Annotated in this window: 37 protein-coding genes and 1 pseudogene (1 of these 38 only partly in view); 32 read left to right on the top strand and 6 right to left on the bottom strand. The window is 62.3% G+C overall.

What is annotated here, in order from left to right; translation table 11 throughout:
* The 3 genes in view from glpC to glpA are tightly spaced (at most 25 nt apart) and all read right to left on the bottom strand, a layout consistent with a single transcriptional unit that may run on beyond the window.
* Nucleotides 1–548 carry the 5' portion of an anaerobic glycerol-3-phosphate dehydrogenase subunit GlpC gene (gene glpC / locus B5G09_RS07745; protein ID WP_087404725.1) on the bottom strand. The gene continues 676 nt to the left of window position 1, outside the view, so the window shows 548 of its 1,224 coding nt (coding positions 1–548); the start codon lies at nt 546–548; its stop codon lies beyond the left edge, outside the window.
* 25 nt (nt 549–573) lie between these two features.
* Nucleotides 574–1,830 (bottom strand): glycerol-3-phosphate dehydrogenase subunit GlpB, encoded by a 1,257-nt coding sequence (glpB, locus tag B5G09_RS07750; RefSeq protein WP_087310206.1) that lies wholly within the window; start codon nt 1,828–1,830, stop codon nt 574–576.
* Nucleotides 1,827–3,446: an anaerobic glycerol-3-phosphate dehydrogenase subunit A gene (gene glpA / locus B5G09_RS07755; protein ID WP_087404726.1), complete on the bottom strand. Its 1,620-nt coding sequence runs from the start codon at nt 3,444–3,446 to the stop codon at nt 1,827–1,829. The genes glpB and glpA overlap by 4 nt, the downstream gene beginning before the upstream one ends.
* A 645-nt stretch (nt 3,447–4,091) precedes the next feature.
* Here glpA and atpD point away from each other — a divergent pair.
* The 21 genes from atpD (at nt 4,092) to B5G09_RS07860 (ending at nt 30,127) form a co-directional block, all read left to right on the top strand.
* Nucleotides 4,092–5,612 (top strand): F0F1 ATP synthase subunit beta, encoded by a 1,521-nt coding sequence (gene atpD, locus B5G09_RS07760; RefSeq protein WP_087404727.1) that lies wholly within the window; start codon nt 4,092–4,094, stop codon nt 5,610–5,612.
* Nucleotides 5,613–5,635: 23 nt separating this feature from the next.
* The gene (locus tag B5G09_RS07765; RefSeq protein WP_087404728.1) at nt 5,636–5,911 is read left to right on the top strand and encodes a hypothetical protein; all 276 of its coding nucleotides are present in this window, start codon (nt 5,636–5,638) and stop codon (nt 5,909–5,911) included.
* On the top strand, nt 5,911–6,987 hold the full coding sequence (gene atpB, locus B5G09_RS07770) for a F0F1 ATP synthase subunit A (RefSeq protein WP_087404765.1): 1,077 nt from the start codon (nt 5,911–5,913) through the stop codon (nt 6,985–6,987). The genes B5G09_RS07765 and atpB overlap by 1 nt, the downstream gene beginning before the upstream one ends.
* Nucleotides 6,988–7,039: 52 nt before the next feature.
* Nucleotides 7,040–7,255 (top strand): ATP synthase F0 subunit C, encoded by a 216-nt coding sequence (gene atpE, locus B5G09_RS07775; RefSeq protein WP_087404729.1) that lies wholly within the window; start codon nt 7,040–7,042, stop codon nt 7,253–7,255.
* A gap of 21 nt (nt 7,256–7,276) precedes the next feature.
* On the top strand, nt 7,277–7,795 hold the full coding sequence (gene atpF / locus B5G09_RS07780) for a F0F1 ATP synthase subunit B (protein ID WP_087404730.1): 519 nt from the start codon (nt 7,277–7,279) through the stop codon (nt 7,793–7,795).
* On the top strand, nt 7,780–8,337 hold the full coding sequence (atpH, locus tag B5G09_RS07785; protein ID WP_087404731.1) for an ATP synthase F1 subunit delta: 558 nt from the start codon (nt 7,780–7,782) through the stop codon (nt 8,335–8,337). The genes atpF and atpH overlap by 16 nt, the downstream gene beginning before the upstream one ends.
* An 8-nt stretch (nt 8,338–8,345) precedes the next feature.
* Nucleotides 8,346–9,935 (top strand): F0F1 ATP synthase subunit alpha, encoded by a 1,590-nt coding sequence (gene atpA, locus B5G09_RS07790; RefSeq protein ID WP_087404766.1) that lies wholly within the window; start codon nt 8,346–8,348, stop codon nt 9,933–9,935.
* Between the two features lie 4 nt (nt 9,936–9,939).
* A complete protein-coding gene (gene atpG / locus B5G09_RS07795) occupies nt 9,940–10,806 on the top strand; it encodes an ATP synthase F1 subunit gamma (RefSeq protein ID WP_087404732.1) in 867 nt (288 codons plus the stop codon).
* Nucleotides 10,807–11,071: 265 nt separating this feature from the next.
* Entirely contained in the window at nt 11,072–12,079 is a 1,008-nt protein-coding gene (locus tag B5G09_RS07800) for a glycoside hydrolase family 130 protein (RefSeq protein WP_087404733.1), read from the top strand.
* Nucleotides 12,079–14,337: a GH92 family glycosyl hydrolase gene (locus B5G09_RS07805; protein WP_087404734.1), complete on the top strand. Its 2,259-nt coding sequence runs from the start codon at nt 12,079–12,081 to the stop codon at nt 14,335–14,337. Before B5G09_RS07800 ends, B5G09_RS07805 begins: the two co-directional genes overlap by 1 nt.
* A complete protein-coding gene (locus B5G09_RS14485; RefSeq protein WP_087404735.1) occupies nt 14,334–17,921 on the top strand; it encodes a GH92 family glycosyl hydrolase in 3,588 nt (1,195 codons plus the stop codon). Before B5G09_RS07805 ends, B5G09_RS14485 begins: the two co-directional genes overlap by 4 nt.
* Before the next feature lie 12 nt (nt 17,922–17,933).
* The gene (locus B5G09_RS07815) at nt 17,934–20,201 is read left to right on the top strand and encodes a GH92 family glycosyl hydrolase (RefSeq protein WP_087404736.1); all 2,268 of its coding nucleotides are present in this window, start codon (nt 17,934–17,936) and stop codon (nt 20,199–20,201) included.
* Nucleotides 20,202–20,730: 529 nt separating this feature from the next.
* Nucleotides 20,731–22,515, top strand: coding sequence for a transcription termination factor Rho (rho, locus tag B5G09_RS07820; RefSeq protein ID WP_087404737.1), 1,785 nt, complete (start codon nt 20,731–20,733; stop codon nt 22,513–22,515).
* Between the two features lie 18 nt (nt 22,516–22,533).
* Nucleotides 22,534–23,304, top strand: a complete 771-nt coding sequence (locus B5G09_RS07825) for a S1/P1 nuclease (protein WP_087310178.1) — start codon at nt 22,534–22,536, stop codon at nt 23,302–23,304.
* Between the two features lie 261 nt (nt 23,305–23,565).
* Nucleotides 23,566–24,039 (top strand): DUF1893 domain-containing protein, encoded by a 474-nt coding sequence (locus B5G09_RS07830; protein ID WP_087404738.1) that lies wholly within the window; start codon nt 23,566–23,568, stop codon nt 24,037–24,039.
* Nucleotides 24,026–25,930 (top strand): TonB-dependent receptor, encoded by a 1,905-nt coding sequence (locus tag B5G09_RS07835; RefSeq protein WP_087404739.1) that lies wholly within the window; start codon nt 24,026–24,028, stop codon nt 25,928–25,930. The genes B5G09_RS07830 and B5G09_RS07835 overlap by 14 nt, the downstream gene beginning before the upstream one ends.
* 12 nt (nt 25,931–25,942) lie before the next feature.
* Nucleotides 25,943–26,449: an ECF transporter S component gene (locus B5G09_RS07840; RefSeq protein WP_087404740.1), complete on the top strand. Its 507-nt coding sequence runs from the start codon at nt 25,943–25,945 to the stop codon at nt 26,447–26,449.
* Nucleotides 26,450–26,451: 2 nt separating this feature from the next.
* A complete protein-coding gene (locus B5G09_RS07845) occupies nt 26,452–27,435 on the top strand; it encodes a DUF362 domain-containing protein (RefSeq protein ID WP_087310170.1) in 984 nt (327 codons plus the stop codon).
* Nucleotides 27,436–27,439: 4 nt separating this feature from the next.
* Complete coding sequence (locus tag B5G09_RS07850; protein ID WP_087404741.1) at nt 27,440–27,619, top strand: hypothetical protein; 180 nt, start codon at nt 27,440–27,442, stop codon at nt 27,617–27,619.
* 199 nt (nt 27,620–27,818) lie between these two features.
* A complete protein-coding gene (locus B5G09_RS07855; protein ID WP_087404742.1) occupies nt 27,819–28,406 on the top strand; it encodes a DUF2284 domain-containing protein in 588 nt (195 codons plus the stop codon).
* On the top strand, nt 28,403–30,127 hold the full coding sequence (locus B5G09_RS07860; RefSeq protein ID WP_162608255.1) for a hypothetical protein: 1,725 nt from the start codon (nt 28,403–28,405) through the stop codon (nt 30,125–30,127). Before B5G09_RS07855 ends, B5G09_RS07860 begins: the two co-directional genes overlap by 4 nt.
* A gap of 7 nt (nt 30,128–30,134) precedes the next feature.
* Here B5G09_RS07860 and B5G09_RS07865 read toward each other — a convergent pair whose 3' ends face one another.
* A complete protein-coding gene (locus B5G09_RS07865; protein WP_162608256.1) occupies nt 30,135–30,872 on the bottom strand; it encodes a DUF5036 family protein in 738 nt (245 codons plus the stop codon).
* Nucleotides 30,873–31,190: 318 nt separating this feature from the next.
* Here B5G09_RS07865 and B5G09_RS07870 point away from each other — a divergent pair, with 318 nt between their 5' ends.
* Nucleotides 31,191–33,500, top strand: coding sequence for an outer membrane beta-barrel family protein (locus tag B5G09_RS07870; protein WP_087404745.1), 2,310 nt, complete (start codon nt 31,191–31,193; stop codon nt 33,498–33,500).
* Between the two features lie 86 nt (nt 33,501–33,586).
* Here the strand turns inward: B5G09_RS07870 and xylE are convergent, their stop codons facing one another.
* Nucleotides 33,587–35,005: a D-xylose transporter XylE gene (gene xylE / locus B5G09_RS07875; RefSeq protein WP_087404746.1), complete on the bottom strand. Its 1,419-nt coding sequence runs from the start codon at nt 35,003–35,005 to the stop codon at nt 33,587–33,589.
* A gap of 226 nt (nt 35,006–35,231) precedes the next feature.
* Nucleotides 35,232–35,453 (bottom strand): annotated as a pseudogene (locus B5G09_RS07880) (xylose isomerase); the annotation flags it as partial.
* Between the two features lie 365 nt (nt 35,454–35,818).
* On the opposite strand from B5G09_RS07880, the gene B5G09_RS07885 reads away from it, so the two are divergent.
* From B5G09_RS07885 to B5G09_RS07930, 10 genes are all read left to right on the top strand, one after another.
* Nucleotides 35,819–36,433, top strand: a complete 615-nt coding sequence (locus tag B5G09_RS07885; RefSeq protein ID WP_087404747.1) for a TetR/AcrR family transcriptional regulator — start codon at nt 35,819–35,821, stop codon at nt 36,431–36,433.
* A 117-nt stretch (nt 36,434–36,550) separates the two neighbouring features.
* Nucleotides 36,551–37,030, top strand: coding sequence for a hypothetical protein (locus B5G09_RS07890; RefSeq protein WP_087404748.1), 480 nt, complete (start codon nt 36,551–36,553; stop codon nt 37,028–37,030).
* 26 nt (nt 37,031–37,056) lie between these two features.
* Nucleotides 37,057–37,743: a hypothetical protein gene (locus B5G09_RS07895; protein WP_087404749.1), complete on the top strand. Its 687-nt coding sequence runs from the start codon at nt 37,057–37,059 to the stop codon at nt 37,741–37,743.
* Nucleotides 37,744–37,753: 10 nt separating this feature from the next.
* Nucleotides 37,754–38,257, top strand: a complete 504-nt coding sequence (locus B5G09_RS07900; RefSeq protein WP_087404750.1) for a hypothetical protein — start codon at nt 37,754–37,756, stop codon at nt 38,255–38,257.
* Complete coding sequence (locus tag B5G09_RS07905; protein WP_087404751.1) at nt 38,254–39,783, top strand: ankyrin repeat domain-containing protein; 1,530 nt, start codon at nt 38,254–38,256, stop codon at nt 39,781–39,783. The genes B5G09_RS07900 and B5G09_RS07905 overlap by 4 nt, the downstream gene beginning before the upstream one ends.
* A gap of 10 nt (nt 39,784–39,793) precedes the next feature.
* Entirely contained in the window at nt 39,794–40,783 is a 990-nt protein-coding gene (locus tag B5G09_RS07910) for an ankyrin repeat domain-containing protein (protein ID WP_087404752.1), read from the top strand.
* 31 nt (nt 40,784–40,814) lie between these two features.
* Complete coding sequence (locus B5G09_RS07915) at nt 40,815–41,819, top strand: DUF1266 domain-containing protein (RefSeq protein WP_087404753.1); 1,005 nt, start codon at nt 40,815–40,817, stop codon at nt 41,817–41,819.
* Nucleotides 41,820–41,840: 21 nt separating this feature from the next.
* Nucleotides 41,841–42,644, top strand: coding sequence for a DUF1266 domain-containing protein (locus B5G09_RS07920; protein WP_087404754.1), 804 nt, complete (start codon nt 41,841–41,843; stop codon nt 42,642–42,644).
* A 17-nt stretch (nt 42,645–42,661) separates the two neighbouring features.
* A complete protein-coding gene (locus B5G09_RS07925) occupies nt 42,662–43,183 on the top strand; it encodes a hypothetical protein (protein ID WP_087404755.1) in 522 nt (173 codons plus the stop codon).
* Between the two features lie 11 nt (nt 43,184–43,194).
* Nucleotides 43,195–43,623, top strand: coding sequence for a hypothetical protein (locus B5G09_RS07930; protein WP_087404756.1), 429 nt, complete (start codon nt 43,195–43,197; stop codon nt 43,621–43,623).
* The last annotated feature ends 94 nt before the right edge of the window (nt 43,624–43,717 follow it).

Here is a 43,717-nt window from a genome sequence, read left to right on the forward strand (position 1 = left end):
TTGTAGTTGACGTAGCAGCCGTGGAAGTAGGCCACCTGGTGCGGGAAGGCCTCCTGCTCGGCGGCGGCATGTTTGCGGTACCACGACGTGAAGGTGCCGTGGGCGTACCTCGGGAAGATGCGCCGGTGGTCGATGCCCATCACCTTGTCCATCACCACGCGCACGGGCTTGAGCTTCACCGTGGCGTTGACGATCGGCGCAAAGGGGGTGGCCAGCGTGCCCACGAGGTCCGTATTGGCCAGCACGAAGTTCCGAAGCGAGGTGTTGTGCTGCGGGCCGTACTTGATGCGGGCCGCCTGGATGATGTCACCGATGCGCACGTTCGAGGGGCAGGCCACTTCGCAACGCTTGCAGTTCATGCAATATTTCAGCGCATTGTCGAAGAAGTCGGGGCGCTTGAGACGCAGCCGTTCACCGTCGGGTCCGGCCTGCTTCGGGCCCGGATAGTCGGGATTCACCGCCGCAACGGGGCAGTACACCGTGCAGACCGTACACTTGATGCACTGTTCGAAATTGTTCTCACTGACGCTGTTCTGCTGTATGTTCATGGTCGTATAGCTTTTTATCGGATGGTCAATTCTTCAGAATGCGCTCCGCCACGTGGAGGGCCGAAAGGAGCGAAACACCCGCGCCGCACTCCTCCTGCACGGGATGGAAGCCCGAAAGACCGGCTCCGGCGCAGTAGAGATTTTCGAGCGCCGAGCCACTCTTCATGACCCGCAGACCGGCATCCGTGCGGACGCCGAAGGCCTGGTAGGCCTGACGGTCGAAGAAGCGGAGCGTATACCACTCCGAACGGCCGCCGGCGTAGACCGTATCGGCCCCGAAGACCGGTTCGACAATCCGGTCGGGCGTCGCCACCAGCCCCTTGCTGAAGAAGCTGCCCGTCGCCAGCACGAAGCATTCGGCCTCGAAGGGGATGTTGCCGTGGTTGGCCGTGAAGATCCGCCGCACGCGGCCCTGCTCCGTCTCGGCACGCAGCACGCTGTCGCCCAGAAAATACTCGCCGCCCAACGCCCTGAACCGGTGCTGCAGCGCCTGCTGGGCCCGGATGCCCGGAATCGACGGCGGAAGGGTGGGAAGCAGGTGGATCGGAGTGTCGACCCGCGACCGCAGATAGGCGAGCGAATCGTTGCGGTTCAATCCGATTACGGCCGGGACGATCAGGGCGTCGCATCCCTCGGACAACTTGCGCAGCGATTCGGAAAGCGCCTCCAGATTGGCTTCGCGGTCGAACACCCGGGCGATGTTGGCCGAACGCATCTCGCTCGGATTGCGCCGGATCTGCTCCAGATCGGGGTGATTGAAGTTGCCGAAACGGCACTCCACGCCCTGGCGATTGAACTCCTCGGCGATGAACTCCGGATAGAAATCCAGAAAACCCTCGATGTTGGCGATGCATACGCGACGGAAGGGGAGGCGACCCGCCTCCTCCGTGGTCAGATAACCGTCGATGGTCAGCCACGTGGCCTTCGTCTTTCCGAGCGGCGTAATCCGGAAGTGGTTGCGGCGGCTGTCGCCCGCAACCGGGACGCCGGCCCGGCGCAGCAGCTCCGGAGCCTCCCCGGCATGGCGGGCGCAGGAGTCGGCGCCGATCACGGCATAGGGGTGCGTCGGGCACTGTCGGGCCAGCGTTGCGATGCCCGCCACGGGATCGCTGACCGCCGTGCCGTCGGGCAGGTGTCCCAACAGGTCGAACGACCCCGACGAAAAGTGAATGGCACTCTGTCCTTGCGAGACGATCGCACAGCGCTGTCCCGCTTCGGCCAGGCGGATGCCGCACGTCATGCCGGCCAGTCCGCCACCGATAATTACCGTATCGAATCTCATTTTGATGCTGTTTTTTCTTCGTCCGACAATCCGCAAACACTCTCGTAGACCCACGTCATGTATTCGCTTTCACGCAGCGTGTCGCCCCACGCAATGGGCTCCATGCCCTTCCAGCGCTCGTTCAGGAACGAAACCAGATCGGCCTTCGCCCGGCGGGCACAGATCGGGTCGCGACGCCCCATCAGACCCGCCGCCCGGCAGGCGCACAACTCGCCCTGACAGGTTCCCATTCCGATACGCGTCCGACGCCGCAGATCGATCAGGTTGTTCACCGAAAGGTTCTCCAGCGCGTACTCCACCTCGCCGATCGAGACCTCCTCGCATTCGCACACCAGGCTGTTCTGGATCGACGTGCGGCTGTCGATCTTCACGGCCAGATCGCCGTGGCGCGAAATCGACGAACGCCGCTGTGCCACGGGGCGGTTGCGCATCTTGCGGTCGACCTCCTCGCGGCTCTCCGCCGAGCCCGGCAGGGGAATCTCCGCCGTGCGGCACTTCTCGCCGTTGCCGATCTTCTTGCAGATGAGATCCGTGGCCCATTCGGCCATCAGACGGTAGGTCATCAGCTTGCCGCCCGTGATGGTGATGAATCCCTCGAGGCCGTCGCGCGTGGCGTGGTCCAGCAGCACGATGCCGCGGCTGACGGTGCGTCCGCTCGGGTCGTCGTCCGAGGCCACCAGCGGCCGCACACCCGCATAAGCCCGCAGGATGCGTGTCGTGGCCAGCGACGGAGCCAGCTTCTCGCCCTCGCGCAGCAGCAGGTCAACCTCGTCGGGCGTGATGACCATGTTGTCAATCTGGTCGTAGGGGACCTTGCTCGAGGTGGTTCCGATGAGCGAGATCGTATCGCCAGGGACCAGAATATCGGCGTCGGCCGGCTTGCGGCAGCGGTTCAGCACCAGGTTGTTCACCCGGTGGCCGAAGATCAGCAGCGCCCCCTTGGCCGGAAGCATGCTGACCGTAATGCCCACCTTGGCGGCAATGCCGTGGCCCCAGATGCCTCCCGCATTGACCACCACCTGCGCGTAGAACTTCCCGGAACAATGGCGCCGGTGATCGTAGGCCTCGACGCCGATGATGCGGTCCTGCTCGCGCAGCAGCTCCATGACTTCGGTATAGGTACGGATCTCGGCACCGTGAGCCTTGGCATCGAGGATGTTCGACGAGGTGAGCCGGAAGGGGTCCACCGCACCGTCGGGAACCCGCACGGCACCGATCAGCGCCGGGTTGGCCGAAGGTTCGAGGCGCAACGCCTCCTTCGGGTCGATGACCTCGGCGCGGATCCCGGCCCGGCGGCAGGCATCCACGAAAACGGACTGATATTCCAACCCGTCTTCGGGAAGTGAAATAAACAGTCCGTCGGTCTGCTCGACGCAATGCGCCGCTATTTTTCGCAGGATCATGTTTTCGCGGATACACTCCACGGCCGATTCGTGATCCGTCACGGCATATCGGGCGCCGCTGTGCAACAGGCCATGGTTGCGCCCGGTCGCGCCGGTCGAGATATCGGAACGCTCCAGCAGCAGGGCCCTGATTCCGCGCAGCGAGCAGTCTCGGGCAATTCCCGCGCCGGTGGCACCGCCTCCGATGATGATGACATCGTACGTATTGTCCATAGGTCGAAGAATTAAGTCATGACAAATATAAATACTTTTTTCCGAGGAAACAAAATAAAACGAAATAATTTTATTTCATTTTATTTCGAAAATAACTTAACAGCTCTTCAATAGACCCCTTAATTCAGGAATTCAAAATAAAACAAAAGCATTTTACTTGTTTTGCGAAATACCCGGATTCCATTCGAAATTACGGTGCAGAAGCGATTTCCGCAAACCCGACCGGAGCGTTTCCGCCCGTCTTGCACCGGCTCACTGCATCGAAGTATATCCATATTTCACCAAAATTATTATCTTTGCACTCAAATTTCATTCCCGAACTCTCATCTGCAGCGATTACGCCCTCGCGCGAAACCGAGCGTGACGAAGATTCGGGAATGTGAAATCGGATCGATGCCTGCGACCACACCGGCCATGTGTTCGTCCTTACGGACGGCCATCCCGAAATCCGTTCGAAGACTCCTTCCGCAAGGTATATATAATGTATGGCATCCGGCCCCGCATCAGATTCCGGATTCACAGAATCTCCTCGCGGCCAATCCGGACAACCAGGCGAAATGCCGCATTTGGAGAGTTTCGACGAAAAATTGACAAACGAACCGAACGGTGTTTCCCGTTATACGGAACAGAATCCAAACCTTAGATATGACACAGATAGAAGGATCCATTTCACAGATCGTCGGACCGGTGGTGGACGTGACTTTCCAGCCCGATTCACCGGATTTCCGGCTCCCGGCCATCAACGACGCCATGGAGATCCACCGCGACGACGGCCGCTCGCTCATCGTCGAGGTCCAGCAGCACATCGGCGAGCACACCGTGCGCACCGTTGCCATGGACTCCACCGACGGACTGCGCCGCCACATGAAGGCCGTCGCCCTGGGCCACCCGATTTCGGTCCCCACGGGCGACCAGATCAAGGGGCGTCTGCTCAACGTCATCGGCTCCGAGATCGACGGCATGAAGCCCCTCGACCGGACCCACACGCTGCCCATCCACCGCGAACCCCCGAAGTTCGACGAACTGGCCACCTCGCAGGAGGTGCTGGCCACCGGCATCAAGGTCATCGACCTGCTCGAACCCTATGTCAAGGGGGGCAAGATCGGTCTTTTCGGCGGCGCCGGCGTGGGCAAAACGGTGCTCATCATGGAGCTGATCAACAACATCGCCAAGAAACACAACGGCTTTTCGGTCTTCGCCGGCGTGGGCGAGCGTACGCGTGAGGGCAACGACCTGCTGCGCGAGATGATCACCTCGGGCGTCATCCGCTACGGCGACGCCTTCCGCAAGAGCATGGACGAGGGACACTGGGACCTCTCGAAGGTCGACTACGACGAAGTGGCCAAATCGCAGGCCACACTCGTCTTCGGCCAGATGAACGAACCCCCCGGAGCCCGTATGTCGGTGGCCCTGTCGGGGTTGACCGCCGCCGAATCGTTCCGCGACAGCAAGGAGGAGGATGCGCCCAAGGATATCCTCTTCTTCATCGACAACATCTTCCGCTTCACGCAGGCCGGATCGGAGGTATCGGCCCTGCTGGGCCGTATGACCTCGGCCGTGGGCTATCAGCCGACGCTGGCCACCGAAATGGGCCGCATGCAGGAGCGTATCACCTCGACCAAGCACGGTTCGATCACCTCGGTACAGGCCGTCTATGTACCGGCCGACGACCTGACGGACCCCGCCCCGGCCACGACCTTCTCGCACCTCGATGCCACGACGGTGCTCAGCCGCAAGATCGCCGAGCTGGGTATTTATCCGGCCGTCGACCCGCTGGAGTCCACCTCGCGCATCCTCGACGCCAATATCGTCGGCGAGGAGCACTACACCACGGCCCAGCGCGTCAAGCAGATCCTCCAGCGCAACAAGGAGCTGCAGGACATCATCGCCATCCTCGGCATGGACGAACTCTCGGACGAGGACCGGCAGACGGTCAACCGCGCCCGCCGTATCCAGCGCTTCCTCTCGCAGCCCTTCTCCGTGGCCGAACAGTTCACGGGTGTTCCGGGGCAGATCGTCCCGATCGAGGAGACGATCCGCGGCTTCCGCATGATCCTCGACGGCGAGGTCGACTACCTGCCCGAGCAGGCCTTCCTCAATGTCGGGACGATCGACGACGCCATCCGCAAGGGCAAAGCGCTCCTGTCCAAAACCAAACAGAACTGATTCACCGGTAAAAACAACGCATTATGATCCTGACCATTGTAGCTCCCGGCGGCACGTTGTGCAACACGTCGACCGATCGGGTCTCGTTCCCGGGAACGGTGGGGCGCTTCACCGTCCTCAGAGGACACGCTCCGCTCATCGCGGGACTCGGCTGCGGAGAGATCGTCTATGCAGGCGAAGCAGGGGAGGTGCGTCTTCCGATCAAGAACGGATGCGTACGCGTCCATGAAGATCGAATCGAGGCCTGCGTCGAGCCGGCCGACGAATCGGTCACCAATAAAGAGGAGGTGAAACCATGATGAAGGCTTTTGCAAGAATCGCCGTGCTGCTCGCGCTGCTGATTCCGGCCGGAACCCTCCGTGCCGAAGAACAACAGCAGGAACCCGACATCAAGGCGATCGTTCTGGGACACATCGGCGACAGTTACGAATGGCGCGTTCTCTCGACCGCCGGCGGCGAGTGGAGCATTCCGCTGCCGGTGATCGTCCACAGCCCCTCAAGCGGCTGGCACTGCTTCTCGTCGTCGCGGCTGCGCGAAGGCGCCGAGTACGAAGGGCTGCGCATCGCCTCGGAGGGCGAGCATGCCGGCAAGATCGTCGAACGCCAGGCGGACGGTTCGGACCTGCGGCCGCTGGACCTCTCGCTGACCAAAACCGCCTCGGCCCTGCTGCTCAACAGTGCGATCCTGCTCTGCCTGGTGCTCGGTGCCGCCCGCTGGTACCGCCGCCACAAGGCCACGGACCGGGCTCCGAAAGGCTTCGTCGCCCTGTTCGAGATGCTCGTCTCGGGCATTCTGGACGGAGTCATCAAGCCCTGCGTCGGCCCCAACTACCGCAAGTTCGCCCCCTATCTGCTCACGGCCTTCTTCTTCATCTTCGTGAACAACCTCATGGGGCTGATTCCCTTCTTCCCGGGCGGCGCGAACGTCTCGGGCAATATCGCCGTGACGTTCATCCTGGCCCTGGCCACGTTCCTGGCCGTGAACATCTTCGGCACGAAGCACTACTGGAAGGACATTCTCTGGCCCGACGTTCCGGTCTGGCTCAAGGCCTTCCCGCTCATGCCGCTGATCGAGCTGGTGGGCATCTTCACCAAGCCCTTCGCCCTGATGATCCGACTGTTCGCCAACATGTTGGCCGGACACGCCGTCATCCTCAGCCTGACGTGCGTGATCTTCGCCACGGCCGGCATGGGGGCCGTCATCAACGGTTCGATGAGCTTCGCCTCGGTCCTCTTCTCGATCTTCATGTACTGTCTCGAACTGCTGGTTGCCGTCCTGCAGGCCTACGTCTTCACGATGCTCTCGGCCGTCTTCATCGGACTAGCCCAGGAGCGTCCCGAAAAGCACGCCGCCGAAACGGCCGACAACCACTGATCGCATACGAAAACGACTCGCAAAACAAAAACTGATAAAAACTCAAACAGCTATGGAAAATTTAGGTATTTTGGGCGCTGCAATCGGCGCAGGTCTGGCCGCCATCGGCGCAGGATTAGGTATCGGTAAAATCGGAGGTTCGGCCATGGAGGCCATCGGCCGTCAGCCCGAAGCCGCCGACAAGATCCGTACCAACATGATCATCATTGCGGCCCTGGTCGAGGGTGTTGCCCTCTTCGCCGTAGTAGTCTGCTTCCTGGCACTCTAATCCCAAAAATCGGTACGTGCCATGGGACTTCTGCAACCCGAATCGGGACTGCTGTTCTGGATGACGCTCGCCTTCGTGGTGGTCCTCGTCGTGCTGGCCCGCTACGGTTTCCCTGTCATCGTCAAGGCCATCGAGTCGCGCAAGGAGTATATCGACTCGTCGCTCGATGCCGCCCGGGAAGCCGAGCAGAAATGCGCCACGCTCGAGGCCCGCAGCCGTGAGATCATCAATGAGGCCGAGGTCCGGCGCAACGAAATCCTGCGGGAGGCCGACACCGAACGCAAACAGATTCTGGCCGACGCCCGTCAGAAGGCCGAAAGCGAAGGCGCCCGACTCCTCGAAAAGAGCCGCCTGCAGGCTGAAACCGAACGGACCGCCATCCTGGCCGATGCCAAACGGGAGATCGCCGCGCTGGCCGTGGCCATCACCGAACGCATGCTGCGCCAGGATCTCGACAACCGGGAGGCCCAGACGCAGCTGGCTTCGCGCCTGATGGAGGAGCTCGATCCGAAAAACCGCAAGACATGGACACCGGATTGATCGCCCGCCGCTATGCCCGGGCCCTGGCCGACTTTGCCGAACCGAAGGGTGAGATGAAACGGGTGGCCGAAGAGGCCGAAGCGTTCATCGAAGCCTACAACGGCAGCATGGAACTCCGCGAGGTGCTCACCTCGCCGGTCCTGACGGCCGACGCAAAGCTCGATGTCGTGCGCAAGGCCTTCGATCACGAACTTTCGGCTTCGTTCGAAGGCTTCCTGCGGCTGGTCATCCGCCATCACCGCGAGAAGTGGCTCTGCTTCATGCTGCCGGCCTTCGTCGGTATCTACAAGCAGCGCTGCGGCATCGTCGACATGACACTCACGACGGCCGCCGAGGTCGACGGTGACTTCGTCAACCGGCTCTCGGCCCAGGTCGGCACAGTCACGCACAGCCGCGAGGTCCGCGTCCACCGCAAGGTCGATCCGTCGCTCATCGGCGGCTTCCGCTTCCGCATCGACGACCGGCTGCTGGATGCCAGCATCGCCACGCAGCTTCGCCGCGTAGAACAGAAACTGGGCAGACTGCCCGAAAGAAAGATTTGAATTTGAACATGAACAACAAAGAGAGAATAAAACCATCGGAAATCTCCGAAGTGCTCCTCTCCGAGCTCCAGGGGGTGGACCTCTCGGCACAGTATGCCGAGGTGGGCACCGTGCTGCAGGTCAGCGACGGCATGGTGCGGATCTACGGTCTGCAGAATGCCGAGGCCAACGAGCTGCTGGAGTTCGAGAACGGCATGCGCGCCGTGGTGATGAACCTCGAGGAGGACAACGTGGGTGCCGTGCTGCTGGGCTCGACCGACCGCGTCGAGGAGGGCGATCTGGTGCGCCGCACCGGTCGTACGGCCTCGATCCAGGTGGGCATGGGCATGCTCGGACGTGTGATCGATCCGCTGGGACAGCCGATCGACGGACTGGGCGAGATCGCGGGCGAACGCCTCGAACTGCCGCTCGAACGCAAGGCTCCGGGCGTGATCTTCCGCCAGCCGGTGACCGAACCCCTTCAGACCGGCATCAAGGCCATCGACGCCATGATCCCCATCGGCCGCGGACAGCGCGAGCTGATCATCGGCGACCGTCAGACGGGCAAGACCGCCATCGCCGTCGATACGATTCTGAACCAGCGTTCGAACTTCGAAGCCGGCGATCCGGTCTACTGCATCTACGTGGCCGTGGGGCAGAAGGCCTCGACGGTTGCCTCGCTGGTCGAGACGCTGCGGGCCCATGGCGCACTGGACTACACGATCATCGTGGCCGCCACGGCCGCCGATCCGGCCGCCATGCAGTACTTCGCCCCCTTTGCGGGTGCGGCCATCGGCGAGTTTTTCCGCGATACGGGCCGCCACGCGCTGGTGGTTTACGACGACCTCTCGAAGCAGGCCGTGGCCTATCGGGAGGTATCGCTCGTGCTGCGCCGTCCGTCGGGCCGCGAAGCCTATCCGGGCGACATCTTCTACCTGCACTCGCGTCTGCTGGAGCGTGCCGCCAAGATCATCGGCCAGCAGGAGGTCGCCGAGCAGATGAACGACCTGCCGGAATCGCTGCGCGGCAAGGTGCGCGGCGGAGGTTCGCTGACGGCCCTTCCGATCATCGAAACCCAGGCCGGCGACGTCTCGGCCTACATCCCGACCAACGTCATCTCGATCACCGACGGCCAGATCTTCCTCGATACGAACCTCTTCAACCAGGGCAACCGACCGGCCATCGACGTCGGTATCTCGGTATCGCGTGTGGGCGGCAGCGCCCAGATCAAGGCCATGAAGCAGGTGGCCGGAACGCTGAAGATCGACCAGGCGCAGTATCGCGAACTGGAGTCCTTCTCGCGCTTCTCGAGCGATCTGGACCCCGTAACGGCAGCCACGCTCGACCGCGGCCGCAAGAACACGCGTCTGCTCGTGCAGCCGCAGTACAGCCCGCTGTCGGTCGAGGAGCAGATCGCCGTCCTCTACTGCGGCACGCACGGACTGCTGCACGACATCACCATCGAACAGGTCCCCGAGTTCGAACACCTGCTGCTCGAACGGCTGCACACGACGGATATCCCCGAAGCGCTGCACAAGGGACAGCTCGACGAGGAGCTCGGCAAACGGATCGAATCGCTGGCCGCCAGTGTCACGACGGCCCTGAAGGCTAAAGCTTAAGGTCATGGCTGCGCTCAAAGAGATCAAGGCCCGGATCGCCTCGGTGGGCGGCACGCTGAAGATCACTTCGGCGATGAAGATGGTCGCATCGGCCAAACTGCACCACGTGCAGTCGGAGGCCGAGGCGCTGGCCGTCTACGAACGCCAGCTGGGCGCGATCACCGAGGCGTTGTTCCGCTATGCCGACGGGGAGCAGATCGAATCACCGCTGACGCTGCCCCACAAACTGCAGCAGCGGGCCGTCGTCGTGGCCGTGGCTTCGGACGGATCGCTCTGCGGAGGATTCAACGCCGAGGCCATCCGGCAGTTGGAGCACACGCTCGAAGCGTTGCGCGGTGAGGGATTTCAGCAGATCGAGGTGTGGCCCGTGGGGGAGAAGATGCTGGCCCATGTCCGCAAGAGCGGCTTGACGTTCAACGACTCGTTCCACACCCTCTCGGGTCATCACGACTATGCGGGAGCGGTTCGCCTGGCCGACCGGCTGATGGAGGACTTCGAAGCGGGGAGAGTCGACCGCGTGGTGCTGGTCTACAACCACTACGCCTCGATGAGCCGTCAGACGCCCCGCAGCGAGACGCTGCTTCCGCTGGAGGCGCGTCCGGGCGAGGGGCAGACGCTTTCCGAAGCGGACTACATCTGCGAGCCGTCGCCCCGCGAACTGCTCCGTGAACTGCTGCCGCTCGCGGTCCGCACCCGCATGTACGAGGTGTTGCTCGACAGCGCCACGGCCGAACACGCCGCCCGTACGGTGGCCATGCAGACCGCCTCGGACAATGCCCAGGAGCTGCTCGACGAGTTGAAACTCTTCTACAACAAACAGCGTCAGCAGGCCATCACCAACGAGCTGGCCGACATCGGTCAGGCCGATTAGGCGCCCGAAAACGGGCTGCGCATCTTCCAAAGGCGTCGGCGGGTCACATCGGATCCGCCGACGCCTTTTTCGTGAGCCGGCGGCAGGGAGGGGGTCGAATTGTGAATTTTTTAACAATTCATCGGGCCGGAGGTTGTATATCTTGAAGAAATTGCCTACTTTTGGGCTGAAATTCGGGCCCGTAAACCCGAATCCCGATTCCAGGCCCACAGGCCCAGAATCCCCAAAACCGCAGAGACACTGAAACACTCAAAAATCTGAATCAATGGATCATCTGAAAATTGCGGGTCCGGCACTTCCGGACATGCCCTGGGAGGAGCGTCCCGCAGGGTCGAACGAAGTCATGTGGCGTTATTCGGCCAACCCGGTCATCGGCCGTCATGCCCTTTCGACCTCCAACTCGATCTTCAACTCGGCCGTCGTGCCCTTCAAGAAGGGCAAGTACAACTTCGCCGGCGTCTTCCGCTGCGACGATACGAACCGCCGCATGCGCATCCACGCGGGCTTCTCCGTGGACGGCATGAAGTGGGACATCCAGGAGGAGGATTTCCATCTCGAAGGGGCCGATCCCGAAGTGGGTGAGTGGGTCTACGGCTACGACCCGCGCGTGGCAAAGATCGACGACAAGTACTACGTAACGTGGTGCAACGGCTACCACGGTCCGACGATCGGCGTGGCCTGGACCGACGACTTCGAGACGTTCCACCAGCTGGAAAACGCCTTCCTGCCCTATAACCGCAACGGCGTGATGTTCCCGCGCAAGATCAACGGCCGCTTCGCCATGCTGTCGCGTCCGAGCGACACGGGCCATACGCCCTTCGGCGACATCTTCTATTCGGAGAGCCCCGATCTGGAGTTCTGGGGACACCACCGTCATGTGATGTCGCCCGCGGCGTTCGAGGTTTCGGCCTGGCAGTGCATGAAGATCGGCGCCGGCCCGATTCCGATCGAGACGTCCGAGGGGTGGCTGCTGTTCTACCACGGCGTGCTGCGTTCGTGCAACGGCTATGTCTACGCCTTCGGCTCGGCGCTGCTCGACCTCGACCAGCCGTGGAAGGTGCTGGCCCGCAGCGGCCCGTATCTGATCTCGCCGCGCGAGACGTACGAGTGCATGGGCGACGTGCCGAACGTCACGTTCCCCTGCGCGGCGCTGCACGACCCCGCAACGGGACGCGTGGCCGTCTACTACGGATGCGCCGATACGGTCACCGGGCTTGCTTTCGGATACATCCCCGAGATCATCGAATTCACGAAGAAAAACTCGATCCTCTGATGTTGCTGCGACGAACGCTCATACTGGCTGCGCTCGCCGCAGCCTTTTTCCGCACCCAGGCACAGGGTGCGGAACCGGCGGCGTGGGTCGACCCCTTCATCGGAACCACCAACTTCGGAGCCACGAATCCCGGTGCCGTCCTTCCGAACGGCATGATGGCCGTGGTGCCGTTCAACGTCATGGGCTCCGACAAGAACGTCTATGACAAGGATGCCCGCTGGTGGTCGACCCCCTATGAGTACCACAACAAGTTCTTCACGGGTTTCGCCCACGGAGCGCTGAGCGGCGTAGGATGTCCCGACATGGGATCACTGCTGACAATGGCCACGACGGGTGAACTGCGCCCCGACTACCGCGAATACGGCTCGGAGTACAGCGACGAGGTGGCCTCGCCGGGCTACTACGCCGTGAGCCTCTCGAAATACGGCATCCGGGCCGAAGCCACGGCCACGGCCCGCACGTCGGTCGAACGCTATACGTTCCCCGAAGGCAAGGGCAACCTGCTGCTGAATCTGGGCGAGGGGCTCACGAACGAATCGGGGGCCATGGTGCGCCGCGTGAGCGATACGGAGATCGAGGGCATGAAGCTGCTCGGCACCTTCTGCTACAACCCGCAAAAGGTCTTCCCGGTCTACTTCGTGCTGCGGGTCTCGAAGGCGCCGCGGGCTGCGGGCTACTGGAAAAAGCAGCGCCCGATGACGGGCGTCGAGGCCGAATGGACGCCCGATAACGGCCGCTACAAGTTCTATAACGAATACGGCTGCGAGATGGCAGGCGACGACATCGGCTACTGGTTCACGTACGACGACCTCGCGGCGGGCGAGCAGATCGAGGTGCGGATGGGTATCTCGTATGTCTCGATGGAGAACGCCCGGCTCAATCTGGAGGCCGAGCAACCGGACGGGACGACCTTCGATGCGATCCGCACCGCGGCCCGATCCCGCTGGAATGCCGATCTGGGGCGCATCCGCGTCGAGGGCGGCACGGACGACCAACGCAAGGTCTTCTACACGGCGCTCTACCATGCGCTGATCCACCCGAACCTCCTGAACGACATCAACGGCGAGTACCCCGTAATGGAGCACTCGGGACACGTGGGCGTCACGTCGGGCGACCGCTATACGGTCTTCTCGCTGTGGGACACCTACCGCAACGTCCACCAGCTGCTGACGCTGGTCTATCCCGAGCGGCAGGTGGAGATGGTGCGCTCGATGATCGACATCTCGCGCGAGTGGGGTTGGATGCCCCGCTGGGAGCTCTACGGCCGCGAGACCTTCACGATGGAGGGCGACCCGGCCATTCCGGTGATCGTCGACACGTGGATGAAGGGGCTGCGCGATTACGACATCGAGGCGGCCTATGCCGCTTTCCGCAAGTCGGCCACCACGCCCGGCGCGCAGAACCCCCTGCGGCCCGATATCGACCCCTACATCGAGCGGGGCTACATTCCGCTGGGAGTCTACTCGCAGGATCTTGCGGGTGACCTCTCGGTCTCGCACGCCCTGGAGTACTACGTGGCCGACGCGGCACTGGCCCGGCTGGCCGATTCACTCGGTCACCGGGAGGATGCGCAGATGTTCCGCCAGCGCTCGCTCGGGTACCGCCACTACTACGACAAGGAGTACGGCACGCTGCGTCCGATCAACGGGGACGGCACGTTCCTCACACCGTTTGATCCGAAGGCCGGCGAGAACTTCTCGACGGCACCCGGCTTCCACGAAGGATCGGCCTGGAACTATACGTTCTATGTGCCGCACGATGTCGAGGGACTCGTCCGGCTCATGGGAGGCCGCAAGCGCTTCGTCGAGAAGCTGCAGGCGGTCTTCGACGAGGGCCACTACGACCCGGCCAACGAGCCCGACATCGCCTATGCCTATCTCTTCAGCCGCTTCCCCGGCGAGGCGTGGCGCACGCAGCGCGAAACTCGGCGGCTGCTCGACAAATACTTCACCGTCAAACCCGACGGCATCCCGGGCAACGACGACACGGGAACAATGTCGGCCTGGGCCGTCTTCACCATGCTGGGCTTCTATCCCGACTGCCCGGGCGAGCCGGCCTACACGATCACCACTCCGACGTTCGACCGGGCCGAGATCGACACGCCGCAGGGCGTGCTGACGATCGAGAAGCGCGGCGAAGGATACATCCGCCGCATGACACTCGGCGGCAAACCCCTGACGACCTACCGCGTGGCCCACGACGAACTGCTGCGCGGCGGTCAACTGACCCTTGAACTTCAAAACTCGAAACATCAATGAGAATCACACACTTGCTGAGCACAGCGGCATTTGCCGTCCTGCTGGCCGCCTGCTCACAGCCACAGCCCGCGGAGAGTCTGACCCGCTGGGTCGACCCCAAAATCGGAACCGGCGGCCACGGACACGTCTTCGTCGGCGCCAACGTTCCGTTCGGACTCGTACAGGTGGGCCCGACGAGCATCCCGCAGGAGTGGGACTGGGTCTCGGGCTACCACGCTTCGGACTCAACGGTGATCGGCTTCTCGCACACGCACCTCAGCGGTACGGGAATCGGGGACCTCTTTGACGTGACGCTGATGCCCGTCGTCGGAGAGGTCGTCTATGCCCGCGGCACGGAGGAGGATCCCGCCTCGGGCCTCTGGTCCTATGCCGACCGCACGAAAGAGGTGGTCCGTCCGGGCTACTACTCGGTGCCGCTCCTGCGTTACGGCGTCAAGGCCGAGATGACCGCCACGTCGCGTGTCGGTCTGCACCGCTACACCTTCCCCGCAGCGGAGGATGCCGCCGTGGTCTTCGACCTCGAGAACGGCGGCTGCTGGGACAAGGCCACCGAGACAGGTTTCCGCTTCTCGGACGACAGTACGCGCATCTGCGGCTGGCGTTACTCGGAAGGGTGGGCCAAGGACCAGCGGGTCTATTTCGTGGCCGAGTTCTCGAAGCCTGCCAAAGCGATTACCTACCTGCAGCCGGGCGAGTTGGACGATTCCAAGATGCCCCGGGTCAACGCCCGTTATGCCCGTGTGGATTTCGACACGGCGGAGGGCGAACAATTGCTCGTGAAGGTGGCCCTGTCGCCCGTAAGCATCGAGGGTGCGGAGGCGAACCTGGCGGCCGAACTCCCGGGGTGGGATTTCGAAGCCGTCGCTGCGGCGGCCGATGCCGCCTGGAACGAGGAGCTCTCGCGGGTGAAGATCTCGACCCCGGACGAGACCGCGAAGCGGATCTTCTACACGGCGCTCTACCACACGATGGTGGCCCCGTCGGAGTTCTGCGACGCCAACGGCGACTACCGCGGAGCCGACGGCCAGGTGCACGAAAACCCCGGCTACACGACCTACACGACCTTCTCGCTGTGGGATACCTACCGCACGGCCATGCCGCTGATGACGCTGCTCCATCCGGACCGCATGCCGGACATCATCAACACGATGCTGGCCATTGCCGACGAACAGGGCCGTCTTCCGGTCTGGCACCTCTGGGGCAACGAGACGGACTGCATGGTGGGCAACCCGGGAATCCCCGTGGTGGCCGACGCCATCGTCAAGGGAATCGGGGGCTTCGACCGTGAGCACGCCTTCGAGGCCATCCGCAAGACGGCGATGAATCCCGACCGCGGCAACGGTCTGCGCATGAAGTTCGGCTACATTCCGTGTGATCTGTTCAACGAGGCCGTGGCCTACGACATGGAGTATGCGCTGGCCGACGGAGCCGCCGCCCGCGCAGCCAAGGCGCTGGGCAAGAAGGAGGACGAAGCCTACTTCACGAAGCGCAGCCACTCGTACCGCCACTACTTCGACCCTTCGACGGGCTTCATGCGCGGGCGCGACAGCCGCGGCGGATGGCGCACGCCGTTCAATCCGTTTGCCTCGACCCACCGCGCCGACGACTACTGCGAAGGCAACGCCTGGCAGTATACGTGGCTTGCACCGCACGACGTCAAGGGGCTCGAGGGGTGTTTCGGAAGCCGGGCTCGAATGCTCGAAAAACTCGATTCGCTCTTTACGGTCAGCTCCCTCATCCACGGCGATGCCACTTCCCCCGATATTTCGGGATTGATCGGTCAGTATGCCCACGGCAACGAGCCGAGCCACCACATCCTCTACCTCTACACGATGCTGGGCCAGCCGTGGAAGACGGCCGACCGGGTGCGCGAGGTGCTGACGACGCTCTACCACGACCAACCCGACGGACTCTCGGGCAACGAGGACGTAGGACAGATGTCAGCCTGGTACGTTCTCTCGTCGCTGGGCATGTACGAGGTCGAGCCGGCCGGAGGCCGCTACTGGTTCGGAGCTCCGCTGTTCGACCGGGCCGAGATTCGGGTACCGGGCGGAGTCTTCACCGTCGAGGCCCGCAACCTTTCAGCCGAAAACCGCTACATCCAGCGCGTATGGCTCAACGACCAGCCCTACACGAAAGGGTGGATCTCGCATACGGACGTGATGAAGGGCGGCAGTCTGGTCTTCGAGATGGGTTCGGAGCCCAAGGTCTGGTACTGCGCCGACGAGCCCGAGACGTATGCCGACCAGCGCCCTGCGGAGGGGGAACGACTTTTTAAGTCGGAAGCCGTTGAAGAGGAGATCGCCCGCGTGTGCGGTCTGCTGACCAACGAACGTCTGCGCTGGATGTTCGCCAACTGCTTCCCCAACACGCTCGACACGACGGTTCACTACCGCGAGGACGAGGAGGGCAACCCCTCGACCTATGTCTATACGGGCGACATCCCGGCCATGTGGCTCCGCGACTCGGGGGCCCAGGTTTGGCCCTACGTGCAGCTCTGCCCGCGCGACCCGAAGCTGCAGAAGATGATCGCCGGCGTCATCCGCCAGCAGATGCGGCTCATTGCGATCGACCCCTATGCCAACGCCTTCAACGACGGACCGACGGGTGCCGGCGAGGATGTCGGCTATCCGGGCAACACCCAGAACCCGTGGGTCTTCGAGCGCAAGTGGGAGATCGATTCGCACTGCTATCCGATCCGCCTGGCCCATCACTATTGGAAGACGACGGGCGACACGTCGGTCTTCGACGAGGCTTGGGTCGGGGCGATGCGGGCCATCCTCACCACGCTGCGAGAGCAGCAGATGAAGAAGGGGCCCGGCGACTACATCTTCCTGCGCGTGACGGACCGTCAGCTGGACACCCGCTGTCACGTCGGACGCGGCAATCCGGTGAAACCCGTCGGGCTGATCGTGTCGGCCTTCCGCCCGTCGGACGACGCCACGACCTTCGGCTTCCTCGTGCCGTCGAACTTCATGGCCGTCACGTCGCTGCGCAAGGCAGCCGAGATTCTCGCAACGGTCAACGGCGAGAAGGAGCTGGCCGACGAATGCACGGCGCTGGCCGACGAGGTGGCCGAGGCCCTGCAGAAGTATGCCGTGGTCGAACATCCGGAATACGGACGGATCTACGCCTTTGAGGTCGACGGCTTCGGCAGCGTGCAGCTGATGGACGATGCCAACGTGCCGTCGCTGCTGGCGATGCCCTATCTGGGCGACGTCGAGCGCACGGATCCCGTCTACGAGAATACGCGGCGCTTCGTCTGGAGCGAGGCGAATCCCTACTTCTGGCGCGGTGAGGCCGGCGAGGGGATCGGCGGTCCGCACATCGGCGTGGAGATGATCTGGCCGATGAGCATCATGATGCGGGCCTTCACCTCGACCGACGACCGGGAGATCCGCGACTGCATCGTCGCCCTGATGACCACCGATGCCGGCACGGGCTTCATGCACGAGTCCTTCTCGCGCCACGACGCCGCGAATTTCACCCGACCGTGGTTCGCCTGGCAAAACACGCTCTTCGGCGAGCTGATCCTCAAGCTGGTCAACGAGGGCAAAATCGATTTGTTGAACTCCATAAACTGATAACCGAACCCGATGAAACAATTTTGGATCCTGGCCTGCGCCCTGGGTGCGGCGGCCTGCTGCGAGACTCCGCAGCAGCAAACGGCCCTGCGCCCGAGCGAGTATGTCACCACACTCATGGGCACGCAGTCGGAATTCGCCCTCTCGACGGGCAACACCTATCCGGCCGTAGCCCTACCGTGGGGCATGAACTTCTGGACGCCCCAGACGGGCAAGATGGGCGACGGCTGGGCCTACACCTACAACGCCCACACCATCCGCGGACTGAAACAGACCCACCAGCCCTCGCCGTGGATCAACGACTACGGCCAGTTTGCGGTGATGCCCGTGCGCGGCAACGACAAGCTGGACGAGGAGTCGCGTCAGAGCTGGTTCTCGCACCAGTCCGAAGAGGCAAAGCCCTATTACTATTCGGTCTACCTGGCCGACCATGACATCGTGGCCGAGGTGACCCCGACCGAACGGGCCGCCGTGATGCGCTTCACCTTCCCCGAATCCGGAGAGTCGGGCGTCGTCGTCGACGCCTTCGACTGCGGTTCGCGCGTGGAGATGGTCGACGACCACACCCTGGCCGGCTACACGACGCGCAACAGCGGCGGCGTGCCCGAAAACTTCCGCAACTGGTTTGTCATCCGCTTCGACAAGCCCTTCTCGGCCGTCGAACTGACGGACAACCCCGCCTCCTACAAGGCCGGCAGCCGGCTGCTCAAGCCCGAGGGCGGCAAGGCTGCGGAGGGCGACCATGCCGTGGCCAAGGTCCACTTCACGACCCACCGCGGTGAACGGGTGACGCTGCGCATCGCCTCGTCGTTCATCTCGCCGGAGCAGGCTCTTCGCAACCTCGAAACCGAACTCGGAGCGGATGATTTCGAGACGGTGAAGGCGAAGGCGCAGGCCCGCTGGGACGAGGTGCTCGGACGTATCGAGGTCTCGGGCGGCAGTGTCGACCAGCTGCGCACCTTCTACTCGTGTCTCTACCGCTCGACGCTCTTCCCGCGCAAGTTTTACGAGATGGATGCCGCGGGGAATCCGATCCATTACAGCCCCTACAACGGTGAGGTGCGGCCCGGATACATGTACACCGACACGGGCTTCTGGGATACGTTCCGCTGTCTGTTCCCGCTGCTGAATCTGGTCTATCCGTCCATCAACGCCGAGATCCAGGCCGGACTGGCCAACACGTGGCGCGAGAGCGGCTTTCTGCCCGAGTGGGCATCGCCCGGACACCGCGGCTGCATGGTGGGCAACAACTCGGCATCGGTCGTCTCGGACGCCATTCTGAAGGGCATCACCCCGGCCGAAGATGTCGAGGAACTCTATGACGCCATGCTGAGCGGCCGCACGCAGGTTCATCCGACCGTATCGTCAACCGGCCGCCTCGGCCACGAGTACTACAATTCGCTGGGATACGTCCCCTACAACGTCGGGATCAACGAAAACGTGGCCCGCACGCTGGAGTATGCCTACGACGACTGGTGCATTGCCCAGGTGGCCCGCAAGCTGGGCCGCACGGAGGATGCCGAACTGCTCGAAAAGGCGGCGCAGAACTACCGCAACGTCTTCGACCCGCAGACGCGGCTCATGCGCGGCCGCAACGAGGACGGTACGTTCCAGACGCCGTTCAGCCCCTACAAGTGGGGCGACGCCTACACCGAGGGCAACGCCTGGCACTACACGTGGTCGGTCTTCCACGATGTCGAGGGGCTGGCCGAGCTGATGGGCGGCAAGGAGGAGTTTTCGAAGATGCTGGATTCGGTCTTCGTCGTTCCGCCCATTTACGACGACAGTTACTATGGACAGCGCATCCACGAGATCACCGAGATGCAGGTGGCCAACATGGGCAACTACGCCCACGGCAACCAGCCCGCACAGCACATGATCTACCTCTACGACTATGCGGGCAAGCCCGCAAAGGCCCAGTACTGGGTGCGTGAGGTGATGAACCGCCTCTACAAGGCACAGCCCGACGGCTACTGCGGCGACGAGGACAACGGCCAGACCTCGGCCTGGTATGTCTTCTCGGCCCTGGGATTCTATCCCGTCTGCCCGGGTGCGGACGAGTATGCCGTCGGAGCGCCGTTGTTCCGCCACGCGACGATCCATCTGGAGAACGGAGCGAAAATCGAGATCGACGCTCCGCGGAACAGCCCCGAAAACCGTTATGTCGGCAAGCTGTCGTTCGACGGAAAGCCGCTGGCAGAACCCTTCCTGCGCTATTCGGAGCTGAAGGAGGGCGCCACGGTCCGCTTCGACATGCAGGCCGGACCCGCCGCCGAATAACGCGCTGCGGCAGCGGGTCATCCGCCCGACCGCCACACCGAAATCCCGACCTTCCAACCCGAAGGCCGGGATTTCCGTTTGGATCCGCGGCGCTGCCCCGACACACGGTGCAAGTGTCCCCGACACCCCGCATTTCCTGTCGTTCCCGCTGTTTCAACAGGCCTCGCAGTTTCCACCGGTCCCACAGTCCCCGTCATCTCCGCAGCCCGGATCGAAGACTGCCCCCAATAAAAAACCCTTCCGACACGGCGGAAGGGTTTTTCACACACAAACATTAACAATACAAACAATTCAATGGCGGAATCTGCGGTCGATTGTTCTGGGACAAAGGTCGGGGATTTTTCCATTCGCGGCAATCGCCAATTTTAGGTATTTTCATTGTCCGGAAGGTTCGAACGTCGTGCAAACGAAGTCCATAAATCGCTTTTTATTTTGTAATTCAAAATAATGCACTATCTTTGCAACAGTATTCCAAAGAACCGGACGGCCGTTCGGTTTTGAAAAATCTCATTCAAGAAGACATATTTATATGCAGGATCTGAAAGCGCTCGAAGGAAAAACGCTGGCCGAATTGCGTGAAATCGCAAAAGCGCTCGGCATTGGGAATGTGATGGTGAAAAAGCGCGAATTGATGGAAAAGATAGCCGGCGTGGCCGCAGAAGGCGCCCCGGAAGAGGCCCCCGCATCGGAGGCGGCGTCCCATCCGGATGCAGCCCCGCAGACCGGCGAGGCTCCGAAGGCCAAACGGGGACGTCGTCCGCGTCTGGCCAAGGTTGAAGCGGCGTCCGAAACGGCTTCCGCTCCGGAGGCAACCCGCCCCGCAGAGTCGCAGGAGGCGGCCGGGAGTGAGGCCCCCTCGGAAGCGGCTCCGGAAGAGGAACCGGAACATGCGCCGAAGGCCCCGCGTTTCCAGAAGGGACAGCGACGGAACCGGACGGAGAAGAAGCAGGCTGCGCCCGACCCCGAACTCCAGATGGAGACGGCCGCCGTATCGGAAGAGGCTTCGCAGCCGGAGACACCCCAGCCGGCATCTGCTCAGGAAAGCACCCCGGCCGAGCCCAAGCGCCGGGGCCGCAAGCCCAAAAACCAGCAGCAGCCCCAGCAGGCGACAACGGCAGATTCACAGCCGCAGCAGCCCCACACGGCGGAAGCCGCGTCCCGCTCGCTGGATGACGAGATCATCACCAAGGACGACTTCGCCGGTGAAATCGAGGGCGAGGGCGTGCTGGAGATCATGCCCGACGGCTACGGATTCCTCCGCTCGGCCGACTACAACTACCTCAATTCACCGGACGACATCTACGTCTCGCCCTCGCAGATCAAGCTCTTCGGACTGAAGCCGGGCGATACGGTCAACGGTGCGATCCGTCCGCCGAAGGAGGGCGAAAAGTACTTCCCGCTGGTGCGCGTGAACGAGATCAACGGACTGAAACCCGAATACATCCGCGACCGCGTGCAGTTCGAATACATGACGCCGTTGTTCCCGAGCGAAAAGTTCTGCCTGACGGGCAACGGACACAACAACATGTCGACACGTATCGTCGACCTCTTCTCGCCGATCGGCAAGGGGCAGCGGGCCCTGATCGTCGCCCAGCCCAAGACGGGTAAGACGATGCTGCTGCAGTCGATCGCCAACGCCATTGCGGACAACCACCCGGAGGTCTACATGATCGTGCTGCTGATCGACGAGCGTCCGGAGGAGGTGACCGAGATGGCCCGCAACGTGAAGGCCGAAGTCGTTGCCTCGACCTTCGACGAGCAGGCTTCGCGCCACGTGAAGGTGGCCGAAATGGTCCTCGAGAAGGCCAAGCGCATGGTCGAGTGCGGCCACGACGTGGTGATCTTCCTCGACTCGATCACGCGTCTGGCCCGGGCCTACAACTCCGTGCAGCCGGCCTCGGGCAAGGTCCTCTCGGGAGGTGTCGACGCCAACGCCCTGCACAAACCCAAGCGCTTCTTCGGCGCCGCCCGCAACACGGAGGAGAAGGGTTCGCTGACGATCATCGCCACGGCCCTGATCGACACCGGCTCGAAAATGGACGAGGTGATCTTCGAGGAGTTCAAGGGTACGGGCAACATGGAGCTGCAGCTGGACCGCAAACTGGCCAACAAACGTGTCTACCCGGCCGTCGACGTCATCGCTTCGGGTACGCGCCGCGAGGATCTGCTGCTGCCGCGTGACGTGATGAACCGCACGTGGGTGCTGCGCAAATACCTCTCGGACATGACGCCCGTCGAGGCCATGGAGTTCCTCCAGAAGCAGATGGGACTCACCGACACGAACGAGGAGTTCCTCGCCACGATGAATCATTAGAAACGGCGTTCGGACACCATGAAACGATTGATTCTGTTCGCGTTGACACTTCTGATCTCCACCACGGCTTTCGGTTGGGGGCAGAAGGGTCACGACGTGACGGCCGCCATTGCCGAACGCCACCTGACGCGAAAAGCAGCCAAAAAGATCGGGCAGCTGCTCGACGGGCTGTCGCCCGTCTATTGGTCGAACTGGATGGACAATGCCAGCCATACGCCCGAATATGCACGAACGAAGACGTGGCACTATCTGAATGTCGAGCATGGACAGACGTTCGACGAGGCCCGTCGTATTCCCGAGGGGGATGTGCTGCGGGCCGTCGAGGAGATCACCTCCACACTGAAGGCCGGTGGCCTGGAACCCGCCGAGGAGGCCGTCAAACTGCGGATGCTGATCCACCTGGTGGGGGACATGCACTGTCCGATGCACCTGGGCCGGCTGAGCGATCTGGGCGGCAACCGCCGTGCGGTACGCTTCTTCGGCCGACCGACCAACCTCCACTCGGTCTGGGACACGGATCTGCCCGAAGCGGGGCACCGGTGGAGCTACTCGGAGTGGGCGGAGCAGGTGGACCGACTGCCGAAATCCGAGCAGCGCAGGGAGGAGGCCGGAACCCCCGAAGCGTGGGCCCGCGAAACCCATGCCTTGTGCACGGAGGTCTACGACGCCTCGCCCCAGGGGGCGGAGATCTCCTACGACTACGTGGCGCGTTTCACCCCGGTGGTCGAACGGCAACTGCTGCGCGCCGGATTGCGATTGGCCCGGCTGCTGAACGAAATCTACGGATAGAGCACGATACGGCACATCGTCCGCACGACAAACCCGCCCTCCGCGCATGGAGTGGCGGGTTTTAATGTGCGGGTGAGCAGGGGGGGGGGAGCCGGACAGGAAGAAGCGAAGCAAGAAGAAGGCCGAACGGAAGGTAGGCAGGGCGAAAGGAAAGCGGAATGCAGGCAGGAGTCCATCCGTAAAACGGGTAGTAAGTTCCGTAATTCAGCTAATCGGATTGGGCGATTTCGATGTATATTTGCTGTATCAAAACGGAAAAACATGAAACAGATACAGGAAGAAGATCCGGAGGATCGCCGGGCCATTGAGCGGTTGCATGCCGAAGGGTGCTCGTGTGTGGTCCGCAACGGGGAGATCGTGCGTTCGTTCCACCAGCGCGGAGTAAGCGATCTGTGGCGGCTGCTGCACGAGGAGCCCGACGTGCTGCGCGGGGCCTTCGTGGCCGACAAGGTGGTCGGCAAGGGGGCTGCGGCGTTGATGGCCGTCGGAGGAGTACGGAGGCTCTACGCCCGCACGGTGAGCCGTCCGGCCCTGGAATTGCTCGCCGCAGCCGGCATCCCCGTGGAGTATGAGACCGTCGCAGAGCACATCATCAACCGCGCCGGAACGGGCATCTGTCCCGTCGAGCAGCTCTGTGCCGACGCCCGCACGCCCGAGGAGTGCCTGCCGCGCATCGGGGAGTTTATCCGCCGCATGAAGGAACAGACAAAAACCGCGGAGCATGAGGCGAAATAGGACAACGATCCTGCTGACCGTCTGCACATTGCTGGCAGGCGTCGTCACGGCCCGTCCCGAAACGGAGGAGGCACCGGCCGCGGAGGCCGTAACCCGCAACGTGCCGATCGACTCGGTCGTGGTGACCGGGACGCGCTACGCCGCCGATATCCGCCACCTGCCGATGACCGTCTCGGTCGTCGGCCGTCCGGAGATCGAACAGCGTCAGGAATCCTCGTTGCTGCCGCTGCTCACGGAACAGGTGCCGGGGCTCTTCGTCACGTCGCGCGGCGTGATGGGATACGGGGTCTCGACCGGAGCTGCCGGCGGGATGAGTCTGCGGGGTCTGGGCGGCGGCGCCACGTCGCAGATGCTCGTGCTGATCGACGGCCAGCCCCAGTACATGGGCATCTTCGGCCATCCGATCGCCGACGCCTGCCAGTCGATGCTGGCCGAACGCGTGGAGGTCGTGCGCGGCCCGGCATCGGTGCTCTACGGGTCGAACGCCATGGGCGGTGTGATCAACATCGTCACCCGGCGACAGGCCGAAGAGGGGATCCGCACCGACCTGAATGTCGGTTACGGATCGTGGAACACGCTGCAGACCGAGGCCGCCAACCGCATCCGCAAGGGACGTTTCTCGAGTGTCGTTACGGCCTCGTACAACCGCACGGACGGCCACCGCGCCGACATGGGCTTCGAACAGTATGGCGGATTCGCCAAACTGGGCTACGAGATTTCGGACCACTGGAACGCCGCGGCCGACGTCAACGTCACCCACTTCAACGCCTCGAATCCGGGTCCGGTCTCGGCGCCGCTCTTCGACAACGATTCGCGCATCACGCGCGGCATGACCTCGCTGGCCCTCGAGAATGACTACGGCCACACCTCCGGAGCGCTGAAATTTTACTACAACTGGGGCCGTCACCGCATCAACGACGGATACGAGGCCGGCGAAGAGCCGCAATCCGAGCGTTTCAACTCGCGCGACCGGCTGTTCGGGGTGTCGCTCTACCAGAGTCTGACACTCTGGCGCGGCGGCCGGCTGACGGCCGGTGTCGACTGGCAGCACATCGTCGGCGAGGCCTGGAACCGCTCGGTGGCGGACGGCAGCGAGTCGTCGATCGTCGACGAGCGGGAGGACGAGGTGGCCGGCTATGCCGAATTCCGGCAGCGAGCCGGGCGCTTCACCTTCGACGCCGGCGTACGCTACGACTGGCACACACGCAGCGGATCGGTCTGGGTGCCGCAGGCCGGTGTCTCGTTCGAGGCCGTGCGCAACGGCGTGCTGAAGGCTTCGGCAAGCAAGGGCTTCCGCAACCCGACGATCAAGGAGCTCTACATGTTCGGCATGAAGAACCCCGATCTGCAGCCCGAACGCGTCTGGAACTACGAAGTGGCCTGGAGTCACCGCCCGGGTGAAGGGCGCGTGTCGTACGGTGTCAACCTCTTCTGGATCGAGGGACGCAACATCATCCAGACCGTCCGGATCGACGGCCGCCCGAAACTGCAGAACCAGGCCCGGGTCGCGAACCGCGGCGTCGAGGCCGAGATCGCCTGGAGAATCTCTCACACGTGGAGTGTCGATGCCAACTACAGCTACCTGTGGATGAAGTACCCCGTGCTGGCCTCGCCCGAACACAAGCTCCATGCGGGGGTGAACTACACGAAAAAACGGTGGACGGTAACCGCCGGCGTACAATATGTCGAGGGACTTTACACGGCGGTGAGCCCCGATCCCGAAATTCAGGAAAATTTCGTACTTTTAAACCTCCGGGCCTCGTTCCGCGTCAACCGGTGGCTGACCCTCTATGCCCGCGGAGAGAATCTCCTCGCCCAACGGTATGAGATCATGGCCGGATATCCCATGCCGCGGGCTACGGCCTGGGGCGGCGTCAAGTTGAACTTTTAATACATATAAGATATGACAACTAATTCGGTTACACTTCATTCGCTGGAGTACAAGGATGCTCGGACCTATTGGGTCGCAGCATTGTTCATCGTGGGCAACATCGCCCTGCCGCAGTTGTGCCATCTGCTGCCGGCCGGTGGTCCGACGCTGCTGCCGATCTACTTCTTTACGCTCGTGGCCGCCTACAAGTACGGCTGGAAGGTCGGCGTGCTGACCGCCGTCGCTTCACCGCTGGTCAACGCACTCCTGTTCGCCATGCCCGCACCGGCCGTGCTGCCGGCCATCCTCACCAAGTCGCTGCTGCTCGCCGCCGCGGCCGGCTTTGCCGCCCGCCGCTTCGGCCGGGTATCGCTCTGGATGCTGCTCGCCGTGGTGCTCTTCTATCAGGTGGTCGGCTCGGCCGCCGAATGGGCCTACACCGGCAGTCTGGCCGCCGCACTGCAGGATTTCCGCATCGGAATCCCCGGCATGCTGTTGCAAATCCTCGGCGGATACCTCTTCATCAAATACCTCAAATAGCCATGATTCGGAAAATCTGTATGTTAACGCTTCTCCTGCAGTTTGCGGCCGCAGGTTCCGGCTGCGCTGCTTCGTCCGAAAAGAAGGAGGGGGCAAAAGCCCCCGCCAAGGTCTACATGACGCGCGATATCTCGCCCGAAGGGCTCAGGGCCGTCTACGAAGCCCTCGGCCGCAAGGCCTCGGGCAAAAAGATCGCCGTGAAACTCTCGACCGGCGAACCCGGCGGCAACAACTACCTCAAACCCGCCCTGATCGGCGATCTCGTCCGCTCGACGGGCGCCACGATCGTCGAGTGCAACACCGCCTACGGCGGAGGCCGCGCCTCGACGGCCGACCATCTGAAGGCCGCCGCCGACCACGGATTCACGGCCATCGCCCCGGTCGACATCATGGATGCCGAAGGTGAGGTGCGGCTGCCCGTCGAAGGGGGCCGACACCTGGCCTACGATATCGTCGGCTCACACTTCATGGACTACGACTTCGTGGTTGTCCTTTCACACTTCAAGGGCCACGCCATGGGCGGGTTCGGCGGCGCCATCAAGAACATCTCGATCGGCATCGCCTCCTCGGCCGGCAAGGCCTGGATCCACTCGGCCGGCAAGACCACCGATCTGAACAAGGTCTGGGGCGATCTGCCCGCGCAGGACGACTTCCTGGAGTCGATGGCCGAGGCCGCCAAGGCCATCGTCGACCACTGCGGCGACCGCATCCTCTACATCAGCGTGATGAACAACCTCTCGGTCGACTGCGACTGCGACTCCAATCCCGAACCGCCCCGCATGGGCGACATCGGCATCCTCGCCTCGCTGGATCCCGTAGCGCTGGACAAGGCGTGTGTCGATCTGGTCTATGCCTCGGAGGATGAGGGCAAGGTTCATCTGATCGAGCGCATGGAGTCGCGCCACGGCATCCACACCCTCGAACATGCCGAGGAGCTGGGAATCGGTTCGCAGCAGTACGAACTGGTCGATCTGGACAAAAAGTAGGGGAGTGTCCCCGCTTCAGGAAGACTGCGCTTCGGGAAGAGATTCCGGAGTGCTGGAGGGTGTCCCCCTCGGCAATCGGGCCGAACAGGCCCGTTACGCCCTGCTCCGGGCCGAAGCATCAACTCGCGCCGGACTCGACGCGGACAAAGATTCGCTGCTGCGCATCGGCGATGTCTACCGCTGAAACGCAAGGCGGAGCCCCTCCCGGGATGGGAACGGCAACGCCTCTCCGGAGGCTGTCGGAAAGCCATCGAATCCTGAAAACCTCGTTGCAAGACCTCAGGCAGATCCCGTACTGCCTGAGGTCTTTTTTTGAAAGTCGCGATCGACAAATTTACCGGCCGGGGAGTTCCTCACTCCCGGCTTTTTCGTATCTTTGCCCTATGAACGCCTCTCCGGAATACACCTCGCGGGACTACACCGTCTCGCTGCCCACCGATGAATACATCGCCGTCTATCGCGATGCCCGGCGATTTGCGGTCTGCTGCCGCGCCTGCCCCAACTACGGCCGCAGCTGGGCCTGTCCGCCCTTCGAATTCAACGTCGAAGAGTACCTCTCGGGATACCGCACGGCACTGATCATCGCCACGAAGGTCACGCCGCTACAGAGCGGAATGCTCCTCTCGGAGACCGAACGGCTGCTGCGTCCCGAGCGGGTGCGCCACGAACGGATGCTGCTTGATCTGGAGCAGCGCTTCGGCGGCCGTGCCTTTGCCTACGCCGGGCGGTGTCTCTACTGTCCGGAGGGGAGCTGCACGCGGCCGGAAGGCCGGCCGTGCCGCCATCCGGAGTGGGTGAGGCCCTCGCTCGAGGCGTGCGGGTTCGACCTCGGGCGCACGACAGAGGAGCTGATGGGCATTCCGCTGCGATGGGGCGAAGGCGACCGGATGCCCGAATATCTGACGCTGGTGAGCGGACTCTTCCACAACGCCGGGCAGATCGATCTGACGAAATATCAGCAGGAGCGATGAGCGGAAGAGGAGTGGCAGGGTGGATGCTGATCGTCGCGGCACTCGCGGCCACGACCTGCACGACGCACCGGAAAAAGGCGGAGTGGCAGGTCGACAACTTTCTGGCGGTCGAACACCCCGACAGTGCACGGCGGCTTCTCCGGCAGATCGATCCCGAACGGCTCAGCCGCGACGACCGGGCCCGATGGACGCTGATCTCGGGACTGGCGGAGGTTGCATCGGGCGATACACTGGCGGGGCAGCAGCATCTCATGCGGGGAATCGGCTATTTCGACCGTCACGGTTCGGCGTGCGAGCGTGCCGTGGCGTGGTACACCTACGCCCAGGCGCACGTCACGACAGGCAACCTGGAGGAGGGAATCCGGGGCTACACGCAGGCAGCGATTCTGGCCGAGAAGGCTCTGGCTGCCGGACAGTCCAACGATTCGCTGCGGCGGGGGACCGAGACGCTGCTCGTGGCCGTCTACCACACGCTGGGACTGCTCTATTTCAAACAGGGATACGATGCCGTGGAGCCCTTCGCAAAGGCCGTCGAGGCGGCCCGTGCCAACGGCAACACGGAGCAGGAGAGCTACAGCCGCTTCATGCTGGCCTCGTCGTACAGTGCCAACGGGGATTACGAACGGGCCGTAAAGACGCTCGAGCCGCTGGTCAAGGCGGCCGATACGATCCCGTTCCGGTACTTCGCCCAGCAGATCCGCCTGCAGAGCCTCATCTTCCACACCTATCTCGGCGACTGGACGCCCGAGCAGTTGCTGGAGGCCCGCAAGGGGATCGATCTTGAGGTGATCCGCCGTGCGCCGCTTTCGTACGGCTCGGCCTCGTCGGAGGATACCGGGCGGTCGTTCTACGACGTGGCCTCGGCCATCATCTTCCAGCGCGACGGCCAGCTCGATTCGGCCCGCCGCTATATCGAAGAGTCGCTGGCCGACCGGGAGACGTTCCATCAGGGAGATGTCGGGCTGTTCGACCTGGCTGCCGAAATCTACCACAACCGGGGCGACGACTCCCGGGCCTACGACTACATGAGACGGTATGTCACGGTGAAGGATTCGCTCTTCGAGGTGCAGCGCGGGGCGCAGGTGGCCGAACTCGAACGACGGTTCCGTACGGCCAACGAGGTGGCGCTGCGCGAGGCATCGCTGCGCTACCGGGTGTGGATTACGGTGCTGGCGGCGGCGTTGGTCGTCGTGGCGGCCGGAACGGTCGTCGTGGCCTACCGCCGCAAATTGCGCCGCCGCGACGAGCAGCTCAGCGAGTCGCTGGCCCTTGTCGACTCCTACCGCGAGTCGCACGACAGCCTCACCTCACGACTCGACGCCTCCAATGCCCGCGAGGCGGCCGTCAAACGGCTGCTGGAGGGGCGTATGGCCGCCGTGCGCGACATCGCCGCCACGTATTACACCTATGGTGAAGGAGAGCGCCTGATGTCCAAAATGCGCGAACTGGCGCTGAGCCCCGCCATGTTGGCCGACGTGGTCGGAATGGCCGATCTGTACAGTGATCGGGCCGTCACGCATCTGCGCGAACAGTTTCCCGGCTGGACGGAGCGGAACTACGACTTCGCGGCGCTGGTCATTGCCGGATTCACTCCGCAGGAGATCTGCGTCATGCTCGACATGTCGCTCAACGGCGTCTACACCCTCAAGTCGAAACTCAAACGCCGCATTACCGACTCTTCGGCCACAGACCGCGACCGGCTGCTCGCGTTCTTCACCTGAATGCCAATCAATGAATCACCTCCATGCGAACCTGCGTATAGCTCTCGCCCACACGCAGCCGCAGGGTGTAATAGCCGGAGTCATACGACGGCCAGTCGAGCAGTTTGAAGACCAGGTTACGGCCCTGCTTCTCGCACGTCAGGTCGTTGTTACTATCGAGTTCGACCTCGAAGTTCTCGTCGGGCAGCGGTACCGAGACCTCCTCACCAAGACCCTTCGAGGAGTAATCCAACCGGTAGGGCGTCGAGTTCCATTCGGGCAACCAGTAATTGCGGGGTTTTTCGATGACGAATTTCACTACGGCGCCCAGCGTCCCGCGCTCGGCATCCTCGATGTTGTCCATGACGTAGAATTTGAGGTAATTCACGTTGAGGTCGGGATCGAGCGGCAGTGCCACGTTGTGCGACGGGAATACGCGCCCCGTAACGCCCCGCACGGCCACATAGCCGTAACCCTTCATCACTGCCACCTCCGGCGCGGGATTCTGCAGCGTCGAGACATCTACGGCCCCGAGGCCCGAGCGGGCACCCAGCATGAAGAGTTGGCAACTCGACGGGCTGATGAAGTTCCCGGCATCGTTGATATAGATGTCCGAATCGTCCAGGATCGTCTTTCCGTTCTGCTCGTTGTACATGTTCAGTATGGCAGTTTCCTCGGGATCTCCCGGGGTTTCATCCTTCGAACACGAGGCCGCCGTCATCACAAATGCCGACACGAGGATCGGTAAAAACACGCTTCTCATCATCTGTTTTTCGTTTTTACAGGTTTTGTAGCCGAAGAGCAAAGATACGAAAAATTCCCATTGCGCCAAACCGCATGTGCAAACGGAATCCGGATCCAGCCCGGAAAACGTCATCTTTTCAGTATCGTTTGCCGAACAGGTGTTTGCAAAGGCATCTGCGCGCCGGAAACAAGGAACTATGGAGGATAAGCAAGATTTTTCAGGAAACTATCGTTGTATATCAACAAGTTGCAATCCGACAAACAAGATTTCATCTGTATCGGAAAGGTGCTTTCATGCGTAATTTTGCATTACGAAGCAACCCTTCGAAATCGCAAAGCCATGAAGAATACCTTCCTGTACACACTCCTGATTCCGGTGGCGATCCTGCTGGCATTCGCCCCCGCCGAAGCCCAAACCATCACCCCTTCCGACGGCGTGATCCGCGGTCGCCTGGTCGATGCGTCGGATGCCCCGGTCGCCGGAGCGGCCGTCGTGCTGTTCAACCTCGACTCGGTCTATCTGGATGCCGTCGCCTCGGGGGCGGACGGACGGTTCGAGCTCCGCTCCGCCGTACGTCCCTACCGGTTGCAGATCCAGCACCTCGCCTACAAAATGCGCGCGATCGAGTCCGACCGGGCGGATCTGGGCACGATCCGACTCGAAGAGGAGACCACGAAGGTCGATGCCGTAGTGGTCCAGGGCGAGCGCCCCGTCGTGAAGGTTGAGCAGGGACGGCTCTCGTACGACCTCGGACGGCTGATCGAAGGGCAGGCCGTCAACAACGCCTATGAGGCCCTGACGCGGTTGCCGGGTGTTACGGAGCAAGAGGGTGCGCTGACCCTGGCCGGAGCCTCGTCCGTCACGGTGATCCTGAACGGACGCCCCTCGACGATGACCGCCGATCAGCTGGCCACGCTGCTGCGTTCGACGCCGGTCGACCGGGTGGAAAAGGCCGAGGTGATGTACAGTACCCCGCCGCAATACCACGTCCGCGGGGCGGCGATCAACGTCGTGCTGCGCCGCAGCCACGAGACGGCCTTCTCGGGCGAAGTCCACGCCAACTACACGAACCGCTGGTACGATACCTACGATGCCGGAGGGAATTTCGTCCTCACGTCGCCCCGATGGTCGGCCGACGTCACCTGCTCGGCCGCCCGGAGCAAGGAGTTGTCGAGTTTCGACCTGCGTTCGCTGCACACCTTCGAGGAGCGGCAGTACGACATTCGACAGGATGAATGGATGACCTCCGAAGGGTGGAGCCATCAGCTCCGGGCTGCCGTCGAGTACGCTCCGAAGCAGCGGGGACGTCTGAGCGCCGCCTACACCGCCTCCTTTGCCCCAAATATCGACGGCCTCTCCCATTCGACGGGAAGCTACGTCGAGTCGCTCTCGAAGAAGTTGAGCGACCGGTCGCTGCACAACCTCTCGCTGCGCTACACCTCGCCGCTGGGGCTCGATCTCGGGGTCGACTACACCCATTACAACAACCCCGAACAGTCGCGGCTCGAAAACCGCTATACCGACCGGGAGGCGACGGCCTTCGACGTCGGCTCGGGGCAGCGCATCGACCGGCTGAACGTGACGGCCGACGAGCGGCACACCTTCACGTCGGGGTGGGAACTGACGGCCGGCGGAGCCTTTGCCTTTGCCCGCTCGCACGACTGGCAGCACTACACCGTGCTGGAAGGTGCGCCCGCAACCTCGGACACCGACGCACGCCTCGACGAATATACCGGAAATCTCTATGCCGGCTTCGGACGGCAGTTCGGACACGTGAGCTTCTCGGCCTCGCTCGCCGGGGAGTATTACCGGCTGGGCAACTACGAGAACTGGTCGTTGTATCCGCAGGCGTCGCTGAACTGGATGCCCTCCGAAGGGCATATCCTCCAACTGAACTTTTCGTCGGACAAGACGTATCCCTCGTATTGGGAGATGCAGGGGGCCGTCTCCTACATCGACGGCTATTCGGAGATCCACGGCACATCGGGACTCCGCCCATCGCGCAGCTATGAGGCGCAGGCCGTCTACATCTACCGTCAGAAATACCTCTTCGTCCTCTTCTGGAACGAGTGCCCCGACTACTTCGTGCAGGCCGCCTGGCAGGCTTCCGACCGGCTGGCGCTGATCTACCAGTCGCTCAACTGGAACTTCAACCGGCAGTGGGGCACCAACGTCGTCCTTCCGTTCCGAATCGGACGGTGGCTCGACTCGCGGCTGACGCTCACGGGGATGCGGATGCGGCAGCGGTGCGACCGGTTCCACGACATGTCGTTCGACCGCTCGAAGTGGGTCGGCATCGCCCGTCTCGTGAACACCCTCCACCTGAGCCGCAAACCCGCCATCGACCTCGAGGTGAACGGATTCTTCCAGTCCGCAGCCATCCAGGGGACCTTCGACATCGAACCGCTCGGATCGGCCGATGCCGCCCTGAAGTGGAGCTTCGACCGGGGCCGCGCAACACTCTCGGTACGCTGCAACGACCTGTTCAACAGCGGTATGCCCAACACAAAGGTCCGCTATCGCGGGCAGTGGCTCGACATGGGGGCCCTTCGCCACATGCGCACCGTGACCGTCCATTTCTCCTACCGTTTCGGCGGTTACAAGGAGCGCAGGCATCGGGAGGTCGACACCTCGCGATTCGGACATTGACCGTCGGGCGAGAAGCGCGAATAATAAAAGAGGTCACGATCTCGGATCGTGACCTCTTTTCCGTCGAAGACGGCAACTTCCCGGAATCAGGATCGGCGCCAGAGAGCCGACATCTGCTCGAGGGTCTTGCCCTTGGTTTCGGGAACCCAGCGCCATACGAAGAGGGCCGACAGCAGCGACATGAAGGCATAGATGCAGTAGGTGCCGCCGACACTCCAGCCGCACAGCGAGGGGAAGGTCGCCGAAACCAGGAAATTCGAGATCCACTGTGCCGCCACGGCCACGGCTACGGCCTGCGACCGGATCGTATTGGGGAAGATCTCCGAAATGAGCACCCAGCAGATCGGGCCCCACGACATCATGAACGAGGCCGTATAGAGGATGATGAAGACAAGGGCCGCAATACCGATCGAATCAGTGAACGACAGCGCCGCGAGGGCCGCCATGCCGATCATCATGCCCGTCGAACCGATCATCAGCAGCGGCTTGCGCCCCACACGGTCGACCGTGAAGATCGCCACCACCGTGAAGAGAATGTTGACCACCCCCATGACAACGGTCTGCAGCATCGAGGCATCGCCCGAAAAGCCCATGTTGGCGAAGATCCGCGGTGCATAGTAGAGGACGACGTTGATGCCGATGGCCTGCTGGAAGAACGACAGCAGGATGCCGATGACGATGACCGTCACGCCGTAGGAGAAGAGGCGTTCGCGACGTTCGTGGACCGTGGATTTGATCTCGGCAAGGACCGTACGGGCCTCGGCCGTGCCGTTGATGCGTTCGAGCACCGCGAAGGCCTTCGCGTCCTTGCCCTTGAGGGCCAGGAAGCGCGGCGTCTCCGGAACGAGCAGGATCAGCAGCAGGAATGCCCCCGCAGGATAGGCCTCCGAGAGGAACATCCGCCGCCAGCCAATCTCGACCATGGCTGTCTGGATCGCTTCAGCCGTCTCGCCGAGGTTGTTACGGATCAGGTAGTTGACGAAATAGACCACCAGCATGCCGAAGATGATGGCGAACTGGTTGCACGAGACAAGCGTTCCGCGGATCCGGGCCGGTGAGATCTCAGCGATGTACATCGGGCAGAGGGCCGAAGCCAGCCCGACACCCACACCTCCGATGATGCGGTAGATGTTGAACAAGACGAGCAGCGGCAGCGAAGCCTCGCCGTAGGGCAGGATCCCGCTCTCGGGCCACCACGACCCTACGGCCGAGAGGAAGAAGAGGATGGCCGCCACGATCAGCGAACGCTTGCGGCCCAGGCGCGACGCCAGCAGACCCGAGATCGCGCCGCCGATGACGCAGCCGACCAGGGCGCTCGAGGCCGTGAAGCCGTGCAGCCACGAGGTATAGGTGAAATCGGTTGCCGTGCGGAAGAACTGGTCAAGCGCCTGCTCGGCACCCGAGATCACCGCCGTATCGTAACCGAAAAGCAATCCTCCGATGATCGCCACCAGGACGATCGAAAAGAGGTAGGTGCGGCTGCCGTTTGATGGGGTTGATGTCATATATGGGGTTTTAGGTTGTTTTCAGGAGAGCGGCCCGGGTGACGGCCGCGGTCTTTTCGCAAACCGTCCGCAGAGATTCCGCAAAGAATCGGGACGGCCGACAAGAGATTCGTCGAGGCCCGTTTCCGGAAACGGAACTCCCTCCGCCGACCGCCGACAGGCTGCCGACGAAGGGTGCATTCCGTTCATCAAACGGGAATCCGACGGGTCGGATCCACTCGTGGAATCAGATATAAAGGTTGATGAGCGTCTCGTAGAGCTCCTGACGGCCGCTGCGCTGCACGGGTTCGTGCGTGCGGGCATACTCAGCCACCTGCTCCAGCGTGAGACGGCCCTCCTCGAAGGCCTTGCCCTCGCCCGAATCATACGAAGCGTAACGCTCCTTGAGCATCTTCTCGTAGGGCGAGTGGTCGAGGATGTCGGCCGCAATCAGCAGCGCCCGCGCGACGAGCAGGCGCGGCTGAAAGCCCAGGAGGCCGAGCAACTCAAACGCGACGCAGCGAAGTTAAAAAACAAGTTGCCCTTCCCTTTCTGCCGCAAAGAGATGCCGCCGGGCGGACCGCGCAAGGTCAGGACGAGTTGCCGCAGGCAAACCTTGCGCAAAGTCCCTCCGGCGGCTTCGGCTTGTTGCTCCCAAACAGGAAGGGTGAAATAAAAGGTAAAAGCGACACTTGAGCGATACATCTCTTTCCATTCATGAGCCCAAAAATGTCTATCGGGGCGGGTTCTTCGAGATTGTCTCATAAAAGTTTGGGAAATTTTCGTTTTTCGCCGAATTAGCACGTATCTTTGAGATCGAAAAAACAAACGGCCATGAAAACCAATCGGGAAGAGATTCTGCAACATGCCCTGCAACTCTTTATGTCGAAGAATTACGAGGGAGTCAGCCTGCAAATGATCGCCCACAGCGTCGGGCTGACCAAAACCGGGATCTTCAACTATTATCCCACCAAACTCGACCTCTTCATCGCCGTGGCCGACCGCTATCTCTTCCATCTCCAGGATCCTGAAAACAAATTTGCACCTTCGGACGGGTCGCTGCGCGATTTCATCGACAAATACGTCGAGGGTGTGGAGCGCACCATGTCCGAGATCGTGCGACTGGGCAACATCCAGCGAGAGAAGATGCCCGGAGAGTTGGCCAATGCCGGTTACTTTCATCTCTTCCAGCAGGTGCTCTTCTATTATCCCGACGGCAAGCACAAGCTCCACGAATGGATGGAAAAAGAGTTTCGGCTCTGGTGCAACGTCATCGGTCGGAGTGTCGATCGGGGCGAACTGCGGGCAGATACAGATATTGAAGAGGCTGCCGCTCTGTTCCGGCAGGTTTTTATCGGACTCTCATACCAGATGTCATTCTCCGATGGTCTCGATGTCGAAATTCTCCGCCGGCGTTTCCTCTATATATATGGGCTGCTGAAGCGCTGAGCTGGCTTTCAGCAGCTTTTTTCACGATTCGAAGCAAAAAATATGACCATCTGGTCATATTTTTGCTTTTTTATGCTATCTTTGTCTCCATGAAAAACTGACCAACCGGTAACTTTTATGGAAAACAAACCTTTCGAACGCATCCAAAGGAGCTTCAACTACACACCCGCGAGCATCTTTACGAACCAATGGTCAAACCTGGCCTTTGGTGTAGGAATGATTGTCATTCCGGCCCTCTTTCCCTTCGGCCTTCGTATCCGCCACCTGCGGATTCTCTCGCCGGCAGTCTTCTCGACCATTCTGATTGTGGGCGGCGTGCTGCTGCTCTTCTTCACCTGGCGGGGCATGCGAAATGCCCGGGCGCTGAAAGCCGCAGGAGGAAAGATCACCGTCGACGGCACACGCGTCACCTATCCCGAAGTAGAGAAAGGAAAGGTCGAATACCGCTCATTCCTCACCTCGGACATTGAGTACGTAAAGGACGACGAGGAGGAGCACCAGTGCAAGGTCAAGACGCCGGACAACTACATCATCTTCGAGACTCGCTATTTCGACTCCGAGGAGGAGTTCGAGGCCTTTCGTGCACTGCTGGGATAAATCGGATAATCCAAAAACAGAATCTCATGAATGCAATCATCACCAAATGGATCTGTGCAGCGGGCATGGCATCGCTGACTCTGACCGGCTGCGGGTCGGGCGAGACCTATCCGATGGCCTCCGCCGAGGGGCTTGCCAAAATCCGGGAGCTCGTCGCAGAGCATGTAGACACTACGAAATACAAGATTTACACGGTGGAGTGGCGCGAGGACAACCGCGACCGCCAACTGGAGAACATCCTCACGCATATCGACGTCTATTACCTCGACGCCGACAACAACGATTACTACCTTTCGTTCCAACTCACCGACGGGAAGTTCACGACCGACGGTCCGGAGCGAGACGACCGCCAGATCAACTCCTATGCATGCTCGACTCCGCTCAGCCTCGATGCCATCGATTTTGACTACCTCCAGCAGATCGGCGACCGTGCGGATGCGCTGGTGATGTCCGATGAAAAGGGCAAACACCTGACACTGAAGTCGGCCGGGATATTCCGTTTCCAGATCTGGCCGGTGTCGCTGAGCAACGTCGACCGCTGGAACCGCAGCGAGGAGTACCGCGAGGAGTCGCGACAGCTCGAGGTGCAGTTCGAACTGAACTACGTCGACGAGAGCGAGTCGCCCGAATACCAGGGACGCTTCACCGTGACGAACTACTACACGGTCGCCTTCACGGCCAATGCCGCCGGAGAGGTCTCCATCGACAATTAACCGCACGGAAATGGGACTGATGGGAGGTGCGCCTCCAACCTCGGGGGCGGACGCCGAACGACTCTTTGCAGCCGGAATCACCTACATCTGCTGCGAAGCGTGGCCACAGGCCTACGTCTGCTTCGTACGCTCGGCGCGGGAAGATGCCCCGACACGCTACAACCAGGCTCTGTGCTGTTTCCATGTCGGATGGTATGAGGAGAGCTACCGGCTGCTTGCAGAGGCCGAACGGTTGCTGGACGACAAGCCGGGCAAAGGCTCCGGCCTGGGCATCCCGTCCATGCCACGACTGCAGCCTCCCGAGGCTTTCCGCCGCTGGGATACCGACGGTGAATTGCCACGCAGTCCGCTGCTGCCCGAAACGCCACGAGACGATGCTCTCACGCTGATCCTCCGCCTGCGGGCCGAAACGGCCTTCCGGCTGGGCCGCTGCGAGGAGGTGCGCACGATTGCCGCCCGCCTCGGACACCGATACAAACACCTTGAAAACCTGCTCAAAACGATTGACCGATGACACCGCTCCGGGAACTCTACGACCTTTATTACTATCCGAACCCTGCAAAGGAGGAGCGCCGGCGGCAACTCCTTACCGAGATTCCGACCGACGCACGCGACGAGGACAACTACGGCCGCACATCGCTGCATATCGCGGCGGAATTTGCCGACTGCAAGGCCATCGCTTCGCTGCTCGACCGCGGGGCCGAGGTAAACGACCGCGACACGGAGGGGCACACGCCGCTCTTCCGCCTGGCCTCGCGCCGCAGCAGGGTGGCTACACAGGAAGAACAGATTGCCACGGCGGCTCGGCTGCTGCTGGATCGCGGCGCGAACCTTCCGCGTTCGGCCCGTGGCACAACGGCGCTGATCGAGGCCGTGCAAAACCGGCACCACGCGATGGCCGCCGTGCTGATCGACTCCGGACAGCGCCTCGACTCCGCGAACAGCTACGGCGACAACGCCCTGCACATTCTCTGCCGCCGCGCCACCGATACTGCAAGGGAGATCGCCGGCAAGAAGCGTTTTATCGCCAGCTTCGGCGAACGATGGGTTTCGGAGAAGCAGCAGCGGGAGGCCCGCGAGGAGCTGGAGGAGCTTCAGGCGGAACAGATGCGCTGTTATGCGACGGCGGCACTGCTGCTCCATAGTGGGAAGATCGACCCCGACGAGAAGAACTCGGCCGGTCGGCGTGCGTTCGACCTCGCCATGGAGGGCGGAGCCAAATGGGTGGGTGCCCTGCTTTCGGGTGAGGATCCGTTCGATGAACTCACGATGGAGACCGGCGGGATGGACCTCTTCCAGGCACTGCGCCAAAGAGATCGGAAAGCGTTGGAAGCCCTGCTGCAGGCAGGTGTCGATCTCAATGCGGAGTGCGACAACCGTGAGATGAACGACTGGACGGGCAAGACGCCGCTGGTCTGCGCGCTGGAGTGGGGCGAGACCGAAATCGCGGCGATGCTGCTCCGGGCCGGTGCCGACCCCGACCGGCGAACGGCAAAGGGGATGTCTCCATTTGCTGTCTGGATCGAGCAGGGCTGTCGCATTTCGGACGGTATGGAGCGGTTTGCGCCGGTCATGGAGCTCTTCGAAGAGCGGGGATGGCACCCCGATGCCCCGCAGACGGGGAAGGACGAACGGGCCCTCATGCTGGCGTGTCAACACGATGATTACGAACTGGCCATCTGGACCTTGCGGCGCCTGCTGAAACAAAAGGTCGAGGTGAATGCCCGCGATGCGCTGGGGCGCACGGCCCTGATGCATCTGCTGGGTCCGCACAGCGCCGGGCCGTATCAGCCGGAGATGCTGGAACGGTTGCTGGAGGTTGGCGCCGACCCCTGCACCGCGGACAACGAAGGGCGCACGGTGCTGCACTATGCAGCCGAAGGCTACACGCACGCGGCGGCACGGCAGGCGGCCGAACTGCTCCTCGACTTCGGGCGTCCCGATGTCTCGGCCGTCGACAACGAAGGGCGTACGCCGCTCGACATCGCCATGCGCAGCAATAACGAGTCGCTTGTGAAATTTTTGCTGAAACACGTTTGAAATCAACGCCATGGATACCTTTCAGACCTTTCTGAACGCCTGCCGAAACGGGCAGAAGAGCATCGTGAAGATCCTCCTCGAACGGGGCGGCATCGACCCCAACCGGCGCGATGCCGAGGGCAACACGGCGCTCCATTATGCCTGCCGCGAAGGATACCGGGATTTGGCAATGCTGCTGCTGGAAAAGGGAGCCGACGCCTCGTCCGTAAACAACCGGGGCGAAACGCCGCTCCACGCCGCCGCCCGAAAGGGCAATCGCGAGATCCTGGCCCGGCTCCTCGATGCCGGGGCTGATCCGGATGTCGCCGACCGGGAGGGCTGCACGCCGCTGATGCGGCTCGTGGAAAACCATCGCACGGATGCCGCTCTGTGGCTGATCGACAGCGGGGCCGACACCGAGGCTACGGACCAGACGGGACATCGTGCGCTGGATTATGCCACGGCACACGGCCTGACGGAGGTGGTCGCACGCCTCACGCAAACCGATGCGGCAGACGGCATGGCGCGCGATGCCGAAGGCAACACGCCGCTGCACCAAGCGGTCTACAACGATCAGGCCCAGGTCGTGCGTACACTGCTCGCGGCCTCGAAAGCGCAGCTCAATGCGCCGAACGATGCGGGCGAAACGCCATTGCTGGTGGCGTGCGGACGCGGAAATCTGCACATTGCAAGGATGCTCCTCGATGCCGGGGCCGACGCAAACCGGCCGTTAACCAATGGGACAACGCCGCTGCATTGGGCGGCACAGGCGGGCAACCGCTATCTTGTGGAGGCGCTGCTCGGGGCCGGCGCGGCAATCGACGCCCGCAACGGAGTGGGTGAAACCCCGCTGCTCATGGCGGCCCGCGCCGGGAACAACGAAGTCGTGCGCCTGCTTGTGGAGCATCGTGCCGACGTCAATGCGGCGGACAACCTCCAGCACACGGCACTTTACTATGCCGGCGAACGCGGCTTCACGGAGATCGTCGAGCTGCTGCTTGCGGCCGGCGCCGAAGGATAAAATGGATCGAAAACCTTAAAACATACCGAACATGGCAAACGAGAAGATGAAACCCCAAAGTCCGGAGGAGATTGCCCGGGCGGCACAGGAGGCAGCCCTGGAGCAGATGCGCGCAATGATGGGCTCGATTCCGGGGATGCCCGACATGGGCGACATGCAGGCACAGATCATGGCGCAGATGCAGGCTGCCGTGCCCGATCTGGCGGAGATCCAGGCGCAGCAGGCCGCCATGGGCACGCTCGGCGGTGTGGATGCCGCCGCCGTGGCCGAAGCCGCCCGGCAGAACATGGCGCAGGCTGCCGCAACCATGCAGGCGATGCAGGACGGAAGTCTCGAAAAGGAGTTGCGCGAGGCAAATGCCGCGGCGCTCAACTGGCTGGGCGAGGACAACGGCTGGGAGATCAAGCATGCCGCGACGTGCCGGCTGACGGCTGAACAGATGCGACTGATGGCCTTTGCGGCGCCACTGCTCATATACAACGACGAGGAGGTGGATGCTGTCGAGAGCGAGGTCCTGCCCGAAACCTACCGCGCGCAACTTCAGAGCTGGTGGAACATTACGGACCGCGAATCGACGCTCGAAATCGTCCGGTGGCTGCTCCACGAGGGTCACCATGCGGATGCCGACGCGGCATTGACGCTCATGCGCGGCGACCAGCCCGAAGCGGGCGATCCCGAAGAGAAGGCCGAGGATGTGCAGTCGATCGCGGAGTTTATGGTCGAAAACGGGTATTGCACAGCTGAAATGCTTCCGCGGACGGTCATCGCGTGGGATCTGGTGCGCATTGCCAACCTCGGACGCTGGGCCCTCCATGCCGGCTACCTCTCCGAAGAGGAGATGTGGCAGGTGATGCAAGTGGCGGCCGATGCCGCCCGCGAACACTTCTCGTCGTGGGAGGAGTACGGACGCAGCTTCGCCATGGGTCGCGGCGTCTGGCACGGCGATGAGGAGGATTGCCAGACGGCCTGGGAGATCGTCACCACGCTGCTCGAAGAGGAGACCTCACCCTGGCAGCAGATTCCGTGGAACGCATAGCAACCCGTCAACGCCGAAATGATGGAACGGGGACTTGAATTCTACGTAATGCTGGCCGCCGTGGCGGTCGGCGCCCTGACGTGGCTCTACAGGAAAGGCAGCCGGGTCTGGCGAACGGTGCGCAAGCTGCGCCGCTCCTTCCGGGAGATCTGTCTCAACCCGAAATCGATGCTCGATGACGAACACGGCCGCCAACTGGCCGTCGGGGCGATGTACGCCTCGCAGCAGGGAGCCTGGCAGAATTCGCTGGAGACGGGGATTTTCGACACGCTGCCCGAGATCCTGGGCGGCTGGTGGGGCATTGACTCCACCGCGGAGGCCCGCGCACAACTGGACTACCTCTGCGAAAAGGGATTCCGCTACTACTGGCCCACGGTGCTCGAGGCCTTTCGGCTCGACGGTCGCGAACGGCAGGACGAACTCCTCCAACAGCGGATGACTTCGCAGGAGGATTACGACAAGGTCTCGTCGCAGCTCGAGAATCTGCGGGAGACCTTCGACGAACTCCTCTCGTGCGACGTAGTCGCCTCGAAGGAGGAGCTCGGCCGCTGCAACGTGACAGGTTGGGATGCCGGGCGTATCGTTTTTCTGGCGCGCGCCTGCTGCGAGATGGGCTACCTCTCCGAAGAGGAGGCATGGCGTTACATCGGACGCGCCGATGCGCTGGCACATGAGGCATGTGGGTCGTGGCGCGAACTGGCGATGAGCTATATTCTCGGACGTTCGCTCTGGGGCGGCAAACGGGCCTACAATTCGGTGATGAAGAAGACGGCCGACGTGCTGCTGAGCGACTCCAAGAGCCCGTGGGTGCGCTACCCGTGGTAAAGGCCGACAAAACAGCGATGAAAGCCGCGCTGAAATACCCGGTCTTCTACCTTGCCCCCGCGGAGCACATGGTCTATGTCTTCTGGCGGGAGGAGAACGTGACGACCCGCCGGCAGCTCGCCGAGGCCGACGGCTGGGCGGGACAGGAGGTGGTCGATGCCTCCGGACGGCGCTACACGATCCGCCGCTGCCGGGAGATCGGTCCGGTCGGGCTCTACGGTCGCATCGGCCCGGCTGACCGGCGCACCGTCCGCTACGACACCGACTTCGAAGAGGAGGTTCGCGATTGTCCGCTCCCGGAGCTGCAGGCGTGGATCGCCCGTGAATACCCCCGGTCGGCGTGGTTCCGGGAGGCGTGCTGGCGCAATGCCGCCGACTTCCGGCAGGCAGTCTACGGCTGCCGGAGTTTCGAGGAACTGGCCCGGATGTTCCGCTGCAGCCCCGAAGAGGAGCCCTCTATCCAACGCGACCGCGTGCGCTTTCTCGCCGTGGCACTCGTTGTCGGACTCGTTATCTGGCTGCTGGCCCGCTACACATAAAACCCAAAACCATGAAAATCAATCATCTCATCGTATTTCTCCTTCTGCTCGCCGCCACAGGCTGCGCAAGCACCCGCAAATCCGCGGAGATCGCCCCGACATTCGTAGCCTCCGAATCGACCTGGCTGTATCGGGATGCCGAGGTGGTAAACCGTCGTCTGAAACCCCTCGAACGTCCGCAGGTGCGCTTCGATGTCGAGCGCGCCATCCTGCACGGGGATTCGGTCTGGGTAGTGGTTCGCGCGACCATTCCCCACCGCTCGATCCGCCGCGGGGAGTGTTTCAAGGCTATGAGTGTTCTTCAAGCCTCCGAGGGCATCATGGAGCTGGGCGAACTGTCGCTCGACTCGGGCCATTTCATGCCCGACGGAGAGGGGGATGTGGATGTAGTGACCCGTCCCGGCCGGATGCAGAACCTCTCTCTCCGCAATACACATTGAGTGTCAAAGGCTTACGGAAAGCGTACACGAAAATGTACACGAAACGCCCTGAATTTTCACAATTCGGGGCGTTTTTGTGTCTAAAATGCCGTGT

Origin of the sequence: Alistipes sp. An54, assembly GCF_002159375.1 — a bacterium.
In the GTDB taxonomy this organism is placed as follows: Bacteria; Bacteroidota; Bacteroidia; order Bacteroidales; family Rikenellaceae; genus Alistipes; species Alistipes megaguti.

Bases quoted from the DNA above. Each gene is read 5' to 3' on its own strand.
- B5G09_RS07815 (WP_087404736.1), top strand. From the start codon at position 17,934: ATGAAACAATTTTGGATCCTGGCCTGCGCCCTGGGTGCGGCGGCCTGC.
- B5G09_RS07830 (WP_087404738.1), top strand. From the start codon at position 23,566: ATGAAACAGATACAGGAAGAAGATCCGGAGGATCGCCGGGCCATTGAG.
- B5G09_RS07920 (WP_087404754.1), top strand. From the start codon at position 41,841: ATGGAACGGGGACTTGAATTCTACGTAATGCTGGCCGCCGTGGCGGTC.
- B5G09_RS14485 (WP_087404735.1), top strand. From the start codon at position 14,334: ATGAGAATCACACACTTGCTGAGCACAGCGGCATTTGCCGTCCTGCTG.
- atpH (WP_087404731.1), top strand. From the start codon at position 7,780: ATGGACACCGGATTGATCGCCCGCCGCTATGCCCGGGCCCTGGCCGAC.
- B5G09_RS07860 (WP_162608255.1), top strand. From the start codon at position 28,403: ATGAGCGGAAGAGGAGTGGCAGGGTGGATGCTGATCGTCGCGGCACTC.
- B5G09_RS07870 (WP_087404745.1), top strand. From the start codon at position 31,191: ATGAAGAATACCTTCCTGTACACACTCCTGATTCCGGTGGCGATCCTG.
- atpG (WP_087404732.1), top strand. From the start codon at position 9,940: ATGGCTGCGCTCAAAGAGATCAAGGCCCGGATCGCCTCGGTGGGCGGC.
- B5G09_RS07925 (WP_087404755.1), top strand. From the start codon at position 42,662: ATGAAAGCCGCGCTGAAATACCCGGTCTTCTACCTTGCCCCCGCGGAG.
- B5G09_RS07865 (WP_162608256.1), bottom strand. From the start codon at position 30,872: ATGATGAGAAGCGTGTTTTTACCGATCCTCGTGTCGGCATTTGTGATG.
- B5G09_RS07835 (WP_087404739.1), top strand. From the start codon at position 24,026: ATGAGGCGAAATAGGACAACGATCCTGCTGACCGTCTGCACATTGCTG.
- atpD (WP_087404727.1), top strand. From the start codon at position 4,092: ATGACACAGATAGAAGGATCCATTTCACAGATCGTCGGACCGGTGGTG.
- B5G09_RS07910 (WP_087404752.1), top strand. From the start codon at position 39,794: ATGGATACCTTTCAGACCTTTCTGAACGCCTGCCGAAACGGGCAGAAG.
- glpB (WP_087310206.1), bottom strand. From the start codon at position 1,830: ATGAGATTCGATACGGTAATTATCGGTGGCGGACTGGCCGGCATGACG.
- B5G09_RS07800 (WP_087404733.1), top strand. From the start codon at position 11,072: ATGGATCATCTGAAAATTGCGGGTCCGGCACTTCCGGACATGCCCTGG.
- B5G09_RS07885 (WP_087404747.1), top strand. From the start codon at position 35,819: ATGAAAACCAATCGGGAAGAGATTCTGCAACATGCCCTGCAACTCTTT.
- B5G09_RS07895 (WP_087404749.1), top strand. From the start codon at position 37,057: ATGAATGCAATCATCACCAAATGGATCTGTGCAGCGGGCATGGCATCG.
- B5G09_RS07855 (WP_087404742.1), top strand. From the start codon at position 27,819: ATGAACGCCTCTCCGGAATACACCTCGCGGGACTACACCGTCTCGCTG.
- B5G09_RS07890 (WP_087404748.1), top strand. From the start codon at position 36,551: ATGGAAAACAAACCTTTCGAACGCATCCAAAGGAGCTTCAACTACACA.
- rho (WP_087404737.1), top strand. From the start codon at position 20,731: ATGCAGGATCTGAAAGCGCTCGAAGGAAAAACGCTGGCCGAATTGCGT.
- B5G09_RS07915 (WP_087404753.1), top strand. From the start codon at position 40,815: ATGGCAAACGAGAAGATGAAACCCCAAAGTCCGGAGGAGATTGCCCGG.
- B5G09_RS07825 (WP_087310178.1), top strand. From the start codon at position 22,534: ATGAAACGATTGATTCTGTTCGCGTTGACACTTCTGATCTCCACCACG.
- B5G09_RS07905 (WP_087404751.1), top strand. From the start codon at position 38,254: ATGACACCGCTCCGGGAACTCTACGACCTTTATTACTATCCGAACCCT.
- B5G09_RS07900 (WP_087404750.1), top strand. From the start codon at position 37,754: ATGGGACTGATGGGAGGTGCGCCTCCAACCTCGGGGGCGGACGCCGAA.
- glpA (WP_087404726.1), bottom strand. From the start codon at position 3,446: ATGGACAATACGTACGATGTCATCATCATCGGAGGCGGTGCCACCGGC.
- B5G09_RS07845 (WP_087310170.1), top strand. From the start codon at position 26,452: ATGATTCGGAAAATCTGTATGTTAACGCTTCTCCTGCAGTTTGCGGCC.
- atpA (WP_087404766.1), top strand. From the start codon at position 8,346: ATGAACAACAAAGAGAGAATAAAACCATCGGAAATCTCCGAAGTGCTC.
- atpF (WP_087404730.1), top strand. From the start codon at position 7,277: ATGGGACTTCTGCAACCCGAATCGGGACTGCTGTTCTGGATGACGCTC.
- atpB (WP_087404765.1), top strand. From the start codon at position 5,911: ATGAAGGCTTTTGCAAGAATCGCCGTGCTGCTCGCGCTGCTGATTCCG.
- B5G09_RS07765 (WP_087404728.1), top strand. From the start codon at position 5,636: ATGATCCTGACCATTGTAGCTCCCGGCGGCACGTTGTGCAACACGTCG.
- xylE (WP_087404746.1), bottom strand. From the start codon at position 35,005: ATGACATCAACCCCATCAAACGGCAGCCGCACCTACCTCTTTTCGATC.
- B5G09_RS07930 (WP_087404756.1), top strand. From the start codon at position 43,195: ATGAAAATCAATCATCTCATCGTATTTCTCCTTCTGCTCGCCGCCACA.
- B5G09_RS07840 (WP_087404740.1), top strand. From the start codon at position 25,943: ATGACAACTAATTCGGTTACACTTCATTCGCTGGAGTACAAGGATGCT.
- atpE (WP_087404729.1), top strand. From the start codon at position 7,040: ATGGAAAATTTAGGTATTTTGGGCGCTGCAATCGGCGCAGGTCTGGCC.
- B5G09_RS07805 (WP_087404734.1), top strand. From the start codon at position 12,079: ATGTTGCTGCGACGAACGCTCATACTGGCTGCGCTCGCCGCAGCCTTT.